Here is a 46,906-nt window from a genome sequence, read left to right as displayed (position 1 = left end):
TTCCTCTAAGTCTTGTGATGATGGGGATCAAATTGGGAGGGTTTATTATCACAGAAGCAACATTGAGCTTTCTGGGGCTTGGGGCACAGCCTCCAACTCCAACATGGGGTTCCATGATAAGCGCCAACAGGGCTTATATTCTTACCGCGCCATGGATGGTAATATTCCCGGGACTGGCAATATCGATAACTGCGTTTTGTTTTAATATGCTGGGAGAGTCGTTAAAAGAAAGGTATAAATAATTTAAGGATAATTAGCCGATAATTTTTAGTTTTTACTATGCGCTGTGAACCGTGAACTGTGAACTATTTTTATCTTTCCCGCAGTTTTTCTTCTTCTTCCTGCTCTGTCTTGCATTCTATGCACATGGTGGTTACCGGCCTTGCTTCGAGTCTTTTGATGTTTATCTCCTCGCCGCATACCTCGCAGATGCCGTATGTGCCGCTGTCGATTTTCTCTATGGCCTCATCTATTTTCTTGAGGAGCTGCCTTTCCCTTCCCTTCAGCCTCAGCATGAAATTCCTGTCGATCTCTGCCGATGCCTGATCCCCCAGTTCAGGGAATAAGGTCTCATCAGGCAGTGCATTTAAGGCATCCCCTGCCTCTGAAAGAAGGGCCTCTTTCTGCCTGATCAAGTTTTTCTTGATCTCCTGAATCTTTTCTTCCCTCAAAGAGAGGTTTTTGTCTGACTTTGTTTTATTTTTACCTTTCATGTTTCTGTGTCTCTTAATTAAGATTTCTGATAGATTGTTCGGATACGATAACAGAAAATACAGGGCATAGTCAAACCACATCAATCGAAAAACACTTGACAATTGGGCAAGACAGTAATATAAAATTAGCGATAAAAATAATTTATCCTTTTTTAACAAGGGATAGTATATGACAAAGGCCGACATTGTAAATCTTGTATTTGAGAAGGTAGGGCTTCCTAAAAATGAGGCGCAGGAGATGGTAGAGACTGTTTTTGATACCATAAAGCAAACACTGATAGCAGGCGAATTCATAAAGATTTCCGGCTTCGGGACTTTTAACGTGCGAAAAAAGAATTCACGGATAGGGAGAAATCCAAAGACAAAGGAAGAGGTGGAGATCACACCGCGCAGGGTTGTGACATTCAAGGCAAGCAACCAGCTCAAGGAACTCATAGAAAAGATGCAGATAGATAAAAGATGCAAGACGCATTTAAATCGCCGGAGCCGCTGAGACTCTTCCCTGAAAAGCTTTTTTATAAAATAGGAGAAGTCAGCAGAATTGTTGGTGTAGAGTCTTATGTCCTGAGGTACTGGGAAACGGAATTTCCGTTCCTCGCTCCGAGAAAGAGCAAATCGGGTCAGCGTATCTACACAAAGAAGGACATCGACCAGATACTGCAGATTAAAAGACTTCTTTACGACGAGAAATATACAATTGACGGTGCGAGGCGTAAACTCGGCGGTAATATAGAGCAGGCCGCTGAAGCCTTTGCAGAAACCGAAGAAGTAAAAAGAGAAGGGGTAGCTGAAGAAATGACCGGGCCGAACATCGATGCCGAAGGAATCATCACCATGGTAAAGATGAGGCTCAGGGAAATACTCCGTAACAATTTCGGGGCGTAGCGCAGCTTGGTTAGCGCACTCGCTTGGGGTGCGAGAGGTCGGCCGTTCGAATCGGCTCGCCCCGACCATTTCTAAAGGTGGGAAGTGAAAAGTGAAAGGTGAAAAATTAGAGGATTTAAAAAAGATCCCCATATTCTCGGCCCTCAGCGACGAAGAACTGAAAGAAATCTAGTCTTGTTTAAGCAGGGAAAACTTTAAGAAGAAACAGGAGATATTTTCAGAAGGAGACCCTTCGGATTGGTTTTATATACTCATCAGCGGAAAGGTAAAGATAACCAAGATGTCCGTCGACGGCAGGGAGATAATAATAGAATTAATATCGCCGCCGGACTTCTTCGGAGGTTTTGCTGTGCTAAAGGAATTTCCATACCCCGCCAATGCGGTTGCCATAGAAGATTCAAATGTCATCAAGATTTCACGGCATAACCTGCTTAAAGTTATCGACAGATTCCCCAATGTCATGTATGACATGACAGCCAACCTTGGAGACAGGATAAGAGAGTTCCACGATACACTTAAAAACATTGCCCTTGAGAGGGTGGAGTCGAGAATTGCAGCACTGCTCCTGAAGCTTGCCGATAAAACCGGTGAAAAAAGGATAAGACAATACTTATAAACATGAGGCTTACAAAGCAGGACATCGCCGAGATGGTCGGCACAACTGTAGAGACGACTATCAGGGTTATGAGCAGGTTTAAAAAATCTGGATTTATCGACAATAAGGACGGAAAAGTTCTCATAAAGAATTTAGATGCATTAGAGTCAATAGTATATCCTTAGCATTCCAAAATACCAATTCGCTCAAGTCAATCCTGCTTATCGCTGTGCCGAATAAAAAATTCTATTAATTTTATTAATCGATAGTTAAACTTATTGAATAATTAATAAAAATTTGTTAGATTAATAAACTTAAGATTGAGAATACATATAGGAGGAAAGAGATGGCTGAAACTTTGGAGATCAGATGGCACGGCAGAGGAGGCCAGGGCACTGTTACTGCGGCAAAGGTATTTGCCGACGCATGCCTGAGCGGCGGTAGGCATGTGCAGGCATTCCCGGAGTACGGCCCTGAAAGGTCAGGGGCTCCTCTGAGGGCATACAATAGAGTAAGTTCAAAGGAACTCAGGATGCACTGTCCTGTTTTAAGACCCAATATCGTTGTAGTTGTTGATGCAACGCTGCTTGACGGTATAGATGTGACAGAGGGTGCGCTTGACGATGCTGTCTTTATTATTAATTCCTCCAGAGATCCCAAAGAACTGAGGGAAAAGCTTAAGGCAAAGCCGACACAGAAGGTGTTCACGGTAGATGCCACAAAGATCGCCATCGAGTGTTTCGGAAGGCCGATGCCGAATTCACCAATGGTCGGCGTTCTTGCAAAGGTTTCAGGAATTGTAAGTCTTGATGTAATACTTGAAGATGTGAAAAAGAGTTTTGGCAAGAAGTTTTCACAGAAGGTAATAGATGGTAATTTAGAGGCTGTAAAAAGGGGTTATGAGGAGGTAAGGGAAGGATGAAACTGAAAGGATGGAAAGAGGTTACACCAGGCGCTGTTATTACAGAAGCAGGCAGCGCATTGAAGTTTAAGACGGGCTCGTGGAGGGTGTTTAAGCCGAAATGGATACCGGAAAACTGCATCCAGTGCATGTTCTGCTGGATTTATTGCCCTGATATGGCTGTAAAGGTAAAGGACGGCAAGAGGGCGGAGTTTGATTACGACTACTGCAAGGGCTGCGGCATCTGCGCCCTCGAATGTCCCGGAAAGAAAGGCAACAAGGCAATTGTTATGGAAGAGGAGGGGGGATAATGTCAAAAGTTGTCGCAGTTACAGGAAACGAAGCAGTCGCAAATGCCCTTAGGCAGATAAATCCGGATGTCTGTGCAGCGTATCCCATAACTCCACAGACAGATATGATGCAGAGGTTTGCGAGTTTTGTGAGTGATGGAAAAGTCAAGACAGAACTTATATTAGTTGAGAGCGAACACAGCGCTATGAGCGCCTGCATCGGCTCAGCAGCCGCAGGCGGAAGGGTTGCAACAGCAACATCCGGCCCTGGACTTGCCCTCATGTGGGAAATGCTGTTTGTCGCATCCGGCATGAGACTGCCCATAGTAATGTCGGTGGTGAACAGGTCTCTTTCTGCGCCTCTGAATATTCACGGCGACCATTCGGACGCAATGGGCGCTCGTGATTCAGGCTGGATACAGTTATGGTCGGAGAATGCACAGGAGGCATATGACAATGCAATACAGGCATTCCGCATTGCAGAGCATATGGATATAAGACTTCCAGTGATGATATGTCTCGATGGCTTTATAATAAGCCATTCCATAGAGCGGATAGAGTATCTCGATGACGACACGGTAAAGAACTTTGTAGGAGAGTATAAGCAGCTTAATCCCCTTTTGGATACAGAGCATCCTGTCAGCTATGGGCCGTTAATCCTTCCAGATTATTACATGGAGTTCAGAAGGGCGCAGGCAGAGGTCATGACAAAGGTCGCCGATGTGGTTCTGAACGTGGCAAAGGATTTCGAGAAGATATCTGGAAGGAAATACGGACTTTTTGAGACATACAGGCTCGATGATGCCGAGATAGGACTGGTTATCCTTAACTCTGCTGCAGGAACATCAAAGGATGTGATTGATGAGTTCAGAAATAAGGGCATAAAGGCAGGTCTTTTAAAGCCGAGGCTCTATAGGCCGTTCCCTTATGAAGAGATAGGCGAGGCATTGAAGCATCTTAAGGCAGTATGCGTGCTTGACAGGGCCGATGCCTTTGGTGCCTCTTACGGGCCTTTGTTCATGGATATTGCATCCAGTATTTATCATTACAAGGATAAGCCGATACTCATTAACAAGATATACGGACTCGGCGGAAGGGACTATATGCCGGAGCATGCAGAGATTGTACTCAATGAACTTGCAGAGATAGCAAAGACAGGAAAAGTAAAAACCTTTAAAGAATATATTGGAGTGAGGGAGTAATATGGCGACACCACTTAGCTTAAAAGAGCTTTCAAAGAAAGAAGTGCTTTTAACAGCAGGCCACAGGATGTGTTCAGGTTGCGGTGCACCACTGGTTGTAAAGATGGTACTTCTTGCATCGGACTACCCTGTTGTGGCTACGAGTTCTACCGGCTGTCTGGAGGTATCCACCTGTATATCGGATTACACTGCATGGAAGATTCCGTGGATGCACAACGCCTTTGAAAACTCGGCAGCTACGCTTTCAGGCATCGAGACGATGTACAGGTCCCTAAAAAAACAGGGCAGGATTGACAAAGAGATAAAATTCATATCATTCAGTGGCGACGGAGGCACATATGATATCGGCTTCCAGAGCCTTTCGGGCGCAATGGAAAGAGGGCATGACATGCTTTATATATGCTATGACAACGGAGCATATATGAATACAGGCATTCAGCGTTCAAGCGCGACTCCCCTCGGTGCCGATACAACCACATGCCCTGCAGGCAGTGTTGTTCCAGGAAAGCCTCAGGAAAGGAAAGACCTTACAAAAATTATGGCTGCCCATGGCATACCATATGTTGCACAGGCGTCACCGAGCCACTGGTCCGATTTGATGAAAAAGGTGAGAAAGGCATTGGAGATAAAAGGCCCGAAGTTCATGAATATCATTGCGCCCTGCAACCGCGGCTGGAGGTCGATGTCAAACGATGCAATCCTTTTAAGCAGACTTGCGGTTGAGACTTGCTGGTGGCCGCTCTATGAAATCGAAAATGGCGTGACAAGGGTTAATGTAAAACCAAAAGAGAAGAAGCCGCTTGTTGATTTCCTTAAACCCCAGGGAAGGTTCAAACACCTATTCGCACCTGAAAACGAATGGCTCCTTAAGCGGGCACAGGAGGATGTGGATAAATACTGGGAGAGGCTTTTAAAGGAAGAGGAATTCACAAAGCCGCAGGAAGAAGCTAAAGAGTAGGGGTTACCAAAGTACTGAATAGTATCAAGGCTCCTGCAAAAATATTTGCAGGAGCCTTTAATCTAAGGAGAGGAATATGAAACGATTTTTGATAGCACTGGTTATGTTTTTAGCTTTTATGTCCATATTCACAGTAAATGGCATATACGCAGGTTCTCAAGAAATGTCTGCAATAACAGGGAAGGTCGTAGAAACCATGAACAGCGGTGGATATACCTATGTCTGCCTCGAGAAAAGCGGCAAGAAAACATGGGTTGCTATACCGCAGGCGAAGGTAAAGAAAGGGCAGACAATGTCTCTACATCCCGGCGTTGAGATGACGAACTTCGAAAGCAAAACCCTTAAACGCAAGTTCGATAAGATAATCTTTTCTGCAGGGCCTGTTAAATAGCGAAGTAATTAAAAAAAAATAATATTACTCAGCGAAACATTAAACTCAGGAGTAAAAGTCCCATTGAAACTTCTACTCCATAAACGGATGCGCTGCAATTGCTTCCTTCATCTTCTCTACAGCCCTGATCACCATGTCCGAGACGCATGCTATCTGCTTGTTGTTTCCGGCAAAGCATTGAGGGTTTTCGCCGCAAAAACGCTTGCAGCGGTCATCGGTAATTTCACCCCGAGAAGTAAAACAATCATCTTTACTGTGTCTATCACAGTGTACGGAAGGTGTTGTTTTCACGCTGCTATCCATCAAAGAAACTCCTTGGCAATGGTTTAATAGATATTACTGCGAATTTGCAAAACATCGCCGCATTCTTCCATCCCGAACTGTTTAGTATGGTATAATTAACAACAAGAGACGATAATAATGAGGAGGATATAAGCATGATTTTCCATATTACACTTGAACATGCCGAGGACGGTTGGGTTGTTGCTGAATGCCCTGCACTCCCCGGCTGTGTTTCTCAAGGCAAAGATGAAAAAGAAGCCATAGAGAACATTAAAGAGGCTATCATTGCATGGTTGTGGGCAGAGGACCAGAAAACACTTTATACCCTTCCTAAGGAGAAGGCACAAGAATCCATCGTTGTAGCGGTTTAAATGAGCAGACTGGCTAATATTTCAGGGAAAGATGCTGTTAAGGCTTTTCAAAAAGCTGGATGGCAGATAATCGGTCAGGTAGGCAGTCATGTAGTATTGTCTAAACAAGGCGTCAGGGTAAATCTTTCAATACCTCAACATAAAGAACTATCAGTTGGCACACTTCGTGCCCTTATTCGCAATTCTGGCTTAACAGTTGAAGAATTTTTAGAATTGCTTTAATTCCCCAAAAATCCCCTCAATCCTCTATGCTACAATAAAATATAGGCAACTGGTTCAGGTAAAATTTTTTATTACAAATAAACGTTAAATTATCTTATAATTGGTATGATAAAAAGGAGGTTAATTATGCCAGCTACAAGCGCTCTACGTAAAGCAAAACTTACAGTAACAATCAGTGGTGATGTAATTAATGAAATAGACGAAATTGCAAAGGAAAAAGGAAATCCAAGAAGTCAGGTAATGGAAGAAATACTTCGCGATTGGCTGCTTAAGTCTAAAAAAATGGCGATAGAAAAAGACATCGAGGCTTATTACATATCTCTAACAGAAAATGAAAAGAAGGAAAACAGAGAATGGTCTATGATAGCAACTGAAAGTGCAAAAAGGACATGGAATGATTGAGAATCCCAAAAGAGGAGAGATATACTTAGTCAATCTGCCTTCAAAACCAAAGGATATTAAAAATCGTCCTGCATTGGTAGTCTCTTTAGATATTCGAAATAAGTTGGCTGGTGATATAATTGTTGTTCCTCTGTCTACAAACTTAAGGCCATCTCCTACCCATGTTTTACTTCAAGAGGGCGAAGGCGGTTTATCAAAGGCGTCTATGGCTAAATGTGAGCAGGTGACAACCATAGACAAATCTTTTCTCATCAGAGGTCCCTTTGCAGGGAAAATAGGTGATGAAAGAATGAAGGAAATAGAAAAGGCGATAATAATAGCAATAGGTGCAATATGACATCCTCAACATATCTTTCAGCGATGAACTATAACAGACTTTTAAGGACTCAAGGGAAATCTAATGGCAGAAAAAAGATAACACCTCTGTCTAATCCTGAAATCTAATTCCCCAAAAATCCCCTTCAACCTCATATGCTATATGGCGGCAAAGGCGGCTTTAATAAGCGTTCTCTCTGGTTTTACAGAGCGCTTGTATTCGTGCAGGCTTTTTCTGTGCAGGGTTAACGCTTCATATTATTAAAATTCTTTTGATAGGCGAACCTAAAAGTGCTTATTATGTAAGCGCGTCTATTATGCTTACAATCATCTTCTTTACATGGGCTATAAAATATCTAAAACCCCGAATTACAGTTGCATTGATGCCTATAGCACTCTTTTTAATTGGCATGGCCGTATCGCAGGGGCAGGTAAACGGACTGCCAGCGCTGTCTGTATGGCTGTTGGTGTTCTCTATTTTATAGGGAGACCAAATAGTGTAAACTACAATGTGCTGGTTACCAGTCTCAATGCATCGGGCGCCACATCTATCTTTGCAGGTGTGGTGCCTAAATAGTCTCCATCGATCTGGATGTGTGCATTGCCTTGTATCTCTATCTCTGAAGCCCTGAAATAGCTTATATCCTTTAGTTTGAGATGGCCTCCCTTTATTACCCCTGATATGTAGCGGATGAGGTTGAGTCTGCCTTTTTGGTGCATTAAGAACACATAAAAGGATGGCTCTGTGAGCTTAGCATCCGGCGCTATCTTAAAGTCTCCGCCATAACATGAAGCCTTGCCTATGATGGCGTTATATCCTGATCGTTGTTCAGAGTCGTATTTCAGGGTAATTTGGGATGGATTGTATCTGAGGATTGTTTTAATTCCGCTCAATATATAAGCGCCTTTGCCTGTAATCTTTTTAATCCATGGATTCACGCCGCAAACGGCTTCTCCGTCAAAGCCGATGCCGGCCATTAAAAGGAAGTGGCGAGTCAATGATGCCGTAGTAATCCTGCCGAGATGGATTGCCTGTGCTTTCCCAGTTATCGCAATATCCAGAGCCCTTTCTGGGTCTTCAGACACATTTAACTCTTTTGCAAGAACACATGTTGTGCCTAATGGAAGTATTGCCATGGGGATGTCTGAATGCACCAATCCATTTGCCACTTCATTATACGTTCCATCACCGCCTGCTGCAATCACTAAACACTCCTGACTTCTGGTTTCGGACTCCTGACTGATCTGTCTCGCAAATAATTCCGCATCTCCTTTCTGAGCAGTGAGCATTAAGCGGACATCGAACCCCCTGTTTTCAAGAATGTTTACTGACCTTTTAATTTTCTTTAAAGCGCCTCCTCCTGCAATGGGGTTTCCTATGAGAAATATGTTTTTAGTCAAAATCTTACTCCTGATACGATTACCGGTGTTTTTTCAAGGTATTTAATGAGCTTGCCGATATCAGCATCTTCCTTGATAATGAATACCCTCCCGCCGTGTTTCTCTCCATGCCTTTTAATATTCGGTATCCTCAAATATCCGAACTGTTTCGATGTAATATAACCTGTTGTGTAATCAGGGTCATCGGATATGCAAATTTCTGCTGTTACATCCGGATGCGATGCTACCTTTGAAGCAAGGATTAGTGCCTCTTTGACTGTTGTAGTATCGACCCTCATTTTTGAAAGGTTCCATGTCAATGCCTTTTCTGCAGCTTTTTCTATTCCGAGTCTCGATACCCTTACTCCTCGCTCTCTGTCAGGCTCCATGCGGATAGCAGATTCTTCTAATATTAGAGCAGCTCCACGCATGATCTTTTGTGAGGTTAGAACTTTAAACGAGTTCTTGATAGCCTTTGTTGGAACGCCGATGCCCGATAGTGTTTGAAATATTGTTTTTTTAGCTTCATCCGGAGATTTGCATCTAAGAGTAGTTACAGGAAGCAGTTGGACCTTCTTCGGTTTCTGCTTTATCTCCTCGATTGTTATTACAATGTTATCAGGCTTACCCCTTGGATGGTTTAATGCCCTTTCAGCGTATTTTTTAACAATTTTTGAAATTTCAGAATCTTCATATATGCCTTCAGCACCAGAGATATGAATTTCTTTTTGGCTGCCGACTGTTTTCGATGCCCTCATCCGTATGTTCCACATAATTGAGAATTATACTTGGTTGCACAAAATATTTTCTATGTAGTAACATATTTTTGCTTTCTGTTTGCGGGTGTAACTCAGTGGTAGAGTGTCAGCTTCCCAAGCTGAAGGTCGCGGGTTCGAATCCCGTCGCCCGCTCCATTCATTACTCCGGTTCTAATAACAAATCTTTGATAGCATCTGTATTCACCACGATGTTGTATCGTTCTCCGAGTTCACGAACTATATCATCTTCGCTATGGATGCCCATATCCTTTATCCTTTTGACAAAGCCTGTCAGATCCTCATAGATGTGCCATGGAAAGATAATCCACCGCCACTTTGTAACCCTGCTGACAAAGTAATCAGGTATGATTGCAGAACAGGTCTTGTGTATAAGCACCGCTGTCTTGATATCTTCAGGCTCAAAAGTTTTTAAGTATTCCAGAGAAACCCTGAGCGTATCCCCTGTATCGGTTATATCATCCACAAGCAAAACCTTTTTACCTTTTATATCCGTACAAAGAGGAAATTTGATGACCGCTCTTTCTGTCTCTGTTGCAGCGATTCCCCAGTGTTCCACCTTTATTGAGGTAAGGTCTCTCATCAGCAGGTAATCGCAGAGTATCCTTGCCGGGACACAGCCTCCTCTGCCGATTGCTACTACGATATCCGGCTTATAACCCGAATCTTTTATGTTTTTTGAAAGTTTTTTTGTATCCCGTATAACCCTGTTCCATGAAAGGATTTCGCATCTGAATCTCTCTTTAGAAGGTAAAGGCATCGGCCACCTCTTTTCCCCAGCTTTATACAATTATATCCTACTATCCATTATATTTTGCTGTATACTAAAATATTACTCAAATACAGCGATAAGAATAGGGCTCTGGAGTGAATAGCTATGTTTTGGTAACAGTTCTTTGCGACTGAAGCGTTAAACAGCCGCAAGTGTTTGAACCCGAAGGGTGAGTTTTGCGGCTGTAGCGTAAGGAGTATTAGAACTGTCAAAACATAGCTCCTGAACGAAAGAGACTTATCGCTGTATCTCGGTATTAATCCGTAATGACATATGCAGGGCATGCTGAAAAAGCCTTTGCAAAGTGTTATTCCCGGTGCATACCAGAGATGCCCAACGCTTCACCCAAATAGTGACCAATGTTGTGGATGAGGGATTCAAGACTATGCAGTCTAATATTCCGAAGTGTAAAGTCTTTTTCAGCACACCCTGCATATATCTTATCGTTATTCATTACGGGTTCAGATAAAAATTGATTTATGAGGCGAATCCTGCACATAGACATGGACGCATTCTTTGCCGCTGTCGAGCAGAAGCGGCATCCCGAATTAATCGGAAAGCCTGTTGTGATCGGAGGCGACGGCGATCCAACCAAGAGGGGTGTTGTGTCAACTGCATCCTATGAGGCACGGAAGTTCGGGATACACTCTGCGATGCCCTTAAGGACTGCCTATAAACTCTGTCCCGATGCTGTCTTCCTGCCTGTGGACTACAAGGAGTATTCGAGGGTTTCCCAAATAGTTAAAAATATCCTCAAGGAAATATCTCCAATGATGGAAGATGTCGGGATCGATGAGGCATTCCTCGATATATCCCAAATAGAAAAGTCATCGGAGGATATTGCAAATGAAATTAAAAAGAGAATAAAGGATGAGACAGGGCTTACCTGCTCTATAGGTATTGCACCCAACAAGCTCCTTGCAAAAATAGCATCTGACATGCAAAAACCCGACGGTCTGACAATCCTCACAGAAAAAGACATAGCAAGTCTTATATGGCCGCTGCCTGTAAGAAAGCTGCAGGGCGTAGGGCCTAAGACAGAAGCGCATCTTAAAGGCATGGGCATCGAAACCATAGGAGAACTTGCATCAATGTCTATTGATAAACTCATTGAACATTTTGGCAAATCATTTGGACATTATCTTTATGAGGCTTCGAGAGGCATAGATGAAAGTCCATTGATTACTCACTGGGAACCGAAATCCACAAGCAGGGAAGTAACATTCCAGAAGGATACGGACAACTGGCAGTTTATGGCAAAGACCCTTGCGGAGCTTTCAAAAGAGGTTGTCGATGACATGCGGCAGACAGGCTATATAGGCAAAACAGTAACGGTTAAGGTGAAGTTTCACGACTTTAAACTAGTCACAAGGGCAAAGACACTCGATAATTACACAATTTCCCTCGAAGAGATAAGAAAGGCAGCCTTTGAGTGCCTCGGCAGGATAGAACTCAAGAAAAAAGTAAGGCTTATAGGCGTAAAAGTAGGGAATCTGGAAAAAGCTGAAGATTAGTGGAGTGATATTTGTATTGACTTTTATCATCCTGTATGTCATATTTATGACATGGGTACTGATAATAATAATCTCCTTCAAATTATTGGCACTTCCAAGGCTATCAAACGTATTTATGAACTCATTGAAAAGGTTTCGAATTCTGACAGTACTGTCCTGATATTGGGTGAAAGCGGGACAGGTAAAGAGCTTGTAGCCAAAAACATCCATTTCAAAAGTACAAGGGCAGAGAAGCCCTTTATTCCGGTAAACTGCGGTGCTATACCTACAGAACTTCTCGAGTCAGAACTCTTCGGTCACGAAAAAGGAGCATTTACCGGAGCCGTAGCGTCGAGGATCGGGAGATTCGAGCTGGCTGACGGCGGGACAATATTCCTCGACGAAATAGGTGAAATGCAGCCTATACTCCAGGTAAAACTCCTGAGGGTGCTTCAGGAAAGGTCGTTTGAAAGGATCGGTGGAATCAAGACCGTGAACGTGGATGTAAGGATAGTAGCAGCTACAAATCAAAACCTCGAAGAGGCTGTGGCTGCAGGCAGGTTCAGGGAAGACCTCTTTTATAGGCTTAACGTAATTACCATAGATATTCCGCCCTTGAGGGAGAGGACAGAAGACATACTCCCTTTGTGCGACTACTTTATAGAAAAGCATTCGAGAAGATTTGGAAGGAATCCCATAAGGCTGACCGATGATGCCATGAAGATATTTATAGGTTATCATTGGCCCGGCAATGTCAGGGAACTGGAGAACACAGTGGAGAGACTCCTTGTTCTTAAGGATGATGATGTTGTAACGCCATATGACCTGCCGGAAAAGATGACAGGAAGAAAGATCCCCAATCTGCCCGATATCGAGGACGATGACAGAAATCCTTTTGTTGGTGGCATAGACCTTAATGCTGCACTTGAGGAGTATGAGAAGAGGCTTATACTACACGCCATTGAGCTTCAGAACGGGGTTAAAAGTCAGGCTGCGAAGTATCTCAATATCAACCGTACCACCCTTATCGAAAAGATGAAGAGATTGGGGTTGTCATAAAATTAACGCTCTTGTTGGAATTAGAGGTTATTTAGTCAGATAATTGACCATCAATAGCTCATAGCTCATGGCTTATGGCTTAATAACACTATAAACTATCAGCTATGAACTAATAGGTTGGCACATTTCTTTCAATACAAAAACTGGATATTTATGTTTAAGTTAAGCGATTTTATATGTCAGGCACGGCTCAAAGACTTTAAAAAGTGTTGGTTCAAGTGTATATGAGAGATAATAAATGCATCATATTTCTGTTTTCTGTCTTCTGTCTTCTGTCTGTCTCTGCCATTGCCTCTGAAGACAAGCTCAAGACAGCGGACGAGTATCTCAGGACAAAGAATTATGTCAAGGCAAAGGAAGTTTACCGGGATATCTTTCTCGCTGCACCCAAAGGTATATCAGGAGAAAAGGCATTGTTCGGAATGGGCAAGGCAGACTACTACTTAAAAAACTATTACGAGGCAAGGCAGAACATCAAGCGTTTTATATCGGTATCCAAAATCCCCGAATATCGAGATGAGGCTCACCTCATGCTCGGCTATATTTCACTTCATTTTCAGAAATTCAAAGAAGCAAAGCAGTATTTCGAAGCAGTGGGAGAACCTTTGAAGGAAAAGGCAAGCATAGGGAAGGCAGAAGTGGCTTTGAAGACCGGAGATATGGCGAGGGTCGAATATTTTCTTGAAACATTAAGTAAAAAGACCATGGAAACAGACCCCCGTGTCCTTTATATGCGCGCAATGTTGTACAGCAATAAAGGCATGCATAGGGATTCTGTTAATACGATTAACAGAATCCTTGATTCTGCCCTCAAGGAACAGGATATAAGGGTCGAAAAGGCCCGCATCCTTTTCAATGCAAGAAAGTTAAAAGAGGCGGAGAGGCTGTGCAGGTCTATCATAGACAGCCCCACTTCGAGTATCGAAAAAATCAATGCAAAAAAGGTTTTGTTGCAGATTTACGAAGTAGATGGAAAGGTGGATGATGCCTTGAAATTAGGCATTGAACTGTCGCCTTATGAACCAGACGACGATTTTAAACTGAAGATTGTCTCGTTATATGATAAAAAGGGTGATTTAAATAATGCCATGAAATACCTCTCTTATCTAAACAACAAGAGATTGAGGTCGGCAGAGATAGAAAAGAGGATCAAGGCCGTGATTGCCTCCAAAGATCCAAAGGCTGTGGAGTATATACAAAATTTCTCTTTCTCCCTTGATGCAGATGCCCCCTTTATTATCGACGCCTCACGATATCTGATAGCAAACGGCAAGAAAATTGAGGGGAAACAGCTTCTCACGAAGGCTTTAAAGGGTGCTGTAAAGGGAGAGGCATCCCTGTACATGGCGGAGTTATTGATTCAAGAGGGCAAATATGTTGAGGCTGAAAAGATGCTTACGCCTCTTACTATCGATACCCGTTACCTATACAGGGCATCTTATATGGTTGCAGACATAATGGAAAGGCAGGGCAAATATGCCGCAGCCATCGAATATCTCTTGCGAATAGTCAAGACTGCTACTGACTACAGGATAGCTGCAAAACTGGGTGATCTGTATTACAAAACAAAAGACAGGCAGAATGCAGTGAAATATTATATTATGGCCTCCAACAAAGGTGACGGGTTGTCTTCGGTGAAGGCCGGAGATTGTCTGTATATTTCAGGCGATTATACAAAGGCAAAGATCTATTATAAGAGGGCATTGGACTATAATGTAAAAGACCCTAAAAGCCTCCAGTGGGCCCAATACCAATATGGCAAACTGACTAAAAGCAATGATTACCTGAAGAAGGCAGTCACCGGAGGCGGAGAGATTGCAGAGGCAGCAGCAATGATCTCGGGAGACAGATAAATCCATGATTATGAAAAACAAGAACCAGAAGAATTTTCAAACAGAGGGATTTCGCAAGGGGGACAAAGTCCCCCTTGCGGACTCAAAAGCCGAGCATAATGTCGATCTTTTAAATAAGGCCATAGAAACCTTCAATTCCGCTTCTGCCACACTGGTCCAGTATTACAGCACTCTTGAAGATAAGGTCCGTTTGCTGACCGAAGAGGTTGATCACAAAAAGCAGTTGCTAAACAGCATTCTCGACAGCATTGATGTAGGTGTTGTCTTTTTTGACAGGGATGGTATTATCAGGACCATGAATAAGGCGGCTGAGTGTCTGCTCAATATTAATGCCAGTGATGCAATCGGCGGCACATCAATACATGCCGAAATCCATGAAGAGGTGATAGCACCGACTAATGGTAAGCCTTTTTATGCCCTCGTATCACGCTCGGACGTAACAGACAATGGTGGAAATGTCATTGGTAATGTCCTTATATTCAAAGATATAACAAGGCTTAAACAGCTCGAATCCGAAAACGAGAGGAACAGGAGATTGACAGCCATGGGAGAGCTTGTTATGAAGATCGCTCACGAGATAAGAAATCCCCTCGGCAGCATAGAATTGTTTGCAAGCCTTCTTTCCAATGATTTAAAGGGAACCGAGCATGGAGATTACGCAAACAGGATATCCAACTCCGTGAGGTCTCTCGTTAACACCCTTGACAATATGCTCAGGTTCACCAAAGAGGTTAAGCCTAAACCAGGATACTGTTGTTTAAATGATATGGTCAGCGAAACATGCGATGAGTTCAAGGAATTGTTTGCAAACAGCGATGTACAACTTGATTTTTCGGAAAAAGGGCAGTACTGGTTGAATATGGATAAAGGGCTAATGAGACAGGCGTTGATCAACATACTGCTGAACTCTGTTCATGCCATGCCCGATGGAGGGAAAATAGAAATCAGAATACAGAATGCAGAAGACAGAGGACAGAAGACAGAGGAAGTTGAAATTATAATCAGAGATACAGGCATTGGCATGGACGAAGATACGAGGCTGAGGATGTTCGAGCCTTTCTTTTCTACAAAGGACAGGGGAACAGGGCTTGGGATGTCCATAACTGCAGGAATAATAAAGGCGCACAAAGGAATGATAGATGTAAGAAGTGAAATCGGAGGAGGAACGGAGTTTGTTATTACATTACCAGTAAAGTGAATGAGTAAATGAGTGAATGCGTGAAAGGGTTTTTCCATTTACTCATCTACCCATTTACAGATTTACTGATTTACTATTGTGGAGAAGCTTATGAAATCGGTCTTGATAGTTGACGATGAAATCGATATGGCCCTTGCGATAAAGGAGTCCTTGAAGAGGTGCGGGTTCAAGCCCACGGTATGCCATAACCCGGAGGATGCATTGTCCGGGCTCAATCTTGCTGACTTTTCTCTTATAATAACCGACATGAAGATGCCTAAAATGAATGGCATCGAATTTCTGCAAGAGATCAGGAGGAAAGGCATATTTGTGCCTGTAATTGTCATAACAGGTTTCGGCACGGTGGAAAATGCAGTGGATGCCATGAAACTGGGCGCAACAGACTACATTATGAAACCCTTTTCCTTTGATTCCCTGAGAAGGGTTATTGACAGGATACTTCCCTCTGAGGATGCGGATATCGTGGCTGAATCCCCAGCTATGAAACACCTTATGTCCATAATAAGAGAGGTTGCCAAGAGCGATATAACGGTTCTTTTATCCGGAGAAAGCGGCACTGGCAAGGAAGTTATTGCACGGATTATCCACAAAAACAGTCTGAGGGCTGACAAACCCTTTGTTGCTATCAATTGTGCCGCTATTTCAGAGAGCCTCCTCGAAGCAGAGCTATTCGGTCATGAAAAAGGCGCATTCACAGGTGCAGCCGAAAGGAGGCTGGGAAAGTTTGAGCTTGCCGACAAAGGGACGCTGCTACTTGATGAGGTAAGCGAGATGGCGTTTCCACTTCAGGCAAAGCTGCTCAGGGCAATCCAGGAAAGGGAGATAGACAGGATAGGAGGCCGCTCTCCCGTACCGGTGGATGTCAGGATTATCGCCACAACAAACAAAGACCTCCTGTCCGAGGTGAAAAAGGGAAATTTCAGGGAAGACCTCTATTATCGTTTAAATGTATTCCCCATAAAGTTGCCTCCCCTCAGGGAAAGAAGGGAAGACATAATTCCTCTCACGGAGTTCTTTATAAAGAAGTTGTCACAGAAGATGGGCAGGGCATTTGAGGTCTCTGACGAACTTAAATCCTATCTGTTGCAGAGAAATTGGGAAGGCAATGTTAGGGAGCTTGAAAATCTTATGTACCGAACGGCTGTTATATCCAAATCAGAGGTTTTGCTGCCGCCAGCAGATGAATTCGGAGTTCGGGGTTTAGAGTTTAGAGTTCAGGTGGCTGAATCGGGCAGTACGGGTACAATGAAAGACATGGAGCGGGATTTAATCATAAAGACTCTGAGAGAAACAGGCGGCAACAGGACAAAGGCGGCACAGTTGCTTGGTATAAGTGTCAGGACAATAAGAAACAAGCTCAAGGAATTTAATATTTCGGATGACGATATAAAAAGAAGTTGAAGAGCTTTAAATCTGGAATAGAAATTGCAATATTTTTATTGTTTAGAAGCTCGATAAGGAGGAATATATGCCGGACAATACTATTAAGGTTCTCGAAAAGATGCTCGATGTTGCAGCATTCAGGCAAAAGGTTCTGGCATCCAATATAGCCAATGCAGATACGCCGGGCTATAAGGCAAAGGATATATCCTTTCAAAAGGAACTGGACAGGGCAATAGAAGGCTCAAAAGAACAGGACTACGAGGTTTATGAAACGGTTACAACCATGCCTAACAGGGACGGCAATACTGTCAATCTCGACATAGAGATGGCAAAGGTTGCAGAAAATACATTAATATACAACGCCGCAACCCAGTTGATGACCATGAAAGTCAGGATGTTGAAGGACGTAATAAAAGGGGGTAGGTAATGAAAGAGATGTTCATGCCGTTAAAGGTTAGCGCAACAGCCCTCGAGGCACAGAAAATAAGGATGAATGTTATAGCTTCCAACATTGCCAATGTGAACTCCACGAGGACTCCTGAAGGGGGCCCATACAGAAGGAGGGATGTAGTTTTTGAATCATACATATTCGATGAAAGCTCTGTGGGAGTTAACATCCCGAAGATTGTGGAGGATGAAAGACCCTTCAAAATGGTCTATGACCCGTCCCATCCCGATGCCAATAAGGACGGATATGTCAGCTATCCGAATATTAACACCATAGAGGAGACCGTTAACCTTATATCCGCTACGAGGGCATACGAGGCCAATTTAACCCTCATTAATTCGTATAAAGAGATGTTTATGAAAACCCTTGACATAACGAAAGCATAAGTGGAAAATGGGAAATGGGAGGTGTTCTATGGATGACATAAAAAAAATAGGGGATATAAGCCAGGGAGTTGCCCAACCTTCAAAAACAACAAAGAAAAGCGGTGCGTCCTTTGAGGATGCCATAAAGGATGCCTTGAAGGAGGTCTCTACTATTCAGAACGAGGCCGAGAAGGCCATCGAGAACTTCTCGAAGGGAGAGGTTAAGGATATCCATACCGTTGTGGTCGCCATGGAAAAGGCCGACGTATCCTTGCAAACCCTGCTTCAGGTGAGAAACAAATTGCTCACTGCCTATGAAGAAATAATGAGGATGCAGGTATAACAGATGGCATTAATAGACATCGTAGAGCTGATAAAGGCATGGCCCCTGAAGAGGAAACTGTCCCTTGTTTTTGTAATATTATTGAGTTTTGCCCTTATGGCAGGAATAATGCTCTGGACAGATAGGGTTGATTATCAGGTCCTTTACAGCAATCTTTCACAGGAAGACGCAGGGCAGGTAATTGCCAAACTAAAGGAGATGAAGGTCCCGTATAAGGTGGAGGGCAATGTTATTTATGTACCGAGCAACAGGGTTTATGAGCTGAGGCTTGAGCTTGCAGCGCAGGGCATCCCCACAGGCGGCGGTGTCGGCTTTGAGATATTTGACAAGACCCAGATAGGGGTCACGGAGTTCGTACAGAGATTAAACTATGTCAGGGCGATTCAGGGAGAGTTGACAAGGACCATAAGGCAGCTCTCAGAAGTGGATCAGGCAAGGGTTCATATCGCCATCCCCGAGAAAACAATATTTACCGAAAAGGAAGATAAACCCACGGCATCGGTTGTGTTGAAACTGAAGCCCGGCCGTGTATTGAATCAGGGACAGATAGGCGGCATAGTGCATCTTGTTTCCAGCAGTGTTGAGGGCATGCAGCCTCAAAATGTCACTGTCATAGATAACATGGGCAATCTTCTTTCAAAGCCTGTCGATACCACCGATGAGATCGTGGATTCCAAGAAACTCGAATACCAGAAATTAGTTGACAGAGATTACGAAGGCAGGCTCCAGAGCATGCTGGAGGGGATCATAGGCAGGGGGAAGGCGATTGTCAGGGTCGCCACAAAGATAGATTTTACGCGGGTCGAAAGGACAGAGGAGAAATTCGATCCCGATACAATTGCTGTTAGAAATGAACAACGCACCCAGGAGAAATCGGTGGGGGCAACTCAGGGAGGCATTCCCGGAGTACTGTCCAACCAGCCCGGACAACAGCCTGCAATAACAGCCGGCTCTCCGTCAACATCACAGAAACAGTCCGAAAAAATAAATTATGAGGTGAGCAGGAGTGTCAGCAAGATAATACAGCCGAGGGGCGAGGTAAAGAGCATCTCTGTTGCAGTGCTTGTTGACGGCACATATAAGAAAGAGAATGGGAAGAAGGTTTATGTGCCGAGGACCGAGGATGATATGAAGAAGTATAAGGAGATAATTATGGCTGCCATAGGCTATAATAAGGAAAGGGGCGATCAGGTGATTGTGGAGAATGTGCCTTTCGAGGTAGCCATAGAAGAACTTCCACCTGAAAAGATAGATTTTGTAAGACTTGCTCTGTCTTTATTGAAGTATATCATTCCACTTGTTGTGATCGTGCTTCTCATCCTTTTTGTCATCAAGCCGATTATAGAGACGCTGAAAGCCCCTGTAATAAAGGAAGTACCCGAGGCGGCTATGCCGGCTGCACCACCAGTGCCCAGCGCCGAGATAGCACCAGAGGAAGTTATGAGGCCAGAGGAAGTTATGAGGGAGGAGATTGTGGAAATTGTGAAAAAAGAGCCGAGGCGGGCTGCTATCATACTGAAGGAGTGGCTATCAGAATAACACAATGAGAAAACTGAGCGGTGTGGAGAAGGTTGCCGCACTTCTTTCCATAGTGGGAGAAGATGCGGCCACACAGATTTTCAAACATCTCGATCCCCTTGAACTGGCAAGGATTGTCCCCATAATGGCAAAGGTAAAACTCTCTCCTGATGAGGCTAAATCAGTTATGAAGGATTTTTATGAGAAGGCTGAAACCGCCATGCTTTCAGTGGATGAAGATTATATTAAGAAAATACTCACAAAGGCATTTGGAGAAGATCAGGCAAAAAAATTGATGGAGAAGATCGAGAGCGGCGCCAGCGCCTTTGATATACTGAGATGGCTTGATTCGAGCGCCGTAGCCAATATGCTTGCGAGGGAACATCCTCAGACCATCGCCATTGTCCTCGCACACCTTGAGCCAACGCAGGCTGCCGAGGTCCTTACAAAGCTCCCGGAACACATAAAGATAGACGTATCTCTGAGGATTGCAAGCCTTGACCAGATTTCCCCTGCCATACTCGGAGAGCTGGAAGACGTCCTTCAATCGCAGCTCCAGAGCTACACAAGAGGCAGGAAGATCGGCGGCATCAAGACAGTGGCAGAAATAATGAACCAGATGGACAGGGCCTCGGAAGATCTAATTTTAAAGAACATAGAAGAAAAAGACCAGATACTCGCTGACGAGATAAGAAAGCTCATGTTCACATTTGACGACCTCATCCATATCGATGACAGGGGCATACAGATGGTGCTGAAGGAGATAACCACCGATGACCTTGCACTTGCCTTAAAGATGGCATCCGATGAGTTAAAGGCAAAGATATTCAAGAATATGTCACAGAGGGCAGTACAGATACTGAAGGAAGAAATGGAGGCAAAGGGTGCGGTCAGGGTCTCGGATGTTGAGAAGGCCCAGATGAATATCGTGAGGGTGGCAAGGAAACTGGAAGAAGAGGGAAAAATAGTTATCGGGGGCAAGGGTGGAGAAGAAGTCATCGTCTAATAACGCACTTGATTCTGTCCAGCCTTACAGCCCCGTACAGTTTGAAGAAGACACCTCGCTTAAAGAAGCACATAAGAAGGAGATAAAAGAAGAGGATATCCATGCACGGGTAAAGGCATCCGAGAACGAAGGTTACGAAAAAGGCTATGCTGCGGGTTACGATAAAGGGGTAAAGGATGGCGAAAAGGAGACCGCATTAAAGCTCAAACGCCTTGAGGGGATTATTAAGGAACTGGAGGGTTATAAGGAAAAAAAAACCAATGAACTGCTGCCCTGGATTATAGATCTCTCTCTGGAAATTGCAAAAAGGGTCATACATAAAGAAGTGGAGCTGGATAAGAACATAGTAATGTATATTGCCCAGGATGCAATAAAGAAGGTAGAAGAAAGCGAAGAGAGCATAGTGATAAAAGTGAATCCTCTGGATTACGAGGTGATAGTTGCAAATATCAATCTGTTAAAGGAACAGTCAGGCTTAAAGAATATTTCTGTTGAGCCTCAATCCACCATATCTCCAGGCGGTTGTTACATAGAGATGCAGACCGGAGAGATAGATTCGAGGATCGAGGAGCAGATGAAGGAAATCCATGATGCCATCAACACAGCAACTGATAGAGAAATGTAAGGACCTTGTAAGGGAAACAGACCCTATTAAAGTCTATGGGAGGGTAAACAAAGGCGTAGGCCTTGTTGTCGAGGGTCTGGGGCCACGGGCTAATATCGGCGACGTATGCCAGATACAGCCAAACGGTCTTTCGGAGGGACAGTTAATAGAGGCCGAAGTTATCGGATTTAAAGAGGGCAAGATGCTTCTGATGCCCCTCGGCGACATCAGGGGTATTGGTCCAGGCTCCAGAATAATAGCACGGGGAAGGCAGAGATATGCAAGGGTCAGCGAGGAGCTTCTGGGCAGGGTACTTGATGGTCTCGGAAACCCTATCGATGGAAAAGGACGCATAACAGGACAGCTTTATCCCATTTACAACGAGCCTATCAACCCACTGCACAGGCGCAGGATTTCAGAACCACTCGACCTCGGTATAAAGGCTATAAACACCATGCTCACTTGCGGCAAGGGGCAGAGGATCGGCATAATGGCAGGAAGCGGCGTTGGAAAGAGCGTCCTCCTCGGCATGATGGCAAGGAATACAACCGCAGATGTCAATGTCATAGCCCTGATCGGTGAAAGGGGCAGAGAGGTGCGGGAGTTTATAGAAAAAGATCTTGGTGACGAAGGACTTAAGAGGTCTGTAATTGTCGTTGCCACATCGGATACATCGCCGCTGATAAGAATAAGAGGGGCATTTGTTGCCACTGCCATTGCCGAATACTTCAGGTCTCACGGAAAAAGCGTGCTTTTTATGATGGATTCTCTAACAAGGTTTGCCATGGCACAGAGAGAGATAGGACTTGCAGCAGGCGAGCCGCCGACAACAAAGGGCTATCCGCCGTCGGTATTCAATCTTCTTCCAAAGCTTCTTGAAAGGGCAGGCACATGCGATGGCTCAGGGACAATCACAGGACTTTATACGGTTCTTGTGGAAGGCGATGATATGAACGAGCCTATTGCCGATGCAGCCAGATCAATTCTTGACGGCCATATAGTACTTTCGAGGGAACTAGCGAACCACAACCAGTATCCTGCCATAGACGTACTGCAGAGCATAAGCAGGCTGATGAAGGATATAACAGACGACAGGCATAAGATGCATGTGGAAAAGGCTCTGGACATAATGGCTATTTATAAGAGGTACGAGGATGTAATTACCATAGGCGCTTACAAAGAAGGAACCAACCCGAAACTTGACTACGCAATAAAGATGATGGACAAACTAAGGGCATTTCTGAAACAGGACATAACAGACAAGGTTACTTTTGAGGAAGGGTTAAATGAGTTATATAGATTATTCGAGTAGCGAAAAGGTAAATGTGTTAATGAGTAAATGGGTATATGGGTTTAAATTTTTCACTCATTCACTCATTCACTCATTTACTCATTAACGCTTATGAGGACTCCCCTTGAAAGCCTTTTGAACCTTAAGATATGGAAGGAGGACGAAGCAAAGAACAGGTTTGCTGTCCTCCTTAAAGAGCTTGCAACGGAAGAAAGGCGGCTTTATGAATTGGAAGATCGGTACAGCTCTACCGGCAAAAAGTTGGAGTGTACGGATGAGCTGGTAAATATCGATGAGATAAAAAGGTTGAATGAATATCTGGAACATTTATTGATAAGGATACATCGCCAGAAAGGGATTATCCTTGAAAAGGAGAGACAGGTGGAGGATGCGAGGAAGGTGCTTGTTGAGGCTTCAAAAGAAAAGAAGATATTCGAGAAGCTCGATGAAAGACATAAGTCTGCTTTAAAGAAAGAATACAAGAGGAAGGAACAGATAGGGACAGACGAGCATGCTGTTACAGGACATCATAGAAAGAAAAGTAGCCAGTAGCCAGCGGCCAGCGGCTGGTAGCCAGGAACAAGTAACCAGTGGCCATGAATTATACAAGGCATTTTTATTTTTATTGATTACTGGCTACTTGCTCCTGGCTACTGGCTACTTTTCTTATGCGCAGCAACCTGCAGCACAACAGAGGTCTCTGCCAGCATCTCTTGAAGAGGAAAGGCTTACTATACTTAAGGCAGACATTAAGAAAGAAATCGAACGACTTGAAAAACTCAAAAAAGAGATAGAAGAAGTACAGAAGGCCTTAGATATCAAGATTCAGGAAGGACTGCTCAAAGTAGCAAAGATGTACGAAGCAATGCCTGCTGAAGAGGCAGCGAGAAAACTGGAAAAACTTGACGAAGATGTAGCGGTGATAATATTAAACTCCCTCAAGCCGAAAACTGCCGGCAAGATACTTGCTCAAATGGAAAATGACAAGGCAGCATCCCTCTCAAAGAAGATACTCATAAAAGGGAAAGTTCTGCAGGAAAAAACTTCCCGGTAGGAAAAAAAATCCCACCCGTCAACGACAGGCAAAGGCAGAAGTTAAGGTTAAGATTAGTAAATATTAAAGTTTTTTCTTTACCCTGACCTCTACCTTAACCTGTTTTTAATCGGGCATATCTCTTGCTTATCCTTTTCTCAAATCCGCATGGAGGTTAATGGATGTTTACTAATATTATGCAGCCGAACATGAATGGAGTTGGAGGAACACCCTTTGCTTCAAATATTCAGGTCAATAATATTAATGGGCAAAATGGCTTTGATACCGACAGTTTTATAAAAATCCTTACTGCCATAGTGTCCGGATTTAACGATACAGTAATGAATTTAGAAGGAGGTTTGTTTGCAGGCAAGGATTCCCAGCCGATTACTGTCGATGACGTGTCAAAGGGTTTGTTTGTGGGCAATGACGGCAATGTTGTTGCGGGAGAGACCCTTTCGGGTATTCTGCAGCAGATGATATCACAGATGCAGTTGATCGGAGTCTCCCAGCCTGTAATTGCCATAAATCAGGATAATCAAAAAACAATAGAAGTACCCAATAATCCAACTTCGCAGATACACGTTAATGTTAACGGCAATACTGCGTTGGTAAATTTCATTATGAAATCTGAGGACGGGATGCAGAAGGTTAAAGTCCATACCAATGACAATTTCAATGCCAATTCCGATGGGAACGCTTTTGTGCAGATTAAGACAATGGCAGATACAGTTAACGGACAGGAATTTCAGAATATTATTCCTAAAAACGATAAAGGGGACAGTCCCTTTTTAAAAGAGGGAATGTCCCCTTTATCCAACTCTGCTTCTGCTATGATCCGCAATATCGGCAATGATCAGCATATGCATATCAAAACAACCCTGAGCAAAAAAGATCTCGAATTTAATTTCAGCATCCTGAATAAAAAAGAAATCGAACCTGCTGTTAACATTTCCGATGCTAAAACGCATCTTGTTGTTAACGAAAAAGATGGAGGTATGATTGCCTCAGCATCACACCTTTACAATGCGCCCTATGTTAAAAATGATTCAGCAATCGTGGTAAAGGAGCCGATACATATAAGCAGACTGCATGAGCTTGGCGAGGTAATGGAAAAGACAGTAAAGGCAGGCGATAAACACCTGATAATAAAGATCGAGCCGCCTGACTTAGGAAGCATTCAGATAAAACTGGGGATGGATAACGGTATGCTGAGGGCTGATCTGAAGGTTGACTCGCCTGCTGTTAAGGATCTGTTTTCTATGGCAATCCCTCAGATAAAAACATCTCTAGAGGATTCCGGCATTAAGGTGAGCGATTTTTTTGTGGATGTGAAAGAGGATTATTATTCTGACGGCAGAAGGCAGCAGGATGATACGAATCAGCAACAACACAAACAGAATAAGGGATCTAAATCTCAGTTCTTTGATTATTTCGCATAGGAGGTGAAGTATGGGATACATGACACCAATTTTAAGCGACTCTTCGTATACAAAAACAGTTGACAGCCAGGGGAATACAAAGGTAAAGAAGGAGTTGGGCAAGGACGATTTTTTGAATTTATTGATAGCCCAGCTAAAGAATCAGGACCCGCTCAATCCAATGAAAGATCAGGAATTTATCGCGCAACTGGCAACATTCAGCAGCCTTGAGCAGGTAAGCAATATGAATAAGAACCTGGAGGAGTTTCTGAAGCAGCAGAGCTATCAGAATGCGACAGTTGCATCTACCATGATCGGTAAGGAGATAACAAGTATTGAAGGTGAAAAAGGTGTTGTGGCAAGCGTGAAGATAGAAGACAGCGGCGTTTATCTTTCAGTCAACGGCAAGAATATAGCATTTAACGATATTAAAGAGATAAAGAATCCGTCTACAGTTTAAGTAAAAGGAGATTTTAATGGGCATGATATCATCTATCTTTACAAGCGTAAGCGGTCTTATTGCAACCGAAATAGGTCTTTCAGTTGTAGGAAATAATGTTGCCAACTTGAATACAACCGGGTTTAAAAGCAGCCGCATGTTGTTCAGTGACGTGTATGGCTCAGAGCTCGACAAGATAGGTAAAGGAACGCGCTCCCATACAATCACAACACAGTTTGCGCAGGGTGCTGTTCTGAATACCAGAAATCCACTTGATTTTGCAATTAGTGGCGATGGGTTTTTTATTGTAAGGGACAGCATTAAAAATAGAGACTATTATACAAGGGCAGGAGAATTTTTCCTTGATAAAGACAGTATCATAATAAATCCCGATGGATTAAGGCTTCAGGGATACCCGGCAGATGCTGCAGGCAATATTGCACAAACCCTTAGTGATATAGAAATACTGCCCAAGAATGCTAATGGCGTACCCATAATGTCCGCGCAGGCAACGTCCAGAGCCGAGATTCAGATAAACCTCAGCGGAAGCCCCACAGAGACTATTTACCCGGCGGGAACGCTCCTCGATCCATTAGATCCTACTAAAGGCCCTGCGGCAGGCACATACAATCACAGCATTGCAATGACGGTTTATGACAGTGAAGGCAACACCCATGCTGTGCAAATCTACTTTAAGAAGACGAGTTCCACCATAGGCGTCGGCTCAACATGGGATGCCCATGTTATATGGAATTCGGGCAAAACAATTACTAATTATCGTGAGCAGATAATAAGCAATCTTACATTTGATACAAACGGAAACATGACAAGTCCGGTCGGACCTTCAAGTGTTAACCTGACATGGGATACGGATGACTGGGATGGCGATATTTCAACACCGCCGACAACGCCTGCTGCTCAGGCAGTTGCTACAGATTTTACCGGCTCAACCCAATATGGCTCTCCGTATTCCACTGTATTCCAGAATGTGGATGGTTATCCTGAAGGAGGGCTCACAAGCTTTAAACTGGATAAGGATGGCATACTTTATGGCCTTTACTCAAACGGACGGGATAAGAAAATAGCCCAGCTTGCTCTGGCAAAATTTGTAGCGCCGACAGAGCTTGAAAGAATTGGAAGGAATTTGTTTGCGGAAACTTATTGGTCAGGGCAAAGGACAGATGTAACACCAGGCACTGGGGGAGGTGGAAAGATATCCTCAAATTCCGTTGAGACGAGCAATGTTGATTTGGCAGAGGAGTTTGTGACGATGATAATGTTACAGAAGGCATATAATGCCAACAGTGTGGCATTATCTACATCGCTTGAGATGTTAAAGAGTTGGGATAATATTATTTAAACTTTCGAGCTTTAGTTAAGGAGGTTTGCCATGGGAATGTTGACATCGCTTTTTACAGGTGTTAGCGGTCTTGCTTCAAACGGACAGGGATTGTCAGTTGTAGGCGACAATATCGCCAATGCGAACACGGTAGGATTTAAGGGCAGCAGGACGGTCTTTGCGGATATCCTGAGTTCTTCGCTGGGGGGCAGCAGCGCCTTCCAGGTAGGAAGGGGTTCTTTTATTCAGAATGCCCAGGCTGTATTCGGGCAGGGCACACTCGAGACCTCATCCAATCCCCTCGATATGGCAATTGAAGGGGACGGTTTTTTTATCCTTCAGGATGCTGCCGGAGCCCAATTCTACACAAGGGCAGGGCAGTTTAATCTTGACAAAGACGGCAATATAGTCAATCCAGAGGGTCTGTTGCTGCAGGGGAAGCTGCTCACAGGAACACAGGCAGGACAGGTGAGCACCATAAATGTGGCGTCTCTGAACAGCCCGCCGAATCCAACTTCCAAGGTTAAAGTATCTGCAAACCTGAATTCGGCAACTGCTGCAAAAGACCCTCTGAGCGGTACTGCTGATTCATTCACTATAGATGCCTCAAATCAGACCATTGTATTTGAGGAAGCTGGAACTCGTCTTACCGCGACCATTAATCCTGGCACTTATGACGGCGCCGGTCTTGCCACTGCGATTCAAAATGCCTTTAATAATGCTCCCGGCAGAACTCTTGATTATACCGTAAATTACACTGTCGGTGCAGATGGCAGACCGCCACGGTTTGTAATTTCCGCTAACGGCGCTTTTACGCCTCTTTGGGGAGATGCAGACACAACGGCTGAGCAGATTCTTGGTTTCAGGTCTATTACACCTGCTGCTGCAGGCACTTCATTTACAGCCGATTATGTTGCGGTTGGTTTTGACCCCAATAAGGCTTCAAATACATCGGATTTCTCCACATCCATTACTGTTTACGATTCCCTCGGCTATGGCCATCTTATTACTGTCTACTTCAGGAAGACTGCAGAATCCGTTGATCTTGACGGTTCGGGGACGGATACCATTACTGGAAACAGATGGCACTACTATGCAGTTGTACAGTCTGCGGATAGCACTCAGGGACAGGTACAGATTGGAGCGCAGGGCTATCTCGAATTCGATACGGATGGGCGTCTTGTAAGGGATATCCAGCAGTATGGAAATACGCCGGGCGCGGCCTTTGATTTCACAGGCGGCGTAACGCAGTCCCAGACCATAGATTTCGATTTTGGTACAGGCACGGCAGCGGGTGGCAGCGGACGTGATGCAACAACCCAGTACGGCTCTGCTTCGTCTGTTATATTCCAGCAACAGGACGGATATGCCTCGGGTAGTTTGAAGAGCCTTACTATCGACAATACAGGAACAATGGTCGGGACATTCACCAACGGACAGACACTGAAGATTGCAGAGATTTATCTTGCAAGGTTTATAGCCCCTACCATGCTTACGAAACAGGGAAGAAACCTTTACACCGAATCAGCTGCTTCAGGCAGCCCGATCATAGGCTCTCCCAATACCTCAGGAAGGGGCAGGGTCATGGCAAGCTCCCTTGAGACATCAAATGTGGACCTGGCAGAAGAGTTTGTTAAGATGATTGCGTATCAGAGAGGCTTTCAGGCGAATGCGAGGGTTATTACCACTACAGACGATATGCTGACAGAATTAATGCAGCTTAAGAGATAGCAGTTAGCAGACAGCAGACAGGAAAAAATCTGGGCACAAAGGGGACTGTCCCAGATTTACGGACTGAGTGAAGTGAAGTCGTAGAATCGGGACTGTCCCCGTGAATAATAGTTGACGCTTTGACGGTTAGGTTGCGATAAAAAGCTATCTAACCGTCATTTTTTTGACCTCCATGCCCCAAATTTCTTATAATTCAATTAGTTAATCTTTGGCACAGTAATTGCACTTATAGCGTTTTTTATAACGGTGTTATGCCATAATGCTATAACACGATAAAGGCTATAATACTATAACGCTACAACGAAAATATGGAGGTATTTTATGGTTGATGAGAAAAAAGAGAAATTAGAAGGCGAAAAAGAAGGTCGGGAGCCGAAAAAGAAAAAGGGGAAGAATTTGATTTTGATTATCATTATTGCAGTTGCTGTCCTGGCCGGCGGTGCAGGTGCATTCTTCTTTTTCACAAAATCAGGCGGTAATAAGGCACAAAAGACTGAAGAGACAAAGGCTGCAGAAGGAGTAACATTTGCACTTGAGCCATTTGTCGTTAACCTAAGCGACCCGACAGGGACAAGGTTTTTAAAGGTATCTTTGCAGCTTGAGCTTACCGGGCCTGCTGTTATGGAAAAGGCAAAGACAAAGACCCCGCAGATAAGGGATGCGATTATTACGCTCCTTACAAGCAAGACATCCGATGCATTGATCTCTCCTGAAGGCAAACTGCAGCTTAAGGACGAGATAAATATAAGGATTAACCAGGTGCTTGGAGAGAACTCAGTAAAAAATGTATATCTTACGGATTTCGTAATGCAGTAAAAACAAAGTGAATGAGTAGATGGGTAAAAGAGTTTATGAGTGACTCATTAACTTATAACAAGGAGTAAAATGGAAGATATTCTTTCGCAAGAAGAAGTTGATGCGCTACTAAAAGGAATAGCAGAAGGCGCTGTAGAGACCGAGAAGGTAGAAGAGGTCTCAGGCATAAAGCCCTATGACTTTACGAGTCAGGAAAAAATCGTCAGGGGGAGAATGCCTTCCCTCGACATAGCGAACGAAAGGCTCGCCAGAAACTTCCGCCTGTCTTTGTCTGCAGCGATCAGGCGCATGGTTGATGTAACCAACGTGAATGTCAATATTACAAAGTTCTATGACTTCATGCGCGGCGTTCCTTTTCCATCGAGTATAAATGTTTTCAGGATGGAGCCGCTGAGGGGCTTTGGCCTTCTTGTGTTCGATGCACCGATGATATTCAGCCTCATTGAATTTTTCTTCGGCGGCACAGGTAAGGGCTATTACAAGCCTGAAGGCAGGGAGTTCACCCCTATAGAGCAGAAGATAATACACAAAGTGGTGATGATGTTCTTCAATGATATGCAAGAGGCATGGAAACCCATCTATCCGGTAATACCCACGTATGTGCGCTCCGAGATGAACCCGCAGTTTGTTACCATCGTTACCCCTGTGGATGTGGTGATAAAGGTCGAATTTGTCCTTGAGATCGAGGGTAAGCAGTGCCGGGCACTTCTCTGTATACCATATGGAACAGTAGAGCCGATAAAAGAAAAACTTTACAGTGCATTTTCTGCTGACAGGGATGAACTGGACATAAAGTGGCTTGAGAGATTAAAGGAAAGGCTTAAAGAGATTCCTGTAACTGTAACAGGCAGACTTGGAGATACAAGGGTCACGGTTCAGGATGTTCTTGATATGAAGGTATCGGATGTAATAATCCTCAATCAGAGGGTAGACGAAGATATCAACGTACTTGTCGAGGGAGTCCAGAAGTTTAAGGGAAGATTCGGGATTTATAAAGGCTCGTATGCATTAAAAATAACAAAGGTTGTATAAGGCGTAAAAGGCGTAAGGAGGAATGAAAATGGCAGATGAAGTAAAAAATTTGGATGTACAGGAATTTCAGGGAGAGGCGCAATCGCCTCAGGTTTCCCAGAGGGATATAAATTTTATCCTCGATGTCCCCCTTGAGCTGACCGTTGTTATCGGCAGGACAAAGATTCTCGTTCAGGAACTGCTTCAGCTCGGTCAGGGATCTGTTATCGCCCTCGAAAAACTGGCAGGAGAGCCCATGGAAGTATACGTGAACGAGAGACTGATCGGCAGAGGAGAGGTTGTTGTTGTCAATGAGAAGTTCGGCATCAGACTCACTGACATTATAAGCCCGACTGAAAGAGTGAGGCAACTTAGGTAATGGAGTGTTGGAGTGATGGAGTAATGCAACATGGAGGGTTAATTTGGGCTTTGAGTTAATTAAGGTTACAGTTGCACTGCTGATTGTCCTCGGCGGTCTGTATTTACTCCTCAGATTTCTGAAACAGAGGGTTTTACCCAATAAAGGATTGATCGAGATTGTCCAATATCAGCCCTTTGGCCCTAAAAAGGGAGTTGCAATTGTTAAGGTTTTAAAGGAGTACCTTGTTCTGGGAATTGCTGATGAAAGCATATCCATTCTGAGCAAGCCTAACCCATCGGATGTGGAAGAAGCGATGAAACAGCAGCCAGCGATTACCAGCCACCAGCCACTCGGTATAAAAGATTTTATAAAAAGAAAATTTTTTTACTCTGCCCTATTGCCTATAGTCGCGTGCCTGTTGCCTGATTTATCTTTTGCTGCACCGGCGCCTCCTCCGCCTGCCGGAGGATTCCTTGGTTTAACCACCCCTCTTGAATTGCTCTTATTCCTCACACTGCTCTCCATACTGCCTGCAATCCTTGTCATGACCACATGCTTTACAAGAATTGTTGTGGTCCTTTCCTTTCTCAGGCATGCGCTTGGAACTCCACAGGTTCCTCCCACGCAGGTAATAATTGGTCTGTCCCTCTTCATTACCCTCTTTGTCATGTCGCCTGTTGTGGACAGGATTTACGCTGATGCCTACCAGCCTTATACAAAAAAGGAGATAAATGCGGAAGAAGCCCTTAACAGGGCAGGAGTTCCGTTGAAGGAATTTATGCTGAAGCAGACCAGGGAAAAAGACCTTGCGCTTTTTTTAAAGATGTCAAAATCTGAAAGGCCTGCAACACCCATGGATCTGCCGATGAGGGTTGTTATTCCTGCCTTTGCCATTGGCGAGCTTAAAAAGGCATTTGAGATAGGCTTTCTTATATTCCTGCCCTTTTTAGTCATCGATATGGTTGTTGCCAGTGTGCTCCTCTCGATGGGTATGGTGATGCTTCCTCCTATTATGGTCTCCATGCCTTTTAAATTGCTTTTGTTCGTCCTTGTTGATGGATGGGATTTGCTGATAGGCTCGCTTGTCGGAGGGTTTAGATGACCACCGAATTGCTTAACCAGATATCGAGACAGACCTTTGAGACAATATTGCTTGTCGGCGGGCCTGTATTGCTGGTCAGCCTTATCATCGGAGTGCTGATAAGTATTTTTCAGGCAATCACACAGCTTCAGGAAATGACAATGACCTTTGTACCGAAGATAATAGCTGTTTTCATTACCCTGCTCGTTGCACTGCCGTGGATGGTTAAGGTGCTGGTTGGATTCACAAGAAGCATATTCGAGAATATACCAATGTATGTGAGGTAAGATGGAGCTTTATAACCTTATAAACACGTATGCTGAAAAGTTCATCCCCGTATTCATAAGGGTTGCTGTTATCCTCTCTTTCATTCCGTTTATCGGGGCGCGAATGACACCAATAATGGTTAGGGCAGGGCTTGCCATTGCACTGACACTGCTCCTTCTGCCTGTTGCGAATGTGAAGACAGAAAGTCCGGTAAGGGCAGTTTTTGAGGCGTTCTTTATCGGCTTTGCAATAGGGTTAACAGCAAGGATAATCCTCGGCGCTGTTGAAACGGCAGCCCAGTGGATGAGCATAGAGATGGGAATCGGCGTGGCTGCTGTTTTTAACCCCATGTTTGGCGAACAGATCGGACCCCTGAGCCTTTTTTACACATTTATTTCCATGGGGCTTTTTTTCGTACTCGATATGCATCACTATTTCATCGAGGGCATTGCGCGCAGCTTTGATATCAGCAGCGTCCAGTACAGAGGAATACTCGATTCCATAATAAAGCTCAACTCTATTTTGTTTCCGCTGGCCTTTAAAATAGCAGCCCCTGTCATTGTTGTTCAGGTATTGATCAATCTTGCCATGGGCTTTCTTTCGAGGGCACTGCCGCAGGCCAATATACTCTTTATAAGTTTTCCGCTGCTCATTGCCAGCGGGATTATTTTTATGGCGCTTTCATTGCCACTTGTATTGATGGTCGTTTCAAAGGCCTTTATGAATGTAAAGGATGCGATAATGGTCTTTACGAGGTAACAGATGCCTGAAGAGTTTGAAGAGCGAACTGAACAAGCGACGCCCCGAAGGCGTCAAAAGGCACGGGAAAAGGGCGAAATACCGAGGAGCAGGGAGCTTACAGGAATTATTCCCCTGTGGGTGGTGTTTTTGTATCTCTCCTTCGGCGGCTTTATGTTCACCTCTCTGCTTACATATATGAAGACATCGTTGAAAAGGGGTTTTGAGATTTCTTTGAACGAGGTTTCATTTATGGATGTATTCAAGACAGACATGGTACATGTTGCATTGATAATGGCCCCCTTCCTGGGGCTTATACTTTTTGTTATCGTGATTGTGCACTTTTTACAGACAGGCTTTTTGCTCTCGCCTGCTCCTTTGAGTCCGGATATTAACAGGATCAATCCTATTCAGGGGATAAAGAAATTCTTCAGTCTTAATACAATTTTCGAAACCTTAAAGGGTGTCTTGAAGGTTATTGTCCTCGGCCTTATTATTTATTTCCTTATAAAAAAGGAACTGATAAATCTCCCTTTACTTGTAGATATGGACATACAGTCAATTATGGGCTTTTCATTCAACCAGATAAGAAAGCTTTTACTTATCTCGGCTGTTGTCCTGACTGTTTTTGCAGTTGCGGATTTTGCCTACCAGAGATGGCAGTTTGAACGCAACTTGAGGATGACCAAGCAGGAAGTGAAGGAAGAATACAAAGAGGTGGAGGGCGATCCCCGTGTTAAGGCCCGGATAAAGAGCCTTCAGAGGGAGATGGCACGGAAGAGGATGATGCAGGAGGTTCCAAAGGCCGACGTGGTAATAACAAACCCCACGCATTTTGCTGTAGCGTTGAAATATGACTCGTCAAAGATGGGTGCTCCGACAATCGTTGCAAAGGGGGCCAACCTCATTGCCGAGAAGATAAAGGAAGTTGCTGCAAAAAGCGGCGTGCCTGTTTTTGAGGACAAGCCCCTTGCAAGGACTTTATTTAAGCTGAACATTGGACAGGAGATTCCCGAAACACTGTACAGGGCAGTAGCAACGATACTTGCGAATGTGTATAAACTGAAAAACAAAAAGGCAGGCCATGCTCAATAGATTATTGAGACAGAGCGATCTTGTGCTGGCAGCTGGTATTGTCGTAATCCTCGGTTTGATGATAATACCCATGCCGCCAATATTGCTGGACATGGCGCTTTCTTTCAGCATCACCCTGTCGGTTGTGGTTCTTCTTGTTTCTGCGTACAGTTATAAGCCCCTTGACTTCTCGGTATTCCCGTCAATCCTTCTCATATCAACGCTGCTCAGGCTCTCCCTGAACATAGCTGCCACAAGGCTGATACTGATGAGGGGGGATATAGGCACAGAGGCAGCAGGAAAGGTTATAAAGTCATTTGGAGAATTTGTTGTCGGCGGCAACTATGTGGTCGGCTTTGTCATATTCTTTATCCTGATCATCATAAATTTCGTGGTCATAACAAAGGGTGCAGGAAGAATCGCCGAGGTCTCTGCAAGGTTTACCCTCGATGCAATGCCGGGCAAACAGATGAGCATCGATGCCGATCTGAATGCAGGTCTTATCGACGAGACAGAGGCAAGGAGGCGGAGGCAGGAGATAAGCAGGGAGGCTGATTTCTACGGAGCTATGGACGGCGCAAGCAAATTCGTCAGGGGCGATGCCATTGCAGCCATAATCATAATGGTCATTAACATAATAGGCGGTTTTCTCATCGGCGTTTTGCAAAAAGGAATGCCAATTGCCGATGCTGCAAAGACTTACACAATCCTCACAATCGGCGACGGACTTGTTGCCCAGATACCCGCCCTTATTACATCCACAGCAGCAGGCATTATCGTGAGCCGAGCCGCCACAGAAGCCAATTTAGGCGCAGAGGTAGTAAAACAGTTACTGATAAGTCCAAAGGCATTGGGAACGGCTGCAGGCATACTGGCGTTTTTCGGTCTTATTCCGGGATTGCCGCATGTCCCATTCCTGATGCTTGCCGCAATTACGGGGACAGGCGCATATTTCTTAAGCAAGGCGGCTAAAAGGGAAAAAGAGGCTGCACCGGCCCCTGCAGAAGAAGCTAAGCCTGTGGAGACCCTCGAGTCACTACTGCCACTTGATCCCCTCGCCCTCGAAATCGGTTACGGTCTTATCCCGCTTGTGGAAGAAGGAGGCCCGCTTTTGACGAGGATCAAGGCGATCAGGAAGCAGATGGTAACAGACATGGGGTTCATCGTCCCGCCTGTTCATATAAAGGATAATCTGTCTTTAAAGCCAACGCAGTATTCTCTTCTCATCAAAGGCGTTGAGGTTGCATCTGCAGAGGTAATGATCAATAAATATCTCGCTATATCACCTGGAACAGAGAAGGTCAGAATAGAGGGTATACCAGCCAAAGACCCTACATTCGGATTGCCTGCCCTATGGATAGATGAAAGGGATGTGGAAAGGGCGCAGCTTGCCGGCTACACTGTTGTGGACGTCCCTTCTGTTATTACGACCCATCTTACAGAGGTGATAAAGAACTATGCCCATGAACTCCTCGGCAAGCAGGATGTCCAGAAACTGCTGGATAATCTTTCAAAAACGCATCCGAAGGTTGTTGAAGACCTTATCCCCGGGCTTTTGAATCTGGGTGCTGTTCAGAAGGTGCTTCAGAACCTTCTCAGGGAAAGGGTCTGCATAAGAGACCTGCAGACTATCCTCGAGACATTGTCAGATTATGCGAATGTTACCAAAGATACGGATATCCTCACGGAGTATGTGAGGCAGGCATTGGCACGGGGCATAACAAGACAGTTGCAAAACCCAGATGGTTCCGTGTCCGTTATATTGATCGACCCGAGGGTTGAGCGATCGATCATCGAGGCGGTGCAAACAACGCCGCAGGGTTCGTATCTCGCCCTCGATCCAGCAACAACCGAGAAGGTCGTTGAAGGCATACGAAAGAGTTTTGAGGAAGGCATGCAGAAGGGATACCAGCCTGTGCTTTTATGTTCTCCGGCAATAAGGAGGTTCGCGAAAAAGCTGACAGAGCGGGTTTCCGGAAGCATCATGGTGGTATCCCACGGTGAAATTGCACCGGGCACAAAGGTTTATCCGATAGGAACGGTGAAAATAGATTAAAGGGGGGGCAGATAGATGAAAATCAAGAAATTCGTTGGTCGTAGTTTTAAAGAAGCCCTTGAGACGGTGAAGAAGGAGCTCGGGCCTGACGCAATAATACTTTCGAGCAAGTCTGTAAAGACAGGGCCTTTCGGGATCATCAACAAAAATGCCGTTGAAGTCACTGCTGCCATAGACGATTCTATGGGGGATATTGCAGTAAACATTAATCCTGCTGTAAAGGCGGGATTTTCAGATGTCGAGGAGATACTGAAAGAGATAAGGGGACTAAGGGATGAGATAGGCTTCTTAAAGGAAACACTGCGGCCAATAGTGCCTGCCCTCAGGATCGGAAAGGATAAAAAGGGATTGTTCAATCTCCTCGTGAAACAGGGCGTTGATACACAGTTCGCCATAATCCTGCTCGAAAGGGCGCAGGACTCTCTGGACAGTCTCAAGGGCGTTATAAAGAATGATTTAAAGATACAGGGTATGCTGCCTGCAGAGGAGAGCGGGCTTATATTCCTCGGCCCTCCTGGCGTCGGCAAAACCACGACCATGTCAAAGGTGGCCCATTTGCTTGTATCGAAAAAGAAACCGGTAAATCTCATCTCCCTCGATGACAACAGGATAGGCTCTATGGCATACATGAAGGAGCTTTCAAAACAGATCAAGTGCCCGTTGAGGGTTATAAGAAATGTGAGTGATCTGCCGAAGATCGTATACCGTGAGATGGGAAGAGGTCCCATCCTCATCGATACGCCTGGATATGAGTATAAAGAAATACTGGAGGATATAAGGGAGATATTTCCTTCAGGGTTCCCGATGAAGAAATGCTTTCTTATGGATGCCTCCATGGATACGCAGGCAGCGCTAAAGGCATGGCAGAGGTGCAATTCCGATATGATCGATTCCATAGGTTTTACAAAGCTGGATATGGCGACACAGTATGGAAGCCTCTATAACCTTTCACTCCTTACCAGCCGTCCATTATCCTTTGTTACTACAGGTCCGGATGTCCCTGATGACATAAAGATTCCTACTCCTGAATTTCTTGCAGGTCTGATTGTCGGAGGTGTTTAATGAACGTTAATAATATCAGCGGGCCGCGGATAATTGCTGTCTCAAGCGGAAAGGGCGGTGTTGGAAAGACAAATTTCGTCGCCAACCTTGCCCTGTTCTACGCAAGCCTCAATAAGAGGGTGCTCGTACTCGATGCCGATTTAGGACTGAGCAACATAGATGTGTTATTCGGCATAGCCCCCAAATACAATCTCAAGCACGTGCTTCTGGGAGAAAAGAGGATAAAGGACATTATCGTCACAGGGCCTCTCGGGATAATGATACTTCCGGCAAGCTCGGGCATCAGAGAACTTACAAAGCTGACAGGCAGGCATAGATTAAAGCTTGTTTCGGAGCTGGATGAGTTTGATATGGCATTTGATATATTCCTGATCGATACCGGTGCAGGCATATCGGACAATGTATTGTTTTTCTGCAGTGCTGCACAGGAAACGATAGTGGTCGTAACCCCGGAGCCAACATCCATAGCCGATGCATATGCCCTGATAAAGGTGCTTTCGAGGGATTTTCAGGAAAGGCATTTCAGGATCCTCGTCAATACAGCACGGTCAGAGAAGGAGGCATTCGATACCTTCAGGAAGCTGGCAATCGTTGCTGACAAGTTCCTTAACCTCTCGATAGATTATCTCGGATATCTGCCCTTTGACCAGCATGTGAAGGATGCGATAATTGCCCAGAAGGGTTTTATAGCAATGTATCCGAACAGCAACTTCACGAAAAGGCTGGCAGCCATAGGAAAGAAGGTGCTTGATAATCCACTCAATGAGGTAAAGGGGAATATACAGTTCTTCTTAAAAAAGGCACTGAGGGTTGGGTAAGGAACTTAATTGTAGCCTGAATTGAGCGATTTTATATGTCAGGCACTGCTCAAAGACTTTAAAAAGTGTTGATTTAAGTGTATATTAGAGATAATAAATGCATTATCCATCAAGTATCCAATGTAGTAGATGACGGATACAAGATAAATGTTAATACAAGTGCGGGGTTTAAAGTCTTTTCGCCGCACCTGACATATATTTTCTAAATCATAATTGCTCAATTTGGTTATAAATTAATCAATGGGAAAAATATCAAAAAAACATAAAGTATCCGAGAAACAAAAAGAAAAAATAGTCGAGCAGTTTTTGCCGAGGGTAAAATATTATGCAAGTAAATATGCCTTTTGCCTTCCTTCCGAATTAAGCATCGAAGATTTAGTATCGGCAGGAATAGTAGGGCTCTTAGAGGCAATAGAAAGATACGACCCTTCCATGAACGTAACGCTCAGCACCTTTGCAGACTTCAGAATAAGGGGCGCCATAATCGATGAGGTCCGCTCCATGCAGTGGGCATCAAAGGATGCACGGAAGAAGCTGGAAGAGGTTAGAAAAGCCTATTCCGAACTCGAAAAGAGCTTTAACCGGATTGCCACGGATGAAGAGGTTGCGGAAAGGCTGAACATAACCCTCGACGAGCTCTACAAGACCTTATCCATAGCCAATACCATGAACATGATAAGTCTGGAGGATTTAGGAGTAAGCAAGGACGGCGAATCGCTCGATATTCTCGAATGTATATCAAAAGAGGATGAGAGGGACATGCTGGATGAGTTGAATCTAAAGGAGTTAAGGTCTGCCCTCGGCAGCGCCATAGACGAACTTCCTGAGAAAGAGAGGCTTGTGATAACACTTTATTATTTTGAAGAACTCACAATGAAGGAAATAGGCAGGGTTCTGGATATCAGCGAGTCGAGGGTCTGTCAACTGCACGGTAAGGTCCTCATTAAACTGAAAAACAGGATGGAACAGTTTAAGAATGGGTGTTAGTTGAATTATATACCTAAAATCCTATAACCTATATAACCTGTAACCTGCATTGTTTTGGGGGTAATTAATGATCAAAAACATTAAAAAACTGATCCAGAAGCTCGGTGATAAAGACCCTTCTGTAAGAAGGAGGGCTGCAGAAGATTTATCAGGAGGGGACGAGAGGGCGATATATCCACTTATTAAGGCGCTGAGCGATGAGAATGCAGGGGTTCAGGACGCCTCAATGCGTTCCCTTATCGCTATAGGGGCCAGAGATGGTTATTCAGGCGAAGTCGTTGGCTACATGGTATTACCCCTCTTAAGGGAAAACTCCTATCTTAGAAATACCGCTTTAATCATCCTCACTGCACTTGACGGAGTGGCTGTGCCGCTCCTCTATCCACTCTTAAAGGATAAGGACGATGATATCAGGAAGTTTGCCATCGACCTTATGGGAGATATAAAGAAAGGCGTCGAGCCGTCAATGATTATGCCGCTCCTCAAAGACCCTAACGCAAATGTAAGGGCTGCTGCCGCAAAGAATCTTGGTTTGCTGGGATACAGGGATTCTATTCCGGAATTGATAAAGGCGCTTAAGGATGAAGAGTGGGTCTGTTTCTCTGCACTCTATGCCCTTGGAGAACTCAAGGCCGAGGAGGCTGTAAGAGATATAGCGTCCCTCCTCGCCAACTCGTCTAAAGCGGTTTGTTTTGCCGCCATCGAGGCATTGGGAAAACTCGGTTCTGACAAGGCTGTGGATGCGCTTATAGGATATTTGCCAAAGGCGTCTGTTGATGAAGGGAGTGCGGTTATAAAGAGCCTTATCCAGATAGGGATTACCCCTGAAATGGCCGACCTGTCGGGACATCTTATAAAAATGCTCAAGGACGGCGACTGGGAGGAAAAGGAGATAGCCCTGAAGGGCATTGTTTCCTTAAACTGCCGGGAGGCAGTGCCTGTGCTGGTGGATATTGCAGGTTCTTTAGACCCGTCGTTGCCTGAAAGCGAAGAGAGGATTGCATTATTGAGGGATGCTATCAGTTCTATGGACCCGGAGGATGAATTATTGAATGTGCTCGACTCGCCTGACATGAAATACAGGGGCAAGTCTTTTGCCATAGAAATACTGGGCATTACCAGAAGCAAAAAGGCTGTCTCAAAGCTAGTCGATTATCTCGATGACATGCGGAGGGACTTAAGAAGGGCGTCTGCCGAGGCCCTCGGTGAAATAGGAGAGCCTGGATCCACGGGACACCTCCTCGAAGTATCCCAGAAGGATGTGGATGCCCATGTCAGACGCTCTGCCATAAAGGCCCTCGGCAATATACGGGCAAAGGATGCATTTAAAGCATTGATGGATCTATTAGAGGTGGAGAAGTATTATGATGTTATCGAAGAGATCGTTGAATCACTTATAAAGATAGATGCGGATATCTTTTTGGCTGATATACCAAAGTACCGCGACAATGTCCGTGAGATAATAGCGAAGACTGTATCCGATGTGGATGTTCTTTCGAAACTTGCAGATGACCAGAATAAGAAAGTGAAGGTAGCTGCAATATACGGGCTTGGACGTGCTGCAACCGACGACGCCACTGCCATGCTCATCAGTTTTTTGAGAGACAGAGATTCTGATATAAGAAAAGCAGCGGTGGTAGCTCTCGGCGAGACGCACTATTGCCCTCCTGAGTTGTTCAATGCCCTGCAGGATGACGACCCGTGGGTGCGATTTTATACCATTAAGGCAATAGCCTTCTCATGCGATAAGGAAAAGGCCATAAGCATGATAGGCACAATGCTACACGATGAATTTATCCCTGTTGTCATGTCTGCCATCGATGCAATCGGTGAAATAGGCGGAAGGGAGGCATACGAGGCATTGGCTCAGCACGAGGAACATCCCAATCCTGACGTGAGAGACAAGATAAAGGAGACGTTAAAATCTCTATGAGCTTATTAATGACCGATGATGTTTTCAAACAACTCAGGGATTTTATATACGAGAGGAGCGGCATTTTCATCCCCGATAACAAGAAATATTTTCTCGAAAACAGGCTTGGAAGAAGGGTGCAGGAAAAGAATCTCAAGGGATACGAAGACTACCTCTATATCCTGAAATACGGTTCCGATAAAAACGAGCTCAATATAATGTTTAATCTGGTGACCACCAATGAGACATTCTTTTTCAGGGAGCCGCAGCAGTTCGATGTTTTTGCCGGGGAACTTTTTAACCGCATCATAGCCGAAAATACCAAAACCGGACGTAAGGACATAAAGATATGGTCCGCAGCATGTTCAACAGGAGAAGAGCCCTATACCATTGCAATGATACTCATGGAGAAATTAGGGGCGGGTGCCCTTAGAAAAGAGATATACGCCTCTGACATCAGCGAGTCTGCTTTAAGCTCTGCAAAGTCCGGCGTTTATGGGTCGTATGCAATCAGGAATGTTCCGGAAGTGTATTTAAAGAAGTATTTTAATAGGGTCAACCAGCAGTATTCCATATCGCATAGTGTAAAATCCCTGATCAGGTTCATGAAGGTCAATCTTATAGAGGACAGAGACGTAAAAGCAGTACGCGGTGTTGATATCATATTCTGCAGGAATGTCCTCATATATTTCGATGATAAGGCAAAACAGAGGGCGGTTGCCAACCTGTACGACGCATTGAGGCCGAACGGTTATCTGTTTGTGGGCACGTCAGAAAGCCTTCACAATGTGACGAGGGCTTTCAGACCTATTGTTATTAATAAGGTAATTGTCTATCAGAAAGTATAAATAGTAAATGGGTGAATGAGTAAATGTGTGAATGGGATAGTAGAATAAATATTTTTACTCATTAACTCATCCACTCATTTACCCATTTACTATTTATTGGAGGGCTTTATGAAGATATTGGTTGTTGATGATGACAAAACCACAAGGAAATTGTTAAGTTTGTACCTCAAAGGCAAGGGATACGAGGTAATAACCGCAGAAAACGGGCTGGATGCCATGGAAAAGGTAGGAACAGAGAATATCAACTTCATCCTTACCGATATGAACATGCCTTATATGGATGGAATAGAGCTGACAAAGAACTTGAAGTCGGACCCGTCATTAAGCAACATTCCCATTGTCATGGTTACTACAGAAGCTGACGAGGATGAGAAGAAAAGGGCATTTGAAGCCGGCGCCGACGACTATTTGGTCAAACCCACCAATGCGGATCAGATAAATGAAAGCATAAAAAAGATACTTAAAAAAATGTTTAGTACAGGAGGTGTGGGTAATGTTTAACTTTGGCATCAAGGTGCTTGTGGTGGACGACTTCCCGACGATGAGGAGGATAGTGAAAAACCTTCTCAAACAAATAGGGTTTGAGAATATAGATGAGGCTGAGGACGGTGTGCAAGCACTTAATAAACTGAAAAGCGGAAATTACGGATTAGTAGTATCTGATTGGAACATGCCCAATATGGAAGGCATAGACCTCCTGAGAAATATCAGGCAGGAGGCGGAGCCGCTGAAAAATATACCATTCCTCATGGTAACTGCCGAGGCCGAAAAGGGAAAGGTTATCGAGGCAATCAAGGCAGGAGTTGATAATTATATTGTGAAACCATTTACAGCCGAGGTATTGAAAGAGAAGCTTGAAAAGATAGCAGATAAGAAAACATCTTTAAAGGCAGGATAGCTGATAAATCCTAAACAGTTTTGGATTTAGGTATTAGAAATTCGGATTTTTAGTAAGGGGGTTAAACATGGCTGGCGAGATGGATGAGATTATAAGCGAATTTGTTACAGAGGCTGAAGAAACATTAGAAAAGATCGACCCCATGTTTGTGGAGCTGGAGACAAAGGGGTATGACAAGGACATTCTCAATGAAATATTCCGGGGAATGCATACCCTTAAGGGCGCTGCAGGATTCCTGGGCTTTCAGCAGATTGTGGATGTTGCCCACAGGGCAGAGAGCATCATGAAAAGGCTCCGTGACGGCGAAGTCGCCCTTTCACGGGAATTGATGGATGTAATCCTTAAGAGCGTGGATACCTTAAGGCTTCTTATATTTCATATAAAACTCAAGGATGGAATAGAGGAAGATACATCAGACCTTTTAAGAGGGCTGGATTCTGCTCTGGAAATGGCAGTTGCAGGAGGAGAAGCAAAAGCAGAGGTTAAGGAAAAGGAAAAGATAGAGGCAAAGGAAGAGATAGAAGAAAAAGCAGAGGAAAAGGTTGAAGTGAGAGCAGAGTTACCTAAACCTTTACCTTCACCTGCTGTTGAAGAGGTGCAGCAGATAACAAAAGAGCGGGAGGTTGTCTCTACGCTCAGGGTCGATGTGTCGAGGATAGATAAGGTAATGGACCTCGCAGGAGAGATCGTGCTTGCCAGAAACAGGCTCCTTAACCTTGCTGCCAAACTCGACCTCAGCTATTCTGGAGACCCTCATGTTGAAAGCCTTCTTGAGACAACGGGATTTCTCGACAGGGTTACATCGGATTTGCAGTTAGCTGTAATGAAGATGAGGATGCAGCCCATCCAGAAGGTCTTCGGCAAGTTTCCGAGGATGGTCAGAGATATCTCGAGGAATTTAGGAAAGGACATTGATTTAGAAATATTCGGCGAAGATACAGAGGTGGATAAGACAGTCATAGAAAATATCGGCGATCCCCTTGTGCATATCATAAGAAATTCCATAGACCACGGCATAGAATCCCCTGAAGAAAGGGAAGCCAAAGGAAAGCCGAAGAAGGGCAGGATAATTATCAGTGCCTATCAGAAGGGCACGATGATTGTTATAGAGGTATCCGATGACGGAAAGGGCATAGACATTGAGTCTGTCAAGAAAAAGGCGTTGTCAAAAGGTCTGATAACAGAGGAAGAGGCGCAGAGGATGTCTGATGATGCGGCAATAAACCTTATATTCCTGCCAGGATTTTCCACAAAGGAGGTTTCCACAGAACTGAGCGGCCGCGGCGTTGGAATGGATGTCGTAAAGACAAATGTGGCAAAGCTGAATGGATATGTTGAGGTAATCACTAAAAAGGATATCGGAAGCACGTTCAAAATAAGCCTGCCGTTAACCCTTGCAATCCTTCAGGCAATGATGGTGAGAATAGGCGGCGAGTATTATGCAATACCACAGTCCATGATAGAAGAGACACTCAGGGTTAAAAAGAGCGACATAAAGGATGTAACAGGCCAGAGGGTATTGACCATACGTGGTAAGGTTTTGCCCATGTTCGAAATGTCTGAGGTGCTTGGTGTAAGGAGGATGTCCGAAATAGACCATGATAACAGCTATGTACTTGTTGCAACAGTCGGCGACAGGAGATTCTGCATATCCGTAGATGAGTTGTTAGGACAGGAAGAGATTGTTATTAAGACCATCAACGGAATAGAGTCCGAGGAGTGCGGCATCCTGGGGGCAACAATTACGGGCGATGGAAAGGTTGTTTTAATCCTCGACCTCGCAGTAGTTTCAAGAGGAATATTTAAAACGAGCAAATAAATAATTTTATGGAGGGGAATATATGCAATATATAGGTTTTACACTGAACAACAACGAATACACAATACCAATATTAAAGGTTCAGGAGATTATAAACCTGCCGTCTTTGACAAAACTGCCGCAGGCGCCCGGTTATATAGAGGGTATTGCCAATCTCAGGGGAAGAATAATACCTGTTGTGGATCTTAAGAAACTTGCCTGTTTGAACGGCGGCACTGTTGGAGAAAAGGTAATCGTCGTTACAAGCGGTCGCATTACCTTTGGAGTTCTTGTTGACAGCATAACCGGCGTGATTACGATAGAGGAGTCGGAGATAGAGCCTCCCACGGATTTTAATGCCTCCGATATTGTATCGGGGGTTGCAAAGGTCGATGATAAACTTGTCGTGATGCTCGATACAAAAAAGCTCATCCCTGTTGAGGACATGAGCATCTTTGAAGAAGAGGTGTTTGAGGTAAAGGAGGCGGGCGATAAGGTTGAGGTTGTGAAGAAAATAGAGGGGATTGGTGGAGAGATGCTCGTCAAAGAAGTGATGGATGCAAAGGACTTTTTCGAGAAAAAGGGTATAAGCTCCAACGATCCCAGATACGCCCTCCTTGATGATATAGTCGGTTTTATGAATGCCATAGCAGCGCAGGATTACGAGAAGGCTGACGAGGCTATCCAGAAAATAATGAATAAAGGCCAGAGCGATCTTTTTAAAGAGGTTGGAAAGGTTACAAGAAAACTTCACGATACCATAAGGAGCTTCAAAGAGGCAATAGATCCGAGGCTTAAGGACATGGCAATAACGGATATGCCCAGCGCAATCGACAAGCTTCAGTTTGTTATAGAAAAGACCGAAGATGCAGCAAACAAGACAATGGGCATAATCGAGAAATATATACTCGGAATGGACGACCTTGCCACGCACATAAGAAACCTCAAAGAACCCGAGGAATCTGTGAGTTATTTAAAGGATTTCAAGAATAAACTTGAGGACGATCTGACAGAGATACTTACTGCCCAGTCCTTTCAGGATATTACAGGGCAGACAATAAAAAAAGTGATTAAACTTGTGGGTGACATCGAAGAAGAGCTTGTTAAGTTGATAGCTACCTTCGGTGTAAAGATAGAACACGGGGCAAAGGCAGAGGTAACCCCTGAAAAGGTCTCACAGGCAGATGTGGATGACCTTCTGAAGGAATTCGGATTTTAATTTTAACGTTCAAGCGGTTTGAACAGTTCAAGCCGTTAACTGTCCGCCTTTGGCGGCAATATCTTAATTTTTGGGGGAGAATATGAAAAGGTATGGATTGGTTTTGGCAGTAGTTGTTATTTTTCTTTTGTCATTAAGTATCAGCGCCTATGCACAGGAAGTCAAGGTGGGGACAGGCGCTGCAGCGGCGGAGAGTATTTTGAAGCCCGTAAAAGAACATTTTGAAAAGGCAACAGGAATAAAACTTCAGATTATTGCTTCAGGACCAAAGATTGCTCTGCAGGAGCTGGAAAAAGGTACTGTTGACGCCGCAGCAGCAGGCCTTGCCTTCGATGAGTGGATGGACCTCATGAAAAAAGAGAGGGCAGAGGTTAAAGACCCGGCATCACTGCAGCAGGTGACCATCGGAAAGGATAAGATTATCGTCCTTTTACATAAAGACAATCCTGTCTCAAAGCTTTCAAAAGAGCAGTTAAAGGGCATATTCACCGGGAAAATAACCAACTGGAAGGACGTGGGCGGAAAAGATATGCCTATTATAGTCGTATGGGGCAAGCTCATTCCCGGAGTGAACAGCTTATTCGTAAAGAATATGCTTGACGGTGAATCCCAGACAAAGGATGTCCTTGAGGCAACAACAGCAGAAGATGTGAGACAGAACGTTGCATCGAATCCAGAGGCAGTAGGAATAGGACCGGCAGCAGTAGTAGATGCTACGGTTAAATCCCCTGAGACACCTGAGGTTTCGAGACCTATAATCCTTGTTACAAAGGGCAAGCCGTCTCCCAATGTTCAGAAATTAATAGACTTTATTAAAGGCGAAGGTCAGAAATATATAAAACAGTAGAAATGAATAAAGATAAAACAAAAATTAGCAGAAATAAATTCTTCATGCTAAAGAGAAGACTGTCCTTCCTCTTAAGAGAGGAAGGACAGGATGGGGGGTTTTGAAGGAAGGGGGAGAACATTATGACTATAAAG

Annotated in this window: 53 protein-coding genes, 2 tRNA genes and 3 pseudogenes; 53 read left to right on the top strand and 5 right to left on the bottom strand. The window is 44.4% G+C overall.

The annotated features are described in order from the left end of the window. On the top strand, positions 1-242 hold a 242-nt coding region (locus V7L97_RS01000), incomplete at its 5' end, for an ABC transporter permease subunit (protein WP_333652441.1). Between the two features lie 69 nt (positions 243-311). On the opposite strand, the gene dksA is transcribed toward V7L97_RS01000, so the two are convergent. Next, positions 312-713, bottom strand: coding sequence for an RNA polymerase-binding protein DksA (gene dksA / locus V7L97_RS00995; RefSeq protein ID WP_333652439.1), 402 nt, complete (start codon positions 711-713; stop codon positions 312-314). Between the two features lie 169 nt (positions 714-882). Here dksA and V7L97_RS00990 point away from each other — a divergent pair, with 169 nt between their 5' ends. The 10 genes and pseudogenes from V7L97_RS00990 to V7L97_RS00945 all read left to right on the top strand — a co-directional run bounded on the left by V7L97_RS00990 (position 883) and on the right by V7L97_RS00945 (position 5,935). After that, positions 883-1,206 carry an integration host factor subunit alpha gene (locus tag V7L97_RS00990; RefSeq protein ID WP_333652437.1) on the top strand — a complete coding sequence of 108 codons (324 nt, stop codon included), beginning with the start codon at positions 883-885 and terminating at the stop codon, positions 1,204-1,206. Further along, positions 1,173-1,598, top strand: a complete 426-nt coding sequence (locus V7L97_RS00985) for a MerR family transcriptional regulator (protein WP_333652435.1) — start codon at positions 1,173-1,175, stop codon at positions 1,596-1,598. Before V7L97_RS00990 ends, V7L97_RS00985 begins: the two co-directional genes overlap by 34 nt. Beyond that, positions 1,589-1,666, top strand: a tRNA-Pro gene (locus V7L97_RS00980). Before V7L97_RS00985 ends, V7L97_RS00980 begins: the two co-directional genes overlap by 10 nt. Positions 1,667-1,797: 131 nt before the next feature. Next, positions 1,798-2,214 (top strand): annotated as a pseudogene (locus tag V7L97_RS00975) (Crp/Fnr family transcriptional regulator); the annotation flags it as partial. 2 nt (positions 2,215-2,216) lie between these two features. Further along, on the top strand, positions 2,217-2,378 hold the full coding sequence (locus tag V7L97_RS00970) for a helix-turn-helix domain-containing protein (RefSeq protein WP_333652433.1): 162 nt from the start codon (positions 2,217-2,219) through the stop codon (positions 2,376-2,378). A gap of 161 nt (positions 2,379-2,539) precedes the next feature. Next, positions 2,540-3,115 carry a 2-oxoacid:acceptor oxidoreductase family protein gene (locus V7L97_RS00965; RefSeq protein ID WP_333652431.1) on the top strand — a complete coding sequence of 192 codons (576 nt, stop codon included), beginning with the start codon at positions 2,540-2,542 and terminating at the stop codon, positions 3,113-3,115. After that, entirely contained in the window at positions 3,112-3,405 is a 294-nt protein-coding gene (locus V7L97_RS00960; RefSeq protein ID WP_333652429.1) for a 4Fe-4S binding protein, read from the top strand. The genes V7L97_RS00965 and V7L97_RS00960 overlap by 4 nt, the downstream gene beginning before the upstream one ends. Continuing rightward, entirely contained in the window at positions 3,405-4,586 is a 1,182-nt protein-coding gene (porA, locus tag V7L97_RS00955; RefSeq protein ID WP_333652426.1) for a pyruvate ferredoxin oxidoreductase, read from the top strand. The genes V7L97_RS00960 and porA overlap by 1 nt, the downstream gene beginning before the upstream one ends. A gap of 1 nt (position 4,587) precedes the next feature. Beyond that, on the top strand, positions 4,588-5,544 hold the full coding sequence (locus V7L97_RS00950; RefSeq protein ID WP_333652423.1) for a thiamine pyrophosphate-dependent enzyme: 957 nt from the start codon (positions 4,588-4,590) through the stop codon (positions 5,542-5,544). Positions 5,545-5,620: 76 nt separating this feature from the next. After that, entirely contained in the window at positions 5,621-5,935 is a 315-nt protein-coding gene (locus V7L97_RS00945) for a hypothetical protein (RefSeq protein WP_333652420.1), read from the top strand. A gap of 72 nt (positions 5,936-6,007) precedes the next feature. Here the strand turns inward: V7L97_RS00945 and V7L97_RS00940 are convergent, their stop codons facing one another. Continuing rightward, positions 6,008-6,238, bottom strand: a complete 231-nt coding sequence (locus V7L97_RS00940) for a hypothetical protein (protein WP_333652417.1) — start codon at positions 6,236-6,238, stop codon at positions 6,008-6,010. A 134-nt stretch (positions 6,239-6,372) separates the two neighbouring features. Between V7L97_RS00940 and V7L97_RS00935 the strand changes: the two genes are divergently transcribed. From V7L97_RS00935 to V7L97_RS00920, 4 genes are all read left to right on the top strand, one after another. Next, positions 6,373-6,588, top strand: coding sequence for a type II toxin-antitoxin system HicB family antitoxin (locus V7L97_RS00935; RefSeq protein WP_333652415.1), 216 nt, complete (start codon positions 6,373-6,375; stop codon positions 6,586-6,588). Continuing rightward, a complete protein-coding gene (locus V7L97_RS00930) occupies positions 6,589-6,810 on the top strand; it encodes a type II toxin-antitoxin system HicA family toxin (RefSeq protein ID WP_333652412.1) in 222 nt (73 codons plus the stop codon). A gap of 126 nt (positions 6,811-6,936) precedes the next feature. Then, positions 6,937-7,212, top strand: a complete 276-nt coding sequence (locus V7L97_RS00925) for a ribbon-helix-helix domain-containing protein (protein ID WP_333652409.1) — start codon at positions 6,937-6,939, stop codon at positions 7,210-7,212. Then, the gene (locus tag V7L97_RS00920; RefSeq protein ID WP_333652407.1) at positions 7,205-7,549 is read left to right on the top strand and encodes a type II toxin-antitoxin system PemK/MazF family toxin; all 345 of its coding nucleotides are present in this window, start codon (positions 7,205-7,207) and stop codon (positions 7,547-7,549) included. Before V7L97_RS00925 ends, V7L97_RS00920 begins: the two co-directional genes overlap by 8 nt. Before the next feature lie 482 nt (positions 7,550-8,031). On the opposite strand, the gene V7L97_RS00915 is transcribed toward V7L97_RS00920, so the two are convergent. Together V7L97_RS00915 and V7L97_RS00910 are read right to left on the bottom strand one after the other, a co-directional pair. Beyond that, complete coding sequence (locus V7L97_RS00915; protein WP_333652405.1) at positions 8,032-8,928, bottom strand: diacylglycerol/lipid kinase family protein; 897 nt, start codon at positions 8,926-8,928, stop codon at positions 8,032-8,034. After that, complete coding sequence (locus V7L97_RS00910; RefSeq protein WP_333652402.1) at positions 8,925-9,680, bottom strand: 6-carboxyhexanoate--CoA ligase; 756 nt, start codon at positions 9,678-9,680, stop codon at positions 8,925-8,927. The genes V7L97_RS00915 and V7L97_RS00910 overlap by 4 nt, the downstream gene beginning before the upstream one ends. Before the next feature lie 66 nt (positions 9,681-9,746). On the opposite strand from V7L97_RS00910, the gene V7L97_RS00905 reads away from it, so the two are divergent. After that, positions 9,747-9,821: transfer RNA gene (locus tag V7L97_RS00905), tRNA-Gly, on the top strand. Positions 9,822-9,825: 4 nt separating this feature from the next. On the opposite strand, the gene V7L97_RS00900 is transcribed toward V7L97_RS00905, so the two are convergent. Continuing rightward, positions 9,826-10,443, bottom strand: coding sequence for a phosphoribosyltransferase (locus V7L97_RS00900; protein WP_333652400.1), 618 nt, complete (start codon positions 10,441-10,443; stop codon positions 9,826-9,828). A gap of 491 nt (positions 10,444-10,934) precedes the next feature. Here V7L97_RS00900 and V7L97_RS00895 point away from each other — a divergent pair, with 491 nt between their 5' ends. The 37 genes and pseudogenes from V7L97_RS00895 to V7L97_RS00720 all read left to right on the top strand — a co-directional run bounded on the left by V7L97_RS00895 (position 10,935) and on the right by V7L97_RS00720 (position 46,772). Beyond that, positions 10,935-11,969: a DNA polymerase IV gene (locus tag V7L97_RS00895; RefSeq protein WP_333652397.1), complete on the top strand. Its 1,035-nt coding sequence runs from the start codon at positions 10,935-10,937 to the stop codon at positions 11,967-11,969. A 51-nt stretch (positions 11,970-12,020) separates the two neighbouring features. Further along, positions 12,021-13,007, top strand: a complete 987-nt coding sequence (locus V7L97_RS00890) for a sigma-54 interaction domain-containing protein (RefSeq protein ID WP_333652395.1) — start codon at positions 12,021-12,023, stop codon at positions 13,005-13,007. A gap of 224 nt (positions 13,008-13,231) precedes the next feature. Then, entirely contained in the window at positions 13,232-14,860 is a 1,629-nt protein-coding gene (locus tag V7L97_RS00885) for a tetratricopeptide repeat protein (RefSeq protein ID WP_333652392.1), read from the top strand. 10 nt (positions 14,861-14,870) lie between these two features. Then, complete coding sequence (locus V7L97_RS00880) at positions 14,871-16,058, top strand: two-component system sensor histidine kinase NtrB (RefSeq protein ID WP_333652390.1); 1,188 nt, start codon at positions 14,871-14,873, stop codon at positions 16,056-16,058. A gap of 90 nt (positions 16,059-16,148) precedes the next feature. Next, positions 16,149-17,459 carry a sigma-54-dependent transcriptional regulator gene (locus tag V7L97_RS00875; protein WP_333652388.1) on the top strand — a complete coding sequence of 437 codons (1,311 nt, stop codon included), beginning with the start codon at positions 16,149-16,151 and terminating at the stop codon, positions 17,457-17,459. 67 nt (positions 17,460-17,526) lie between these two features. Then, complete coding sequence (gene flgB, locus V7L97_RS00870) at positions 17,527-17,868, top strand: flagellar basal body rod protein FlgB (RefSeq protein WP_333652386.1); 342 nt, start codon at positions 17,527-17,529, stop codon at positions 17,866-17,868. After that, positions 17,868-18,275 carry a flagellar basal body rod protein FlgC gene (gene flgC / locus V7L97_RS00865; protein ID WP_333652384.1) on the top strand — a complete coding sequence of 136 codons (408 nt, stop codon included), beginning with the start codon at positions 17,868-17,870 and terminating at the stop codon, positions 18,273-18,275. Before flgB ends, flgC begins: the two co-directional genes overlap by 1 nt. A 28-nt stretch (positions 18,276-18,303) precedes the next feature. Beyond that, positions 18,304-18,597, top strand: coding sequence for a flagellar hook-basal body complex protein FliE (gene fliE / locus V7L97_RS00860; protein WP_333652382.1), 294 nt, complete (start codon positions 18,304-18,306; stop codon positions 18,595-18,597). A 3-nt stretch (positions 18,598-18,600) separates the two neighbouring features. Further along, positions 18,601-20,136 (top strand): flagellar basal-body MS-ring/collar protein FliF, encoded by a 1,536-nt coding sequence (fliF, locus tag V7L97_RS00855; protein WP_333652380.1) that lies wholly within the window; start codon positions 18,601-18,603, stop codon positions 20,134-20,136. A gap of 4 nt (positions 20,137-20,140) precedes the next feature. Next, a complete protein-coding gene (gene fliG, locus V7L97_RS00850) occupies positions 20,141-21,121 on the top strand; it encodes a flagellar motor switch protein FliG (protein WP_333652378.1) in 981 nt (326 codons plus the stop codon). After that, positions 21,099-21,746: a FliH/SctL family protein gene (locus V7L97_RS00845; RefSeq protein ID WP_333652376.1), complete on the top strand. Its 648-nt coding sequence runs from the start codon at positions 21,099-21,101 to the stop codon at positions 21,744-21,746. Before fliG ends, V7L97_RS00845 begins: the two co-directional genes overlap by 23 nt. Continuing rightward, positions 21,712-23,037 (top strand): flagellar protein export ATPase FliI, encoded by a 1,326-nt coding sequence (fliI, locus tag V7L97_RS00840; RefSeq protein WP_442891716.1) that lies wholly within the window; start codon positions 21,712-21,714, stop codon positions 23,035-23,037. The genes V7L97_RS00845 and fliI overlap by 35 nt, the downstream gene beginning before the upstream one ends. Before the next feature lie 90 nt (positions 23,038-23,127). After that, a complete protein-coding gene (fliJ, locus tag V7L97_RS00835; protein ID WP_333652372.1) occupies positions 23,128-23,568 on the top strand; it encodes a flagellar export protein FliJ in 441 nt (146 codons plus the stop codon). Beyond that, positions 23,528-24,070: a MotE family protein gene (locus tag V7L97_RS00830; protein WP_333652370.1), complete on the top strand. Its 543-nt coding sequence runs from the start codon at positions 23,528-23,530 to the stop codon at positions 24,068-24,070. The genes fliJ and V7L97_RS00830 overlap by 41 nt, the downstream gene beginning before the upstream one ends. A 161-nt stretch (positions 24,071-24,231) precedes the next feature. Beyond that, positions 24,232-25,491: a flagellar hook-length control protein FliK gene (locus V7L97_RS00825; RefSeq protein WP_333652367.1), complete on the top strand. Its 1,260-nt coding sequence runs from the start codon at positions 24,232-24,234 to the stop codon at positions 25,489-25,491. 10 nt (positions 25,492-25,501) lie between these two features. Then, on the top strand, positions 25,502-25,930 hold the full coding sequence (gene flgD, locus V7L97_RS00820; RefSeq protein ID WP_333652365.1) for a flagellar hook assembly protein FlgD: 429 nt from the start codon (positions 25,502-25,504) through the stop codon (positions 25,928-25,930). A gap of 22 nt (positions 25,931-25,952) precedes the next feature. Then, positions 25,953-27,269 carry a flagellar hook protein FlgE gene (locus V7L97_RS00815; RefSeq protein ID WP_333652363.1) on the top strand — a complete coding sequence of 439 codons (1,317 nt, stop codon included), beginning with the start codon at positions 25,953-25,955 and terminating at the stop codon, positions 27,267-27,269. Between the two features lie 30 nt (positions 27,270-27,299). Then, positions 27,300-28,979, top strand: coding sequence for a flagellar hook protein FlgE (locus V7L97_RS00810; RefSeq protein WP_333652361.1), 1,680 nt, complete (start codon positions 27,300-27,302; stop codon positions 28,977-28,979). A gap of 321 nt (positions 28,980-29,300) precedes the next feature. Next, on the top strand, positions 29,301-29,795 hold the full coding sequence (locus V7L97_RS00805) for a flagellar basal body-associated FliL family protein (RefSeq protein ID WP_333652359.1): 495 nt from the start codon (positions 29,301-29,303) through the stop codon (positions 29,793-29,795). A 69-nt stretch (positions 29,796-29,864) separates the two neighbouring features. Further along, the gene (fliM, locus tag V7L97_RS00800; RefSeq protein ID WP_333652356.1) at positions 29,865-30,827 is read left to right on the top strand and encodes a flagellar motor switch protein FliM; all 963 of its coding nucleotides are present in this window, start codon (positions 29,865-29,867) and stop codon (positions 30,825-30,827) included. A gap of 73 nt (positions 30,828-30,900) precedes the next feature. Continuing rightward, positions 30,901-31,185, top strand: a pseudogene (gene fliN / locus V7L97_RS00795) (flagellar motor switch protein FliN); the annotation flags it as partial. A 43-nt stretch (positions 31,186-31,228) separates the two neighbouring features. Then, positions 31,229-31,492: pseudogene (locus V7L97_RS12805) on the top strand (FliO/MopB family protein); the annotation flags it as partial. Between the two features lie 42 nt (positions 31,493-31,534). Next, positions 31,535-32,269 carry a flagellar type III secretion system pore protein FliP gene (gene fliP, locus V7L97_RS00790; RefSeq protein WP_442891715.1) on the top strand — a complete coding sequence of 245 codons (735 nt, stop codon included), beginning with the start codon at positions 31,535-31,537 and terminating at the stop codon, positions 32,267-32,269. Beyond that, positions 32,266-32,535, top strand: a complete 270-nt coding sequence (fliQ, locus tag V7L97_RS00785; RefSeq protein WP_333652348.1) for a flagellar biosynthesis protein FliQ — start codon at positions 32,266-32,268, stop codon at positions 32,533-32,535. Before fliP ends, fliQ begins: the two co-directional genes overlap by 4 nt. A 1-nt stretch (position 32,536) precedes the next feature. Further along, positions 32,537-33,274, top strand: coding sequence for a flagellar biosynthetic protein FliR (locus V7L97_RS00780; protein WP_333652346.1), 738 nt, complete (start codon positions 32,537-32,539; stop codon positions 33,272-33,274). A 3-nt stretch (positions 33,275-33,277) separates the two neighbouring features. Then, a complete protein-coding gene (flhB, locus tag V7L97_RS00775) occupies positions 33,278-34,348 on the top strand; it encodes a flagellar biosynthesis protein FlhB (protein ID WP_333652343.1) in 1,071 nt (356 codons plus the stop codon). After that, positions 34,338-36,383 (top strand): flagellar biosynthesis protein FlhA, encoded by a 2,046-nt coding sequence (flhA, locus tag V7L97_RS00770; protein ID WP_333652341.1) that lies wholly within the window; start codon positions 34,338-34,340, stop codon positions 36,381-36,383. Before flhB ends, flhA begins: the two co-directional genes overlap by 11 nt. Before the next feature lie 15 nt (positions 36,384-36,398). Next, positions 36,399-37,445, top strand: a complete 1,047-nt coding sequence (locus tag V7L97_RS00765) for an AAA family ATPase (protein ID WP_333652339.1) — start codon at positions 36,399-36,401, stop codon at positions 37,443-37,445. After that, on the top strand, positions 37,445-38,263 hold the full coding sequence (locus tag V7L97_RS00760) for a MinD/ParA family protein (RefSeq protein ID WP_333652336.1): 819 nt from the start codon (positions 37,445-37,447) through the stop codon (positions 38,261-38,263). The genes V7L97_RS00765 and V7L97_RS00760 overlap by 1 nt, the downstream gene beginning before the upstream one ends. Positions 38,264-38,503: 240 nt before the next feature. Further along, positions 38,504-39,250 (top strand): sigma-70 family RNA polymerase sigma factor, encoded by a 747-nt coding sequence (locus V7L97_RS00755; RefSeq protein WP_333652333.1) that lies wholly within the window; start codon positions 38,504-38,506, stop codon positions 39,248-39,250. A 67-nt stretch (positions 39,251-39,317) separates the two neighbouring features. Continuing rightward, positions 39,318-41,183, top strand: a complete 1,866-nt coding sequence (locus tag V7L97_RS00750; RefSeq protein ID WP_333652330.1) for a HEAT repeat domain-containing protein — start codon at positions 39,318-39,320, stop codon at positions 41,181-41,183. Positions 41,184-41,191: 8 nt separating this feature from the next. Next, positions 41,192-42,010, top strand: coding sequence for a CheR family methyltransferase (locus tag V7L97_RS00745; RefSeq protein ID WP_333652327.1), 819 nt, complete (start codon positions 41,192-41,194; stop codon positions 42,008-42,010). 108 nt (positions 42,011-42,118) lie between these two features. Continuing rightward, entirely contained in the window at positions 42,119-42,511 is a 393-nt protein-coding gene (locus V7L97_RS00740; protein ID WP_333652325.1) for a response regulator, read from the top strand. Next, positions 42,504-42,908: a chemotaxis response regulator CheY gene (locus V7L97_RS00735; RefSeq protein ID WP_333652322.1), complete on the top strand. Its 405-nt coding sequence runs from the start codon at positions 42,504-42,506 to the stop codon at positions 42,906-42,908. Before V7L97_RS00740 ends, V7L97_RS00735 begins: the two co-directional genes overlap by 8 nt. A 67-nt stretch (positions 42,909-42,975) precedes the next feature. Then, positions 42,976-44,727: a chemotaxis protein CheA gene (locus V7L97_RS00730; RefSeq protein ID WP_333652320.1), complete on the top strand. Its 1,752-nt coding sequence runs from the start codon at positions 42,976-42,978 to the stop codon at positions 44,725-44,727. Positions 44,728-44,749: 22 nt separating this feature from the next. After that, on the top strand, positions 44,750-45,925 hold the full coding sequence (locus tag V7L97_RS00725; protein WP_333652318.1) for a protein phosphatase CheZ: 1,176 nt from the start codon (positions 44,750-44,752) through the stop codon (positions 45,923-45,925). Between the two features lie 82 nt (positions 45,926-46,007). Next, on the top strand, positions 46,008-46,772 hold the full coding sequence (locus tag V7L97_RS00720; RefSeq protein WP_333652316.1) for a substrate-binding domain-containing protein: 765 nt from the start codon (positions 46,008-46,010) through the stop codon (positions 46,770-46,772). The last annotated feature ends 134 nt before the right edge of the window (positions 46,773-46,906 follow it).

Origin of the sequence: Dissulfurispira sp. (assembly GCF_036745535.1) — a bacterium.
Classification (GTDB): Bacteria; Nitrospirota; Thermodesulfovibrionia; order Thermodesulfovibrionales; family Dissulfurispiraceae; genus Dissulfurispira.
This window is presented reverse-complemented; position numbering and strand designations above follow the sequence as displayed.

What these genes read in the sequence shown, in the direction of transcription:
- V7L97_RS00765 (WP_333652339.1), top strand. Translation starts at nt 36,399, where the DNA reads ATGAAAATCAAGAAATTCGTTGGTCGTAGTTTTAAAGAAGCCCTTGAG.
- V7L97_RS00730 (WP_333652320.1), top strand. Translation starts at nt 42,976, where the DNA reads ATGGCTGGCGAGATGGATGAGATTATAAGCGAATTTGTTACAGAGGCT.
- V7L97_RS00920 (WP_333652407.1), top strand. Translation starts at nt 7,205, where the DNA reads ATGATTGAGAATCCCAAAAGAGGAGAGATATACTTAGTCAATCTGCCT.
- V7L97_RS00885 (WP_333652392.1), top strand. Translation starts at nt 13,232, where the DNA reads ATGAGAGATAATAAATGCATCATATTTCTGTTTTCTGTCTTCTGTCTT.
- V7L97_RS00805 (WP_333652359.1), top strand. Translation starts at nt 29,301, where the DNA reads ATGGTTGATGAGAAAAAAGAGAAATTAGAAGGCGAAAAAGAAGGTCGG.
- V7L97_RS00815 (WP_333652363.1), top strand. Translation starts at nt 25,953, where the DNA reads ATGATATCATCTATCTTTACAAGCGTAAGCGGTCTTATTGCAACCGAA.
- V7L97_RS00990 (WP_333652437.1), top strand. Translation starts at nt 883, where the DNA reads ATGACAAAGGCCGACATTGTAAATCTTGTATTTGAGAAGGTAGGGCTT.
- V7L97_RS00755 (WP_333652333.1), top strand. Translation starts at nt 38,504, where the DNA reads ATGGGAAAAATATCAAAAAAACATAAAGTATCCGAGAAACAAAAAGAA.
- fliE (WP_333652382.1), top strand. Translation starts at nt 18,304, where the DNA reads ATGGATGACATAAAAAAAATAGGGGATATAAGCCAGGGAGTTGCCCAA.
- V7L97_RS00945 (WP_333652420.1), top strand. Translation starts at nt 5,621, where the DNA reads ATGAAACGATTTTTGATAGCACTGGTTATGTTTTTAGCTTTTATGTCC.
- fliQ (WP_333652348.1), top strand. Translation starts at nt 32,266, where the DNA reads ATGACCACCGAATTGCTTAACCAGATATCGAGACAGACCTTTGAGACA.
- V7L97_RS00930 (WP_333652412.1), top strand. Translation starts at nt 6,589, where the DNA reads ATGAGCAGACTGGCTAATATTTCAGGGAAAGATGCTGTTAAGGCTTTT.
- flhB (WP_333652343.1), top strand. Translation starts at nt 33,278, where the DNA reads ATGCCTGAAGAGTTTGAAGAGCGAACTGAACAAGCGACGCCCCGAAGG.
- dksA (WP_333652439.1), bottom strand. Translation starts at nt 713, where the DNA reads ATGAAAGGTAAAAATAAAACAAAGTCAGACAAAAACCTCTCTTTGAGG.
- V7L97_RS00960 (WP_333652429.1), top strand. Translation starts at nt 3,112, where the DNA reads ATGAAACTGAAAGGATGGAAAGAGGTTACACCAGGCGCTGTTATTACA.
- V7L97_RS00810 (WP_333652361.1), top strand. Translation starts at nt 27,300, where the DNA reads ATGGGAATGTTGACATCGCTTTTTACAGGTGTTAGCGGTCTTGCTTCA.
- fliJ (WP_333652372.1), top strand. Translation starts at nt 23,128, where the DNA reads ATGAGGACTCCCCTTGAAAGCCTTTTGAACCTTAAGATATGGAAGGAG.
- V7L97_RS00985 (WP_333652435.1), top strand. Translation starts at nt 1,173, where the DNA reads ATGCAAGACGCATTTAAATCGCCGGAGCCGCTGAGACTCTTCCCTGAA.
- V7L97_RS00895 (WP_333652397.1), top strand. Translation starts at nt 10,935, where the DNA reads ATGAGGCGAATCCTGCACATAGACATGGACGCATTCTTTGCCGCTGTC.
- V7L97_RS00760 (WP_333652336.1), top strand. Translation starts at nt 37,445, where the DNA reads ATGAACGTTAATAATATCAGCGGGCCGCGGATAATTGCTGTCTCAAGC.
- V7L97_RS00725 (WP_333652318.1), top strand. Translation starts at nt 44,750, where the DNA reads ATGCAATATATAGGTTTTACACTGAACAACAACGAATACACAATACCA.
- flgD (WP_333652365.1), top strand. Translation starts at nt 25,502, where the DNA reads ATGGGATACATGACACCAATTTTAAGCGACTCTTCGTATACAAAAACA.
- fliI (WP_442891716.1), top strand. Translation starts at nt 21,712, where the DNA reads ATGCCATCAACACAGCAACTGATAGAGAAATGTAAGGACCTTGTAAGG.
- V7L97_RS00740 (WP_333652325.1), top strand. Translation starts at nt 42,119, where the DNA reads ATGAAGATATTGGTTGTTGATGATGACAAAACCACAAGGAAATTGTTA.
- flhA (WP_333652341.1), top strand. Translation starts at nt 34,338, where the DNA reads ATGCTCAATAGATTATTGAGACAGAGCGATCTTGTGCTGGCAGCTGGT.
- fliF (WP_333652380.1), top strand. Translation starts at nt 18,601, where the DNA reads ATGGCATTAATAGACATCGTAGAGCTGATAAAGGCATGGCCCCTGAAG.
- V7L97_RS00970 (WP_333652433.1), top strand. Translation starts at nt 2,217, where the DNA reads ATGAGGCTTACAAAGCAGGACATCGCCGAGATGGTCGGCACAACTGTA.
- flgB (WP_333652386.1), top strand. Translation starts at nt 17,527, where the DNA reads ATGCCGGACAATACTATTAAGGTTCTCGAAAAGATGCTCGATGTTGCA.
- V7L97_RS00900 (WP_333652400.1), bottom strand. Translation starts at nt 10,443, where the DNA reads ATGCCTTTACCTTCTAAAGAGAGATTCAGATGCGAAATCCTTTCATGG.
- V7L97_RS00880 (WP_333652390.1), top strand. Translation starts at nt 14,871, where the DNA reads ATGAAAAACAAGAACCAGAAGAATTTTCAAACAGAGGGATTTCGCAAG.
- V7L97_RS00890 (WP_333652395.1), top strand. Translation starts at nt 12,021, where the DNA reads ATGGGTACTGATAATAATAATCTCCTTCAAATTATTGGCACTTCCAAG.
- V7L97_RS00825 (WP_333652367.1), top strand. Translation starts at nt 24,232, where the DNA reads ATGTTTACTAATATTATGCAGCCGAACATGAATGGAGTTGGAGGAACA.
- V7L97_RS00935 (WP_333652415.1), top strand. Translation starts at nt 6,373, where the DNA reads ATGATTTTCCATATTACACTTGAACATGCCGAGGACGGTTGGGTTGTT.
- V7L97_RS00735 (WP_333652322.1), top strand. Translation starts at nt 42,504, where the DNA reads ATGTTTAACTTTGGCATCAAGGTGCTTGTGGTGGACGACTTCCCGACG.
- V7L97_RS00830 (WP_333652370.1), top strand. Translation starts at nt 23,528, where the DNA reads ATGCTGTTACAGGACATCATAGAAAGAAAAGTAGCCAGTAGCCAGCGG.
- fliG (WP_333652378.1), top strand. Translation starts at nt 20,141, where the DNA reads ATGAGAAAACTGAGCGGTGTGGAGAAGGTTGCCGCACTTCTTTCCATA.
- V7L97_RS00780 (WP_333652346.1), top strand. Translation starts at nt 32,537, where the DNA reads ATGGAGCTTTATAACCTTATAAACACGTATGCTGAAAAGTTCATCCCC.
- V7L97_RS00925 (WP_333652409.1), top strand. Translation starts at nt 6,937, where the DNA reads ATGCCAGCTACAAGCGCTCTACGTAAAGCAAAACTTACAGTAACAATC.
- porA (WP_333652426.1), top strand. Translation starts at nt 3,405, where the DNA reads ATGTCAAAAGTTGTCGCAGTTACAGGAAACGAAGCAGTCGCAAATGCC.
- V7L97_RS00875 (WP_333652388.1), top strand. Translation starts at nt 16,149, where the DNA reads ATGAAATCGGTCTTGATAGTTGACGATGAAATCGATATGGCCCTTGCG.
- V7L97_RS00965 (WP_333652431.1), top strand. Translation starts at nt 2,540, where the DNA reads ATGGCTGAAACTTTGGAGATCAGATGGCACGGCAGAGGAGGCCAGGGC.
- V7L97_RS00720 (WP_333652316.1), top strand. Translation starts at nt 46,008, where the DNA reads ATGAAAAGGTATGGATTGGTTTTGGCAGTAGTTGTTATTTTTCTTTTG.
- V7L97_RS00910 (WP_333652402.1), bottom strand. Translation starts at nt 9,680, where the DNA reads ATGTGGAACATACGGATGAGGGCATCGAAAACAGTCGGCAGCCAAAAA.
- V7L97_RS00750 (WP_333652330.1), top strand. Translation starts at nt 39,318, where the DNA reads ATGATCAAAAACATTAAAAAACTGATCCAGAAGCTCGGTGATAAAGAC.
- fliM (WP_333652356.1), top strand. Translation starts at nt 29,865, where the DNA reads ATGGAAGATATTCTTTCGCAAGAAGAAGTTGATGCGCTACTAAAAGGA.
- V7L97_RS00950 (WP_333652423.1), top strand. Translation starts at nt 4,588, where the DNA reads ATGGCGACACCACTTAGCTTAAAAGAGCTTTCAAAGAAAGAAGTGCTT.
- flgC (WP_333652384.1), top strand. Translation starts at nt 17,868, where the DNA reads ATGAAAGAGATGTTCATGCCGTTAAAGGTTAGCGCAACAGCCCTCGAG.
- V7L97_RS00940 (WP_333652417.1), bottom strand. Translation starts at nt 6,238, where the DNA reads ATGGATAGCAGCGTGAAAACAACACCTTCCGTACACTGTGATAGACAC.
- V7L97_RS00745 (WP_333652327.1), top strand. Translation starts at nt 41,192, where the DNA reads ATGACCGATGATGTTTTCAAACAACTCAGGGATTTTATATACGAGAGG.